The sequence below is a fragment of the Caulobacter sp. 602-1 genome (genome assembly GCF_003931565.1).
Lineage (GTDB): Bacteria > Pseudomonadota > Alphaproteobacteria > Caulobacterales > Caulobacteraceae > Caulobacter.
The window spans coordinates 1-56,587 of the sequence record NZ_RRYI01000009.1 but is presented as its reverse complement, the minus strand read 5'-3'; the positions used below and the strand labels follow the sequence as shown (position 1 = coordinate 56,587).

48 protein-coding genes, 1 tRNA gene and 1 pseudogene (1 of these 50 cut by a window edge) are annotated in these 56,587 nt (G+C 68.0%); 31 read left to right on the top strand and 19 right to left on the bottom strand.

The annotated features are described in order from the left end of the window. Both EIK80_RS21725 and EIK80_RS21720 read right to left on the bottom strand, forming a co-directional pair. Positions 1–502, bottom strand: the 5' portion of a protein-coding gene (locus EIK80_RS21725; RefSeq protein ID WP_125159104.1) for a hypothetical protein. Its footprint begins 236 nt before the window's first position; the window shows 502 of its 738 coding nt (coding positions 1–502); it begins with the start codon at positions 500–502; its stop codon lies beyond the left edge, outside the window. A 104-nt stretch (positions 503–606) separates the two neighbouring features. Then, a complete protein-coding gene (locus EIK80_RS21720; RefSeq protein ID WP_125159103.1) occupies positions 607–3,792 on the bottom strand; it encodes a carboxyl transferase domain-containing protein in 3,186 nt (1,061 codons plus the stop codon). A gap of 122 nt (positions 3,793–3,914) precedes the next feature. Between EIK80_RS21720 and EIK80_RS21715 the strand changes: the two genes are divergently transcribed. The 3 genes from EIK80_RS21715 (at position 3,915) to EIK80_RS21705 (ending at position 9,513) form a co-directional block, all read left to right on the top strand. Beyond that, complete coding sequence (locus tag EIK80_RS21715) at positions 3,915–4,697, top strand: ImuA family protein (RefSeq protein ID WP_199743584.1); 783 nt, start codon at positions 3,915–3,917, stop codon at positions 4,695–4,697. Continuing rightward, complete coding sequence (locus EIK80_RS21710; protein ID WP_125159102.1) at positions 4,612–6,159, top strand: DNA polymerase Y family protein; 1,548 nt, start codon at positions 4,612–4,614, stop codon at positions 6,157–6,159. The genes EIK80_RS21715 and EIK80_RS21710 overlap by 86 nt, the downstream gene beginning before the upstream one ends. 114 nt (positions 6,160–6,273) lie before the next feature. After that, positions 6,274–9,513: an error-prone DNA polymerase gene (locus EIK80_RS21705; RefSeq protein WP_125159101.1), complete on the top strand. Its 3,240-nt coding sequence runs from the start codon at positions 6,274–6,276 to the stop codon at positions 9,511–9,513. Positions 9,514–9,649: 136 nt separating this feature from the next. Here EIK80_RS21705 and EIK80_RS21700 read toward each other — a convergent pair whose 3' ends face one another. Next, positions 9,650–10,087 carry a PepSY domain-containing protein gene (locus EIK80_RS21700; RefSeq protein ID WP_125159100.1) on the bottom strand — a complete coding sequence of 146 codons (438 nt, stop codon included), beginning with the start codon at positions 10,085–10,087 and terminating at the stop codon, positions 9,650–9,652. 127 nt (positions 10,088–10,214) lie between these two features. Next, positions 10,215–11,492, bottom strand: a complete 1,278-nt coding sequence (gene cytX / locus EIK80_RS21695) for a putative hydroxymethylpyrimidine transporter CytX (RefSeq protein ID WP_125159099.1) — start codon at positions 11,490–11,492, stop codon at positions 10,215–10,217. Positions 11,493–11,620: 128 nt separating this feature from the next. On the opposite strand from cytX, the gene EIK80_RS21690 reads away from it, so the two are divergent. From EIK80_RS21690 to EIK80_RS21680, 3 genes are all read left to right on the top strand, one after another. Further along, complete coding sequence (locus EIK80_RS21690) at positions 11,621–13,816, top strand: catalase (protein WP_125159098.1); 2,196 nt, start codon at positions 11,621–11,623, stop codon at positions 13,814–13,816. 78 nt (positions 13,817–13,894) lie between these two features. Beyond that, positions 13,895–14,290, top strand: a complete 396-nt coding sequence (locus tag EIK80_RS21685; RefSeq protein ID WP_125159097.1) for a DUF3597 family protein — start codon at positions 13,895–13,897, stop codon at positions 14,288–14,290. Between the two features lie 17 nt (positions 14,291–14,307). After that, positions 14,308–15,213 (top strand): NAD(P)/FAD-dependent oxidoreductase, encoded by a 906-nt coding sequence (locus EIK80_RS21680; protein WP_199743583.1) that lies wholly within the window; start codon positions 14,308–14,310, stop codon positions 15,211–15,213. Positions 15,214–15,219: 6 nt separating this feature from the next. Here the strand turns inward: EIK80_RS21680 and EIK80_RS21675 are convergent, their stop codons facing one another. From EIK80_RS21675 to EIK80_RS21665, 3 genes are all read right to left on the bottom strand, one after another. Further along, entirely contained in the window at positions 15,220–17,106 is a 1,887-nt protein-coding gene (locus EIK80_RS21675) for a nucleoside-diphosphate sugar epimerase/dehydratase (protein WP_125159095.1), read from the bottom strand. A gap of 84 nt (positions 17,107–17,190) precedes the next feature. Continuing rightward, on the bottom strand, positions 17,191–18,417 hold the full coding sequence (gene glp, locus EIK80_RS21670) for a gephyrin-like molybdotransferase Glp (protein ID WP_125159094.1): 1,227 nt from the start codon (positions 18,415–18,417) through the stop codon (positions 17,191–17,193). A 121-nt stretch (positions 18,418–18,538) separates the two neighbouring features. Continuing rightward, entirely contained in the window at positions 18,539–19,378 is an 840-nt protein-coding gene (locus EIK80_RS21665) for a ferredoxin--NADP reductase (RefSeq protein WP_125159093.1), read from the bottom strand. A 463-nt stretch (positions 19,379–19,841) separates the two neighbouring features. On the opposite strand from EIK80_RS21665, the gene EIK80_RS21660 reads away from it, so the two are divergent. After that, the gene (locus tag EIK80_RS21660) at positions 19,842–20,261 is read left to right on the top strand and encodes a hypothetical protein (protein WP_125159217.1); all 420 of its coding nucleotides are present in this window, start codon (positions 19,842–19,844) and stop codon (positions 20,259–20,261) included. A gap of 16 nt (positions 20,262–20,277) precedes the next feature. On the opposite strand, the gene EIK80_RS21655 is transcribed toward EIK80_RS21660, so the two are convergent. Next, positions 20,278–20,472 carry a hypothetical protein gene (locus EIK80_RS21655; RefSeq protein ID WP_125159092.1) on the bottom strand — a complete coding sequence of 65 codons (195 nt, stop codon included), beginning with the start codon at positions 20,470–20,472 and terminating at the stop codon, positions 20,278–20,280. 250 nt (positions 20,473–20,722) lie between these two features. Here EIK80_RS21655 and EIK80_RS21650 point away from each other — a divergent pair. From EIK80_RS21650 to nusG, 3 genes are all read left to right on the top strand, one after another. Further along, positions 20,723–20,798 (top strand) — tRNA-Trp (locus EIK80_RS21650). 96 nt (positions 20,799–20,894) lie between these two features. Continuing rightward, positions 20,895–21,212 (top strand): preprotein translocase subunit SecE, encoded by a 318-nt coding sequence (gene secE / locus EIK80_RS21645; RefSeq protein ID WP_125159091.1) that lies wholly within the window; start codon positions 20,895–20,897, stop codon positions 21,210–21,212. Between the two features lie 9 nt (positions 21,213–21,221). Beyond that, complete coding sequence (nusG, locus tag EIK80_RS21640; RefSeq protein WP_125159090.1) at positions 21,222–21,779, top strand: transcription termination/antitermination protein NusG; 558 nt, start codon at positions 21,222–21,224, stop codon at positions 21,777–21,779. Between the two features lie 82 nt (positions 21,780–21,861). On the opposite strand, the gene fabA is transcribed toward nusG, so the two are convergent. The 3 genes from fabA to EIK80_RS21625 form a co-directional block, all read right to left on the bottom strand. Next, a complete protein-coding gene (fabA, locus tag EIK80_RS21635; protein WP_125159089.1) occupies positions 21,862–22,392 on the bottom strand; it encodes a bifunctional 3-hydroxydecanoyl-ACP dehydratase/trans-2-decenoyl-ACP isomerase in 531 nt (176 codons plus the stop codon). Positions 22,393–22,498: 106 nt separating this feature from the next. Further along, positions 22,499–24,322: a DUF885 family protein gene (locus EIK80_RS21630; RefSeq protein ID WP_125159088.1), complete on the bottom strand. Its 1,824-nt coding sequence runs from the start codon at positions 24,320–24,322 to the stop codon at positions 22,499–22,501. Between the two features lie 37 nt (positions 24,323–24,359). After that, positions 24,360–25,031 (bottom strand): TetR/AcrR family transcriptional regulator, encoded by a 672-nt coding sequence (locus tag EIK80_RS21625; RefSeq protein WP_125159087.1) that lies wholly within the window; start codon positions 25,029–25,031, stop codon positions 24,360–24,362. Positions 25,032–25,112: 81 nt separating this feature from the next. On the opposite strand from EIK80_RS21625, the gene EIK80_RS21620 reads away from it, so the two are divergent. Further along, positions 25,113–26,237 (top strand): NAD(P)/FAD-dependent oxidoreductase, encoded by a 1,125-nt coding sequence (locus EIK80_RS21620; RefSeq protein ID WP_125159086.1) that lies wholly within the window; start codon positions 25,113–25,115, stop codon positions 26,235–26,237. Here EIK80_RS21620 and EIK80_RS21615 read toward each other — a convergent pair. Beyond that, entirely contained in the window at positions 26,234–26,692 is a 459-nt protein-coding gene (locus tag EIK80_RS21615) for a helix-turn-helix domain-containing protein (protein WP_125159085.1), read from the bottom strand. The genes EIK80_RS21620 and EIK80_RS21615 overlap by 4 nt on opposite strands. 71 nt (positions 26,693–26,763) lie before the next feature. Between EIK80_RS21615 and EIK80_RS21610 the strand changes: the two genes are divergently transcribed. Both EIK80_RS21610 and EIK80_RS21605 read left to right on the top strand, forming a co-directional pair. Next, on the top strand, positions 26,764–27,501 hold the full coding sequence (locus tag EIK80_RS21610) for an SDR family NAD(P)-dependent oxidoreductase (protein WP_125159084.1): 738 nt from the start codon (positions 26,764–26,766) through the stop codon (positions 27,499–27,501). After that, on the top strand, positions 27,464–28,120 hold the full coding sequence (locus EIK80_RS21605; protein ID WP_125159083.1) for a 2-hydroxychromene-2-carboxylate isomerase: 657 nt from the start codon (positions 27,464–27,466) through the stop codon (positions 28,118–28,120). Before EIK80_RS21610 ends, EIK80_RS21605 begins: the two co-directional genes overlap by 38 nt. 64 nt (positions 28,121–28,184) lie before the next feature. Here the strand turns inward: EIK80_RS21605 and EIK80_RS21600 are convergent, their stop codons facing one another. Then, positions 28,185–29,402 carry an aminotransferase class I/II-fold pyridoxal phosphate-dependent enzyme gene (locus EIK80_RS21600; RefSeq protein ID WP_233586906.1) on the bottom strand — a complete coding sequence of 406 codons (1,218 nt, stop codon included), beginning with the start codon at positions 29,400–29,402 and terminating at the stop codon, positions 28,185–28,187. Positions 29,403–29,491: 89 nt separating this feature from the next. Between EIK80_RS21600 and EIK80_RS21595 the strand changes: the two genes are divergently transcribed. From EIK80_RS21595 to EIK80_RS21575, 5 genes are all read left to right on the top strand, one after another. Beyond that, positions 29,492–30,160: a TetR/AcrR family transcriptional regulator gene (locus EIK80_RS21595; protein WP_233586905.1), complete on the top strand. Its 669-nt coding sequence runs from the start codon at positions 29,492–29,494 to the stop codon at positions 30,158–30,160. Between the two features lie 181 nt (positions 30,161–30,341). Beyond that, positions 30,342–30,773: a 50S ribosomal protein L11 gene (gene rplK / locus EIK80_RS21590; protein ID WP_058346464.1), complete on the top strand. Its 432-nt coding sequence runs from the start codon at positions 30,342–30,344 to the stop codon at positions 30,771–30,773. 4 nt (positions 30,774–30,777) lie between these two features. After that, a complete protein-coding gene (rplA, locus tag EIK80_RS21585; RefSeq protein WP_125159081.1) occupies positions 30,778–31,464 on the top strand; it encodes a 50S ribosomal protein L1 in 687 nt (228 codons plus the stop codon). 69 nt (positions 31,465–31,533) lie between these two features. After that, complete coding sequence (locus tag EIK80_RS21580) at positions 31,534–31,764, top strand: type II toxin-antitoxin system VapB family antitoxin (protein ID WP_233586904.1); 231 nt, start codon at positions 31,534–31,536, stop codon at positions 31,762–31,764. Continuing rightward, on the top strand, positions 31,761–32,957 hold the full coding sequence (locus tag EIK80_RS21575) for an NAD(P)/FAD-dependent oxidoreductase (RefSeq protein ID WP_125159079.1): 1,197 nt from the start codon (positions 31,761–31,763) through the stop codon (positions 32,955–32,957). Before EIK80_RS21580 ends, EIK80_RS21575 begins: the two co-directional genes overlap by 4 nt. Here the strand turns inward: EIK80_RS21575 and EIK80_RS21570 are convergent. Beyond that, positions 32,954–34,303: an alpha/beta fold hydrolase gene (locus EIK80_RS21570; RefSeq protein WP_125159078.1), complete on the bottom strand. Its 1,350-nt coding sequence runs from the start codon at positions 34,301–34,303 to the stop codon at positions 32,954–32,956. The two genes, EIK80_RS21575 and EIK80_RS21570, sit on opposite strands and share 4 nt — an antisense overlap. Before the next feature lie 383 nt (positions 34,304–34,686). Between EIK80_RS21570 and rplJ the strand changes: the two genes are divergently transcribed. From rplJ to EIK80_RS21530, 8 genes are all read left to right on the top strand, one after another. Next, on the top strand, positions 34,687–35,205 hold the full coding sequence (rplJ, locus tag EIK80_RS21565) for a 50S ribosomal protein L10 (protein WP_125159077.1): 519 nt from the start codon (positions 34,687–34,689) through the stop codon (positions 35,203–35,205). Positions 35,206–35,252: 47 nt separating this feature from the next. After that, positions 35,253–35,636: a 50S ribosomal protein L7/L12 gene (rplL, locus tag EIK80_RS21560; protein WP_125159076.1), complete on the top strand. Its 384-nt coding sequence runs from the start codon at positions 35,253–35,255 to the stop codon at positions 35,634–35,636. 140 nt (positions 35,637–35,776) lie between these two features. Next, positions 35,777–36,808: a YCF48-related protein gene (locus EIK80_RS21555; RefSeq protein WP_125159075.1), complete on the top strand. Its 1,032-nt coding sequence runs from the start codon at positions 35,777–35,779 to the stop codon at positions 36,806–36,808. Positions 36,809–36,916: 108 nt separating this feature from the next. Continuing rightward, positions 36,917–37,321, top strand: coding sequence for a hypothetical protein (locus tag EIK80_RS21550; protein WP_125159074.1), 405 nt, complete (start codon positions 36,917–36,919; stop codon positions 37,319–37,321). 59 nt (positions 37,322–37,380) lie between these two features. Continuing rightward, on the top strand, positions 37,381–37,542 hold the full coding sequence (locus EIK80_RS21545) for a hypothetical protein (RefSeq protein WP_125159073.1): 162 nt from the start codon (positions 37,381–37,383) through the stop codon (positions 37,540–37,542). A 344-nt stretch (positions 37,543–37,886) separates the two neighbouring features. Beyond that, positions 37,887–41,957 carry a DNA-directed RNA polymerase subunit beta gene (rpoB, locus tag EIK80_RS21540; RefSeq protein ID WP_125159072.1) on the top strand — a complete coding sequence of 1,357 codons (4,071 nt, stop codon included), beginning with the start codon at positions 37,887–37,889 and terminating at the stop codon, positions 41,955–41,957. 98 nt (positions 41,958–42,055) lie between these two features. After that, positions 42,056–46,246 carry a DNA-directed RNA polymerase subunit beta' gene (rpoC, locus tag EIK80_RS21535; RefSeq protein ID WP_125159071.1) on the top strand — a complete coding sequence of 1,397 codons (4,191 nt, stop codon included), beginning with the start codon at positions 42,056–42,058 and terminating at the stop codon, positions 46,244–46,246. Between the two features lie 89 nt (positions 46,247–46,335). Next, positions 46,336–47,037 carry a glutathione S-transferase gene (locus EIK80_RS21530; protein ID WP_125159070.1) on the top strand — a complete coding sequence of 234 codons (702 nt, stop codon included), beginning with the start codon at positions 46,336–46,338 and terminating at the stop codon, positions 47,035–47,037. A gap of 2 nt (positions 47,038–47,039) precedes the next feature. Here the strand turns inward: EIK80_RS21530 and EIK80_RS21525 are convergent, their stop codons facing one another. Continuing rightward, entirely contained in the window at positions 47,040–47,378 is a 339-nt protein-coding gene (locus EIK80_RS21525) for a DUF883 family protein (protein ID WP_125159069.1), read from the bottom strand. A gap of 301 nt (positions 47,379–47,679) precedes the next feature. Between EIK80_RS21525 and EIK80_RS26970 the strand changes: the two genes are divergently transcribed. After that, entirely contained in the window at positions 47,680–49,473 is a 1,794-nt protein-coding gene (locus tag EIK80_RS26970; RefSeq protein WP_125159068.1) for a methyl-accepting chemotaxis protein, read from the top strand. Between the two features lie 43 nt (positions 49,474–49,516). On the opposite strand, the gene EIK80_RS21515 is transcribed toward EIK80_RS26970, so the two are convergent. The 4 genes and pseudogenes from EIK80_RS21515 to EIK80_RS21500 all read right to left on the bottom strand — a co-directional run bounded on the left by EIK80_RS21515 (position 49,517) and on the right by EIK80_RS21500 (position 53,287). Further along, positions 49,517–49,990: a GatB/YqeY domain-containing protein gene (locus tag EIK80_RS21515; protein ID WP_125159067.1), complete on the bottom strand. Its 474-nt coding sequence runs from the start codon at positions 49,988–49,990 to the stop codon at positions 49,517–49,519. Between the two features lie 128 nt (positions 49,991–50,118). Next, positions 50,119–51,960 carry a CocE/NonD family hydrolase gene (locus tag EIK80_RS21510; protein WP_370450251.1) on the bottom strand — a complete coding sequence of 614 codons (1,842 nt, stop codon included), beginning with the start codon at positions 51,958–51,960 and terminating at the stop codon, positions 50,119–50,121. Between the two features lie 173 nt (positions 51,961–52,133). Further along, on the bottom strand, positions 52,134–52,916 hold the full coding sequence (locus EIK80_RS21505) for a hypothetical protein (protein WP_233586903.1): 783 nt from the start codon (positions 52,914–52,916) through the stop codon (positions 52,134–52,136). Between the two features lie 124 nt (positions 52,917–53,040). Beyond that, positions 53,041–53,287: pseudogene (locus tag EIK80_RS21500) on the bottom strand (hypothetical protein). A 23-nt stretch (positions 53,288–53,310) separates the two neighbouring features. Between EIK80_RS21500 and rpsL the strand changes: the two are divergent. From rpsL to EIK80_RS21480, 4 genes are all read left to right on the top strand, one after another. Beyond that, positions 53,311–53,682, top strand: coding sequence for a 30S ribosomal protein S12 (gene rpsL / locus EIK80_RS21495; RefSeq protein WP_004624021.1), 372 nt, complete (start codon positions 53,311–53,313; stop codon positions 53,680–53,682). Between the two features lie 12 nt (positions 53,683–53,694). Beyond that, positions 53,695–54,168, top strand: a complete 474-nt coding sequence (rpsG, locus tag EIK80_RS21490; RefSeq protein WP_096052471.1) for a 30S ribosomal protein S7 — start codon at positions 53,695–53,697, stop codon at positions 54,166–54,168. Positions 54,169–54,275: 107 nt separating this feature from the next. Further along, the gene (gene fusA / locus EIK80_RS21485; protein WP_125159065.1) at positions 54,276–56,354 is read left to right on the top strand and encodes an elongation factor G; all 2,079 of its coding nucleotides are present in this window, start codon (positions 54,276–54,278) and stop codon (positions 56,352–56,354) included. 117 nt (positions 56,355–56,471) lie between these two features. After that, positions 56,472–56,587 (top strand): GTP-binding protein (locus tag EIK80_RS21480; RefSeq protein ID WP_148099114.1); only part of this gene is annotated, 116 nt, incomplete at its 3' end.

Genomic DNA, 56,587 nt, shown 5'->3' with positions numbered 1-56,587 from the left:
CTTCCTTTTCGGGCGCCTTGTGGGTGAACTGGATCTGGCTGTTGCTGCCATGCTCGTTCAGCAGCGCATAGGGCTCGCCATCGTCCAGGCCCAGAAGCTTGAACAGCGCCTCTTCCTTGGCGAGGTCGCGGCGCAGCTCCACATGGTCGGCCCAGTCGGCCATATCCATTCCGGCCACCTGATACTTCAGGTCCATCGTCTGCTCGGGCGCGTAGCGCCAGCTGAAGAACAGCGACAGGAACGTATAGTTCGGCCCCTCGATCGGGCTGAGGGCGATCTTGTCGCTCAGGAACAGCAGCTCGTCGCGGAAGTCGAAGGCCTCGGTGTCGAGGATCGGCGTCTCGATGTTCGCGGGCATGACCAGGGCGTCATAGACCCAGCTGTGCTTCTGCAGGACCGGCATGATCACGCGGCGCCCGGTCGCGGCGTAGGTCTTGGCGATCTTCTGGACGAAGAGCAGATCCCCGACCATGCCGGGCTGAAAGATGAGTACCGGCTTCATGCCGCTCCGCCGAATCGTGAGAGCCCGCAGTCTTGCATAACTTGACCGGTCTGAAGACTTGGCCGCCTGGCGCGTCTCCGCTCGGACTTCGTCGCGGCGCGAGCCTAGAAGCTGTCCACGCGCACGCTCCACGGCTTGGACACCCCCGCCGCCGCGTCCAGTCCGCCCACGATCCAGCGCCGGGTGTCGGCGGGGTCGATGACCGCGTCGATCTCCAGGGCGGCGGCCATGCTGATCGCCTTGCCGGCCGCGTAGAGCCGCGCCACGAGCTGGTCGTAGAGCGCCTTCTGCTTGGCGGGATCGGTTTCGGCTTCCAGCTCCTTGCGGTAGCCCAGCTTGACCGCGCCCTCCAGGCCCATGCCGCCAAACTCGCCGGTCGGCCAGGCGGCGATGAAGGCCGGCGAATGGAAGCTGCCGCCCGCCATGGCCTGGGCCCCGAGGCCGTAGCCCTTGCGGGTCACCACGGTGAAGAGCGGGCTGCGTAGCTTGGCGCCGGCGATGAACTGGCGGCTGACCCGGCGCACGGCGGCGGCGTCCTCGCTGTCGGGACCGACCATGAAGCCGGGCGTGTCGCACAGGCTCAGGACCGGCAGGGCGAAGGCGTCGCAGAGCTGCAGGAACCGCGCGGCTTTCTCGGCGCCTTCGCAGTCGATCGCTCCGCCCAGATGCCGCGGATCGTTGGCGATCAGCCCCATCGGCCGGCCCTCGATGCGGATCAGGCCGGTGACCATGCCCGCCGCGAAGCCGCCGCGCAGCTCCAGGAACGAACCCTCGTCGACCAGGCCATGGATCAGCGCCCGCACGTCATAGACCCGCAGCCGGTTCTCCGGGATCGCGCCCCGCAGCCGCCGCTGGTCCGGCGCGGTCCAGCTCGGCAGCGCGCCTTGGAAATAGGACAGCGCCTGCTTGGCCAGTCGGGTGGCGTGGGCCTCGTCATCGGCCAGGATGTCGATGACGCCATTCTTCCACTGGTGCGCCGATGGCCCGATCTGCTCGGGCTTGAACACCCCCAGCCCGCCGCCCTCGATCATCGCCGGTCCGCCCATGCCCAGATTGCTGTCGCGGGTGGCGATAATGATCTCCGACAGGCCCGCGATGGCGGCGTTGCCGGCGAAGCAGCGGCCGGCGACGATGGCGATCTTGGGAACCAGGCCCGACAGCTGGGCGAAGCTCCTAAACGTCGGCACGTCCAGCCCGGCCACCGCCGTCGTGTCGGTGTCGCCCGGCCGCCCGCCGCCGCCCTCGGCGAACCACACGACCGGCAGCTTCTGGTCGGCGATGATCGCCATCAGCCGGTCGGACTTGCGGTGGTTCATCGCGCCTTGCGTGCCGGCCAGCACCGTGAAGTCGTAGGCCAGGGCCGCCGTCCGCGCCTTGTCGGGCGGGAAGAGGCCGCCATTGACGGTTCCGACGCCGGTGATCAACCCGTCGGCGGGCGTGTTGGCGATCAGGTCCTCGGTCGAGCGCCGCCGCTTCTGCGCCGCGATGGCCAGGGCGCCGTACTCCAGGAAACTGCCCGGATCGACCAGGTCGTCGATGTTCTCCCGCGCTGTCCGGTGGCCGGTCTTGCGGCGCTTGGCGACGGCGTCGGGGCGGGCCTCGTCCAGGGTGTGTCGGTGGCGGGCGATCACCTCGGCCAGGTCGGGGCGGATCGTGTCGAGGTCCTCGGCGACGGCTTCGACGGCCTGGTCGCCCGCGACCTCCATCGGCTCCAGGAACACCAGCGGCTGGCCTTCGGCGACGGTCGCGCCGGGCGCGGCGAGGATTTTCAGCACCCGCCCGCCGGTGACGGTGGGAACGAGATGCTCCATCTTCATGGCCTCCAGCACGGCCAGGGCCTGGCCGGGGCGGACGAGGTCGCCCTCGGCCACCGCGATCGAACCGACCGTGGCCGCGAGCGGCGCGGCGACGGTGACGGCGCCGTCCAGGGTCTCGAAGGACCGCGCGGCGCTTTCCTCCGGCAAGTCGGCGACCAGTTCGGCGGCGTGGTCCTCGATGAACCGCGTGGTCGGCCTCTCCGGCGCGGCCGCCAGGATCGCCCGCACCAGCGGCGCGGTGGTCGAAACACCGGTGATCTGGAACTCCGCCAGCGCCCGGTCCAGTCGCGCCGAAGCCTCGGCATGGGTCCGCCCACGCGCGATCACCTTGGCCAGCAGGCTGTCGTAGGACCCGCCGACCGTCGTACCGGCGGCCACGCCGGCGTCGACCCGCACGCCCGGACCGCCCGGCGGGCTCCAGGCGCCGATCGCGCCGCTGGACGGCTTCACCTGGCCCTCGGCGGTCAGGGTCTCGGCATTGATCCGCGCCTGGATCGCGACCCCGAAGGCCGGCGGAACCTCCAGGTCGAGGGGCGCGCCGGCCGCGAGATCGAACTGCAGGCGCACCAGGTCCAGGCCCGTGACCTCCTCGGTCACCGTATGCTCGACCTGCAGGCGCGGATTGACCTCCAGGAAGAAGGCCTCGCCGGTCTCCGCGTCGACCAGGAACTCGACCGTGGCCAGGCCGCGATAGCCGGCGCACAGCGTCTCGGCGTGCTTCCAAAGAGCGGCCCGCAGCGGAGCGGGCAGGGCGGCCGGGGCGATCTCGACCAGCTTCTGGTTCCGCCGCTGGAGGGAGCAGTCGCGGTCGCCGATCGCCAGCACCCGCCGTCCATCGCCGACGATCTGCACCTCGACATGGCGCGCCCGCTCGATCCGCTTCTCGGCATAGAGCCCGCCGTCCCCGAAGGCCGCGAGGGCCTCCCGCGCGCAGGCGGCGAAGGCGGCGTCCAACTCGCCGGGATCCAGCACCGCTCGCATGCCGCGCCCGCCGCCGCCGGCCCGCGCCTTCAGCATGATCGCGCCGTGCTCGGCCTGGAACGCCCGCGCGCCGTCCGGTGAGATCGCCCCCGTCCCCGGGATCAGCGGCACGTTCCGCTCGGCCGCCAGCGCCCGGGCGGCGGCCTTGTCGCCAAAGGTCTCCAGGTGCTCGGGCGAGGGGCCGACGAAGACGATCCCCGCCTCGGCGCACGCCCGCGCCAGGCCAGGGTTCTCCGACAGGAAGCCATAGCCGGGATGCAGGGCGTCGCAGCCCTCGGCCTGGGCGGCGGCGATGATCGCCGTGATGTCCAGATAGGCCTTGGCCCCCGCGCCAGGCAGGGCGACCGCGCGGTCGGCGGCCGTCACGTGCGGGCTCCCCGCGTCGTCGGTCGCGCGGACGGCCACGGAGCTGAGACCGGCCTCCGCCGCCGCGCGGGCGATGCGGATAGCGATCTCGCCGCGGTTGGCGATCAGGACGCGGGTGAGGGACATGAGATTTCCCGTGAAGGCTTCATACGGCCGTTTGAGACACTTTGGCCGGTCCCGCCCGACTCTCCAAGGCTTGACTCCGCAGCGCTGCAAGATCAGAACAAAAGTGGAACAAGGAGTAAGGAATGGCCGGATCGCGCGAGGCGCGTCTTGCGGCCCTGAGAGGCCGGATCGCCGCGATCGAAGCGGGGACTCGGACTCTGACTCCGGTCCTGCCGTTCGGGGATCCGGCCATCGATGGCTGCTTCCCGGGCGGCGGCCTGCCGCTGGGCGGCTGGCACGAGGTGACGGGCGCCGGGCTGGAGGGCGAGACCGGCGCGGCCCCCGCCGCCTTCGTCGGCCTGCTGTTGCGCCCTCTGGTGAAGGCGGGCGCGATCGTCTGGATCGCCCGGCGTAGCGACCTGTTCGCGCCCGGCCTGTTCGGCCTTGGCTTCCCAACCGAGCGGCTGATCCAGGTCCGCGCGCGCGATGAGGCCGAGACCCTGTCGGTGCTGGAGGACGCGCTTTCCACCCAGGGCGTCGCCGCCGCCGTCGGCGAGGCCGAGGCCCCGGACCTGACCGCCGGCCGTCGCCTGCAACTGGCCTGCGAGAAGCGGGGCGGCTTCGGGGTGGTGCTGCACCGAAGACCTTACGGGGGACGAGCGGGCGCGGGCCAGGCGGTGTCCGGCTCGGCCGCGTTCAGCCGCTGGCGGATCGGACCGTCGCCGACCCCGTCGCCGCCGGACGACATCGGCCTTGGCCCTCCGCGCTGGCGGGTCGAACTCGAACGCTGCCGGGGCGGACGTCCCGGCGCCTGGATCTTGGAAGCACAGGAGGCCGGCCATGGCCCGCATCCTTTCCGTCTGGTGTCCCAACTGGCCGATCACGACGTGGCGGCGGCGGAACCCGGGCTACGATACGTCGGCTGAAGCCGCGCCTTTCGCCCTGCTGGCCACGGAGGGCGGAACCCGCCGCCTCGCCGCCGTCGACGAGACCGCCCGCGCCCTTGGCCTCGGCGCCGCCCAGAAGGCCGCCGACGCCATGGCCCTGGTTCCGAACCTCGTCACCTTCGACCACGACCCCGTCGCCGACCGGATCGCGCTGGAGGCCCTGTGCGACTGGTGCGTGCGCTTCTCGCCGGCCGTGGCGATCGACGGGGCGGACGGCCTGTTCCTCGACATCACCGGGACCGACCACCTGTGGGGCGGGGAGCGCGACATGCTGGTCGATCTCGTGGCGCGGCTGGCGCGCTGGGGCGTGCCGGCCCGGGCGGCGATCGCCGACACCGCCGGGGCGGCCTGGGCCCTGGCGCGGTTTGGGGCCCGCCTTGGCGACGACCTGGCCATCGCCGCGCCGGGTGAGCAGCGCGCGGCGATCGAGGACCTGCCCGTCGCGGCCCTGCGCCTGGAGGACGCCGCCGAGGCCCAGCTGCCGCGCCTGGGCCTGCACCGCGTCGGGCAGCTCTTCGCTCTGCCCCGCGCCCAGCTGGCCAAGCGCTTCGGCCTGGGCCTGACCCTGCGCCTCGACCAGGCTCTGGGCATGGCGGCCGAGGCCTTGACCTTCCGCCGCCCGGCCACGCCCTGGTTCGACCGCCTGGCCTTCTTCGAGCCGATCAGCGCGCCCGAGGACCTGGCCCGCGCGGCCGGCGACGCCCTGGCCTTGATCTGTCAGCGGCTGGAGGCCGAGGGGCGCGGGGCCAAGCGTTTCGAGGTCGTGTTCCACCGCCTGGACGGCCAGGCCTATCCGGTCCGCGCGAACCTGGCCCGCATCGGTCGCGACGCCAAGCGGCTGACCAAGCTGATCATCCCGAAGCTGGACAAGGTCGACCCCGGTTTCGGCGTCGAGGTCGTCACCGTCCACGCCGCCGCCGTCGAGCCCCTGGCGGCGGCGCAGGACCGGCTGGACGCTGAAGCCGGGACCAGCCTCGACGAGACCCTGGCCCCTCTGATCGACCGCCTGGTCAACCGCCTGGGCGAAGCCCGCGTCTGGCGCGCCGATCCGTACGAGAGCCACGTGCCCGAACGCTCGGTCGTCCGCAAGGCCCCGCTGGATCCGCCGGCGGCCGCGAAATGGGATCTCGACCGCCCGCGGCCGGTGCGGCTGTTCAAGCGGCCCGAGGCGATCACGGCCATCGCCAAACTGCCCGACGACCCGCCGATGTCGTTCACCTGGCGCGGCCGCGCCCACCGCGTCCGCCGCGCCGAAGGCCCCGAGCGCATCGGCCAGGAATGGTGGCGCGCCGGCGTCGGCGAGACCGATACCGGCCCCGGCAAGGTCCGCGACTACTACCGCGTCGAGGATGACGTGGGGGGGCGGTTCTGGATCTTCAGGCAGGGGCTGTTCGGCGTCGATGAAGCGCCGAAGTGGTGGATCCATGGCCTGTTTGGTTGAGGTTTTCCCCCACCTGACCGCTTCGCGGTCGTCCGCCCCCAAAGGCGGGTGGAAGGCTCGCCATCCTTCTTTCCCCTCCGGGGGAGGAGCGCGAAGCGCGGAGGGGGCAAGTCGATGACCGCCTATGCCGAGCTCCAGACCACCACCAACTTCTCGTTCCTGCGCGGCGCCTCGCACGCGGAGGAGCTGGCGATCGCGGCCGAAGCGCTGGGCCTCTCCGCCATCGGCGTCACAGACCGCAACACCCTGGCGGGCGTCGTCCGGGCCTGGACGGCGGCCAAGACGCGGAATGTCCGGGTGCTGAGCGGCTGCCGGCTGGACTTCATGGACGGGACGCCCAGTCTGCTCTGCTACCCGACCGACCGCGAGGCGTTCGGCCGGCTGACGCGGCTGCTGACCGTCGGCCAGCGGCGGGCCGGGAAGGGCGAGTGCCACCTGTCCTGGCGGGACTTCCTTGACCATTCAGACGGCCAGATCGGGCTGATCGTTCCGCCGAAGGTCCTTGACGAAGCCTTCGAACGCGATCTGGCTCGCATGGCCGGCGACCTGCGCGGCCGGGTCTGGCTGGCGGCCAGCCGCGCCTACGCCGCCCAGGACCTGAAGCGGCTTTCGCGCCTGGACGATCTGGGGCGAACCGCCGGCGCGCCGATCGTGGCGACCAATGACGTGCTCTATCACGGCCCCGAACGGCGACCATTGCAGGACGTCATCACCTGTGTGCGCGAGCACTGCGCGATCCACGAGGCCGGCTTCCGGCTGGAGGCCAATGCCGAGCGCCACATCAAGTCTCCGGCCGAGATGGCGCGCCTGTTCGAACGCTGGCCCCGCGCGGTCGAGCGCACGGTCGAGATCGTCGAGCGGATCGGCTTCGACCTGGGGCAGCTCAACGAGGAATATCCGGACGAACCGGTCCCCCCCGGCAAGACGGCGATGCAGCACCTGAGCGATCTCACCTGGTCCGGCGCGGCCTGGCGTTATCCGGCCGGCGTGCCGGAGAAGGTCGCGGCGCAGCTGAAGGAAGAGCTGCGGCTGATCGCCAAGATGGACTACCCCAACTATTTCATCACCGTGCACGACATCGTGCGCGAGGCCCGAAGCATGGGCATCCTGTGCCAGGGACGGGGGTCGGCGGCCAATTCCTCGGTCTGCTTCTGCCTGGGCGTGACGGCGATCGATCCGACCGAGCACCGGCTGCTGTTCACCCGCTTCATCTCCGAGAACCGCGGCGAGCCGCCGGACATCGACGTCGATTTCGAGCACGAGCGCCGCGAGGAGGTGATGCAGTACGTCTATCGGCGCTATGGCCGGGAATATGCCGCCATCTGCGGGACGGTGATCCACTACCGCCCGCGCAGCGCCATCCGCGATGTCGGCAAGGCCCTGGGCCTGACCGAGGACGTCACCTCGCTATTGGCCGGCACGGTCTGGGGCAGCTGGGGTTCGGGCCTGCCCGAGGAGCATCTGCGCAACGCGGGTCTGGACCCCGAGGCGCCGGAGATCGCTCGTGCGGTCAACCTGGCGACCGAGCTGATGGGTTTCCCGCGCCACCTGTCGCAGCACGTCGGCGGCTTCGTCCTGACCAAGCGGCGGCTGGACGAGACCGTGCCGATCGGCAACGCGGCCATGCCCGACCGCACCTTCATCGAGTGGGACAAGGACGACATCGATAGCCTGAAGCTGATGAAGGTCGACGTGCTTGCCCTGGGCATGCTGACCGCCATCCAGCGCGCTTTCGGCATGTTGCGGGCCGATCATGGCGAGCCGATCGTCGACCTGGCCGATGTCCCGGTCGAGCTGCCCGGCGTCTACGACATGCTGTGCGTCGCCGACAGCGTGGGCGTCTTCCAGGTGGAGAGCCGGGCGCAGATGTCGATGCTGCCGAGGCTGAAGCCCCGGCGGTTCTACGACCTGGTCATCGAGGTGGCGATCGTCCGACCCGGCCCGATTCAGGGCGACATGGTGCACCCGTACCTGAAGCGGCGGAATGGGATCGAACCCGTGGACATGCCCGCGCCGTCGCCGGAGCATGGCCCCGAAGATGAGCTGAAACAGATCCTGGGCAACACCTACGGCGTGCCGCTCTTCCAGGAGCAGGCCATGAGCCTGGCCATCGAGGCGGCTAAGTTCACGCCCGATGAGGCCGACGGCCTGCGCAAGGCCATGGCCACCTTCCGCAACCTGGGCACGCCGGACGAATATCGCGACCGGTTCGTCGAGGGCATGGTCGCGCGCGGCTACCAGCGCGATTTCGCCGAGCGGTGCTTCAAGCAGATCGAGGGCTTCGGCCACTACGGCTTTCCGGAGAGCCACGCGGCCAGCTTCGCCAAGCTGGTTTACGTCTCGGCGTGGATCAAATGGGCCTGGCCGGACGTGTTTTGCGCGGCCCTGATCAACTCTCAGCCCATGGGCTTCTACCAGCCGGCCCAGCTGGTCCGCGACGCGCGCGAGCATGGGGTGGAGGTGCTGCCGCCCGACATCCTGGGCAGCGACTGGGACTGCACGCTGGAGAGCGTGACGGCGGGCTTCCGCGCGCCTCGGATCCGCGCGGACAAGATCGCCAGCGACCAGAACCGCCCACGGTGGAAGGCCGTGCGTCTGGGATTTCGCCAGATCAAGGGCCTGAAGGAAGGCGATGTGAAAACCCTGGTCCATGTTCGCGCCGAGGGCGCCCGCACCCCGGGTGAGTTCGCCCAGGGCGGCGTGCCCCAGCGCGCGCTGGAGCTGCTGGCCGAGGCCGACGCTTTCGCTTCGGTCGGGCTGACCCGCCGCGAGGCGCTGTGGGCGGTGAAGGGACTGAAGGGCGAGCACAAGGCGCCGGTGCAGGCGCCGTTGCTGGCCGGCCTGCCGCTGTTCGAGGACCGCGCGGCGCTGCCGGCCATGGGCCAGCCGCAGGAGGTGGCCGAGGACTACCGCACCACCAGCCTTTCCCTGAAACATCACCCGATGGCCTTCTACCGGTCGATGCTGACGCGGCGCGGAGTGATCACGGCCGAGCAGCTGCTGACCCTGAAGGACGGCCGCAAGGTGTCGGTGGCGGGGCTCGTCCTGATCCGCCAGCGGCCCGGGACGGCCAAGGGCGTGGTGTTCGTGACCTTGGAGGACGAGACAGGCGTGGCCAACGCAGTGGTCTGGAAGGACCGCTTCGAGGCCGACCGCAATGTGGTGATGACCGCTTCGTTCCTGGTCGTCCATGGCCGGGTGCAAAGGGCCGAGAACGTCATCCACGTGGTGGCCGAGGGCTTCACCGACCTGTCGGCGCACCTGTCCACCCTGCGCGACGAGCCGGGCGCGCCGGCCCCCCGCGTGCGCCAGAAGGTGTCGGGCCGTCTGCTACGGAGCCGGGATTTCCACTAGAGCCTGTCCCGTTTAGATGGAACCATCTAAACCGGGAAAACAGGCTCTAGAATCAAACATTTAGAGCCATTTTGAACGCTTTAGATGATTCCATCTAAAGCTAAAGGGCTCTAGACGAGGCTGCGGATTTCGCCGTTCATTGGCTAAGGCAGGACAGGACGAAGGGAACGACCGTCCCGACCACCAGCAGCAGGATATGGCGCATACGGTGCAATGGCTGGCGCAGGGTCATCCAGACGCCGGTGATCGTCGAGATGATCAGGCCGACCGACGCCAGGGCGAAGAACGCCTTCAGCAAGGTCGTCGGAAGCCGCTGAGCCTTGGCTTCCGGACGCGATGCGGCCGGGGCGGGCCCCGGCGAGGGCTTCGCGGAGGGTTGCGACTGGGGACGACGCCCCTCGCGATAAAGCTGCTTCTTGTGCAAAACCCCCAGCTTGGCCACGACCGCTGGCGGTGCGTAGCCAGGATGGGCTTCGTGCAACTCGTAGATCTGCAACACGCCCGTCAAGGCGAAGAGCAGGACGGTTGGCGCGATGATCATGCCGATGTAGGCGTGCCACTTGCGTAAGAGCATCTGTAGTGCGGCCGGATGCCGAGGCAACCTTCTTGCCGTGCCGGTTGGCGTGGTCATTCGCCTTGTCCTCTGCCGTCGCTGTGGGGGACAGCCTTGGTCGTCAGCGGCATCGGCGCATTGCTGCATGTCAAAGAGTCGGGTCGGACGACCTCCGGCCGCCCCATGCTCGCTTCAGCCCCAGATAAACCACCCCCGCCGCCACGAAACTGGGCAGGGTCGCGCCGAGGTCCGGGGCCAGGCGGCTAAGCGCTTGATAAGCGGCGATGCCGATAGCCCAGGCCAGCAGGCCGGGCAGGTTCACGCCGCCCCCAGACACGGCGGCGGCGCGACGGCGCAGGACGAAGTGGTCGGCCAGCAGCACGCCGAACAGCGGCGCGAACACCGAGCCGATCAGCAGCAGGAAGCCTTCGTACTGGGTGATCGGCGCGAAGAGGGCGATGGTCGTGCACAGCGCGCCGAACACCAGGGCCAGGTTGGCGGGCTTGGCGGGGACGAGCGTGGCGGTCGAGACGGCGGCCGAATGGATGTCGGCGAAGGTGTTGTCGGTCTCGTCGATGACGATCAGCAGCAGGGCGATCCCGCCGCCGCTGGCCGCCAGGGCCGTCAGCAACAGGCTCTCGCCGCCGCCGGCCGCCAGGGCGTACGCGGCTCCGAGCGCCATGAACCAGATGTTGGCCAGGACGTAGCCGGCCGCCGAACCCTTGAACATGCCGCCGCTAGTGCGGCCAAAGCGGGTGTAGTCGGCGATCAGCGGCAGCCACGACAGCGGCATGGCCACCACCAGGTCGACGCCGGCGCCGAAGCTCATCTCGCCGGTTCCAGCCTTGGCCAGCAGGGCGGAGAGGTCGTGCTCGGCCAGCAGCCGCCAGCTCAGCCATCCGGCGCCGGCCAGCAGCAGCCACAGGCCCCAGGCGCGCAGGAAGCGGCGCACGAACGACACCGGCCCCTGGATGGCCAGGAAGGTCGCCAGGAGGCCGAAGGCCAGGGTCCAGATCACCGGGCTGGAAAAGCCGAAGGTCTGCTTGGCCAGGGCGTCGGCGGAATCGCGCATGGCGATGATCTCGAACGCGCCCCAGCCGGTCAGCTGGATGGCGTTGAGCACCGCCGGGACGGCCGCGCCGCGCGCGCCCAGGGCCAGGCGCAGGGCGCCCATCGACGACAGGCCGGTGTCGGTCCCGACCACCCCGGCGGCGGCCAGCAGCAGGGCGCCCAGCACCGAGCCGGTGACGATCGCCGCCAGCGCCATGCCCAGGCTCAGGCCGGGTACCAGGAACGCGCCGGCCTGCAGCACCAGGAGGCCGATGCCCAGGCTGAACCACAGCGAAAACGCGTCCTGGGCGCGGAACGCCCGGCGCGCTTCCGGCACGGGGGTCAGGGGATCGTAGGTGTCGTGAAGTTTGGCCATGGGCCTCCGGTTTAGCAGCTCATCTTCGGGACGCGATACCGAAGTCGCCGATGTGTCGAGTTCACGACCGCAACCTCGCGCCACGAGCGGACGTTAGGTTCTCACATCCACACAATCGGAAGACGCTCATGGCCACCCCGGCGAAGACCAAGGCCAAGACGGCCACGCGCGTAAGCGCCAAGCCCCCGACCGGGACAAAGGTCCCCCAACCCGCGGGCCCGTCGACCGAGGGCGAGACGCTGGTCGCCCCCGGCGGCGAAACGCATCAGCAGGCCGACGGTCCGGCTGCGCAACTGACCACCAACCAGGGCGTGCCGATCGCCGACAACCAGAACTCGCTGAAGGCCGGCGCGCGTGGGCCGGTGCTGCTGCAGGACTTCATCCTGCGCGAAAAGATCATGCACTTCGACCACGAGCGCATCCCGGAGCGCGTGGTTCACGCGCGGGGTTCGGCCGCGCACGGCTTCTTCGAGTGCCTGGAGTCCTGCGCCGACGTCACCTGTGCAGACTTCCTGCAGCGCCCGGGTGAGCGCACCCCGGTGTTCACCCGCTTTTCGACCGTGGCCGGCAACAAGGGCTCGGCCGACCTGCCGCGCGACGTGCGCGGGTTCGCGGTCAAATTCTATACCCAGCAAGGCAATTTCGATCTCGTCGGCAACAATATGCCGGTGTTCTTCATCCAGGACGCCATCAAGTTCCCCGACCTGATCCACGCGGCCAAGCAGGACCCGGACCGTGAGTTTCCGCAGGCCGCCACCGCCCACGACACCTTCTGGGACTTCATCTCGCTGACGCCCGAGAGCATGCACATGATCATGTGGGCGATGAGCGACCGGGCGATCCCGCGCTCGTTGCGGATGATGGAAGGCTTCGGCGTCCACACCTTCCGGCTAGTGAACGCGGCGGGCGACTCGACCTTCGTCAAGTTCCACTGGCGGCCCAAGCTGGGCTCTCAGTCGGTGGTCTGGGACGAGGCCCTCAAGATCAACGGCGCCGATCCCGACTTCCACCGCCGCGACCTTTGGGAAGCCATTGAGGGCGGCGACTTCCCCGAATGGGAGTTCTGCCTGCAGACCTTCACCCAGGAGCAGGCCGACGGCTTCGACTTCGATGTGCTGGACGCCACCAAGCTGATCCCGGAGGAGCTCATCCCCCTGCGCGTGGTCGGCCGCATGGTGCTGGATCGCAACCCCGACAACTTCTTCGCCGAGACCGAGCAGGTCGCCTATTGCGCCGCCCACGTGGTGCCGGGCATCGACTTCACCAACGACCCGCTGCTGCAGGGCCGGCTGTTCTCGTACCAGGACACCCAGCTCAAGCGCCTGGGCGGGCCCAACTTCCACCAGATCCCGATCAACCAGCCCAAGTGCCCGTTCCACAATCTGCAGCGCGACGGCCACATGCAGATGGGCGTCCCCAAGGGGCAGGTGAACTATGAGCCCTCCAGCCTTGGCGTCGACGTGGCGCGCGAGTCGCTGGAGAACGGCTTCCACACCTTCCCCAATCCCGAGGCCGGCGAGCAGTTGCGCCTGCGGCCGGAGACCTTCGCCGACCACTACACCCAGGCGCGGCTGTTCTTCGCCAGCCAGACCAAGCCCGAGCAGGACCACATCGTCGCGGCCCTGGTCTTCGAGCTCAGCAAGTGCGTGACGCCCCGCGTTCGCGAGGCGGTGCTGTCTCGGCTGATCCACATCGATCAGTTCCTGGCCCAGTCGGTGGCCGAGGGCCTGGGTTTCCCGGGCAAGATCGTCCCGGCTCCCGCGCCGGTCCCGGCCAAGGACATGGACCCCTCGCCCATGCTCAGCCTGCTGGCCAAGGCCGCGCCGACCCTGGAGGGCCGCAAGATCGGCGCTCTCGTCAGCGACGGTTGCGATGACAAGCTGGTCGCTAAACTGAAGGCCGCGGTCGAGGCGGCGGGCGCGAAGCTGCAGATCGTCGGCCCGACCATTTACGGCGTGACCACGGCCAGCGGCGCGTTGCTGCCGGTCGACCACAAGATCGACGGCGGTCCCTCGGTGCTGTTCGACGCGGTGGCGATCCTGCCCTCCGATGACGGCGGCGAGCAGCTGGCGATCGAGGCGGCGGCGGTCAACTTCCTGCGCGACGCCTATGGCCACCTGAAGGTCATCGCCTACCTGCCCTCGGCCGCGCCTCTGTTCGCGGCGGGTGGCGTCGTCGATGTCGGGCCGGATGACGATGCGGGCTTGATCGCGTTGCCGGACGCCAGCCTCGACGACTTCATCGCCGCGGCTTCGGCCGGTCGGACCTGGGCGCGCGAGCCCCTCGTGCGTCCGCCGCCCAAACCGCTGGTCGCGGCGGCCTGAGCAAGTCACGGAACGAAGCCTATCCGGGCGGATTAGCCCATCAGAGCGCGCCTAGCGTCAGACCCATCGCAGGACTTCATGAGCATCTTCGGCAACATCCTGAACAAGATCTTCCATCGCAATCAGCCCGCGCAAGCGCCGCGTCCGGCCCCTCAGGCCGCGCCGACGCCGACCACGCCGACCACGGCCGCGGCGCCTGCTCCGGCGACGTCGGCGTCGGTTGACGTCGAGGCCGTCTTGACCGAGCTCGCGACCCAGAAGGGCGGCGGCGGCAACTGGCGGACCTCGATCGTCGATCTGCTGAAGCTGCTGGATCTCGATTCCAGCTTGCAGGCCCGCGCGGCCCTGGGCCAGGAACTTGGCGTCCACGCCGGCGCCGACGGCAGCGCCGAACAGAATATCGCCCTGCAAAAGGCGGTCTGGGCCAAGCTGGCCGAGAACGGCGGCCACGTTCCGGCGACCCTCAGAGACTAGGCTGCCCTCTGACGCCCATGATCGACTGTCTCATCATCGGCGGCGGGCCCGCCGGCCTGACCGCCGCGATCTACGCCGCGCGCTTCCACCTGTCGGTGCAGGTGGTCGACGCCGGAGACAGCCGCGCCGAGAAGATCCCGCTCACCCGCAACCACGCCGGCTTTCCCGAGGGAATCTCCGGCGTGGCGCTGCTGGAGCGCATGCGCGAACAGGCGATCCTCTACGGAGCCGCGCTGATCGCGGGACGGGTCACCAACCTGGAGCGTGGCGAGGACGGCTTCCTCGCCACGCTGTCCGATCGCGGGATTTCGGCCCGAACCGTTCTCCTCGCCACGGGGGTGACCAATCGGCGGCCGCTGATGGACGAGGCGCTCCATGCCGAGGCGCTGCGGCAGGGGCGTTTGCGCTATTGTCCGGTCTGCGACGGCTACGAGGTCACCGACCAGGCCGTGGCGGTCGTCGGTCGCGGTCCGCGCGCCGCCCGCGAGGCCGAGTTCCTGCGCGGCTATACCGCCGATGTCAGCCTGATCGGCTTGACCGGCCAGGATGGTCTCGACGACGCCGCGCACGCCCGCCTCGACGCCATCGGAGTCAAGCGCTTCGCCGGCCCGGTGCGTGACTTCCATCTCGAGCGCGACGGTCTGGTCGTGACCTGCGCGGCGGGCCGGCTGCGCTTCGACGCCGTCTATCCGTCCCTGGGCTCCGACGTCCATTCGGACCTGGCGCGCGCCCTGGGCGCGGCCGTCACCGAGGATGGCTGCATCAAGGTCGACGCCCATCAGCGCACCAGCATTCCTGGCCTCTACGCGGCTGGCGATGTGGTGCTGGGTCTGGACCAGATCAGCCACGCCATGGGCGAGGCCGGGGTCGCCGCGACCACGCTGCGCAACGATCTGGCCGCGCGGGCGCCGCTGTTGCGCTAGCGCGTCTCAGGACGCCCGGATCTTGACCACCTTGGACGGCCCGACCTGGCGCAGTTCCTCGACCAGGTCGAACAGGTGAGCCCGCACGGCGGCTTCGTCGCCGTCCTCGGCCAGGGCGTCCAGGGCTATCAGGCGCTCGGGCTCGATGATCGGCGCGTCGGCCAGGCGCAGGGCTTCCATGATGCCGGGGGCCTTGGGGCGGGCGATCTCGTTCACGTCGACCAGGGTCTCGGTCAGTTTCTCGCCGGGACGCAGGCCGGTGATCAGGATCTCGATGTCCTTGCCGGGCGTCAGGCCCTGCAGCTCGATCATCCGGCGGGCCAGGTCGATGATCTTGACCGGCTCGCCCATTTCCAGGGTCAGGACGCCCGCCTCGGGCTCGGAAGCGATGCGCGACAGGGCCACGGCGCGCAGCACCAGCTGCACGGCCTCTGGGATGGTCATGAAGTAGCGCTCGACCGCGGCGTCGGTCAGGGTGATCGGGCCGCCGCGGGCGATCTGGCTCTGGAAGATCGGCACCACCGAGCCGGCCGAGCCCAGCACGTTGCCGAAGCGGACGATGCTGACGCGCATGTCGCCGCCGCCGCCATACTGGCGCGCCACGGCCTCGGCCACGCGCTTGGCCGCGCCCATCACGCTGGTGGGGGCCACGGCCTTGTCGGTGGAGATCAGGGCGAGATGCGCCGCGCCGCAGGCCTTGGCCGCGATGGCGACGTTGCGAGTGCCCAGCACATTGGTGCGCACGCCCTCGCACGGATGGTTCTCGACCAGCGTCACATGCTTGAGCGCCGCGGCGTGGAAGATGATGTCGGGATGCTGCTCGGCGAACACGCGGTGGACCCGGGCGGCGTCGCGGACGTCGCAGAGGATCTCCCGGCGCGGCATGCTCGGCCACGTCTGGGCCATTTCACGGTCGATGTGGAACAGGTTGTATTCCGAGGCGTCGACCATGGTCAGGTGGGCGCAGCCGCTGGCGGCGATCTGGCGGCACAGTTCCGAGCCGATGCTGCCGCCGGCCCCGGTGACCAGAACGCGGCGACCCGCGACCAGGGCGCGGACGGGCTCGGGATCGAGACGCACGGGCGGACGGCTGAGCAGTTCCTCGATGCTGATCTCGCGCAGGGAGGCGACGGCGGCCGCGTCGGCGCCCATCTCGACCACGCCGTGACGGCGCAGCAGGCGCACGCCCTCGGTCTTCAGGCGACCCAGGCGCTCGGCGCCGAAGGTGCTCATGGCGCTGTCGGTCAGGAACAGAATCGCCGAGGGCGAGAGGCCGCTGTCGCGAAGGCGGGCCAGCACGCTGTCGAAGTCGGCGATGGAGCCCAGCACGCAGACGCCGCGCAGCTCGTCGCCCATTTCGCGGTCATGCGGCGAGACCACGCCGATCGGGGCGTAGCGTTCGCCCAGGCCGGCCGGGGCGCGCAGGAAAGCCTCGGCCTCGTTGGCCGAACCGATGATCAGCAGGCGGGGCAGGGCCGGCTGCATCGAGGCGGGGCCCAGGCGCAGAACTGAATCGAACAGCTGGCGCTCGTGCAGGCTGCGGCGGATGACGCGCAGGGCCGACAGGAAGGTGGCCTGGATCAGGGCCGCGCCGGCGACCATGCGCAGGCCCCCGTCGATTCCCGGATGCACCAGGCGGGTGATGGCCAGGAAGGTCGCCGCCGTGAGCACGGCGGAGCGGAACAGGCGCAGATGGTCGCTGGCCGAGACGAATCGCCAGGGCGCGCGCTCGACGCGGAACAGCAGCTCGACGATCAGCGCGCCCAGGCCGTAATAGCCCGCCTGAACCAGGGTGTCGGGCGTGAAGGGCATGTCGATGACGAGGTAGCGCCCGACCAGCAAGGCCAAAACAGCCAGCAGGACGTGGGTCGCGATCTTGCCTGCATGCCCCATGAAACGAACCTCTCGGCCTGAAGGTCGGGTCGCGCCCGTGAAACTCATCCGGGCTTAGCACGTCAAATTGCCGCCGTCGCGGTTTCAGCCCCGGCGCAGCGGCAGAACTTCGACGACGGCGTTCGCCGAAGCGGCGGAGGCTCCCGCCCGTCGTCGCAGCAGAGCATCGGCCCGCGCGAAGACGCCGACCAGCGAGGAATCCTGATCGGTGAACGCCCGCGCGATCGTTCGCCCCTCGGGATCGATGGACAGGGCCGCGCGCATCCAGTGCTCGCGGGGACCCGTCGCGGGCAGGGGCTCGGCCAGGCCCGCGGGAACCAGGCGGACCTCGGCGTCGGCGCCGACCAGGGCCGCCAGCAGCGGGCGCAGGAACAGCTCGGCGCAGACCAGGGCCGAGGCGGGGTTGCCGGGGAGGCCCAGCACGCGGCGACCATCCGAAAGGCGGCCGGACCAAGTCGGCTTGCCAGGGCGCACGGCGATCGTCTCGACGGCGAGCTCCAGGCCCAGGGTCTTCAGGGCCGGTTTGACCAGGTCGTGGTCGCCGACCGAGGCGCCGCCGATGGTGACGATCAGGTCGGCTTCGGCCGGTTGAACGGCGGCGGCGATGGCCGCCGCGTCGTCGACCTGGGCGGTCAGGCGGAAGGCCTCGCCGCCCCAGGCCTGGACCAGGGCGACCAGGCTGAACGAGCCGCTCTCGAAGATCTGGTCGGGACGCGGGCTGGCGCCGGGCGGGACCAGCTCGTCGCCGGTCGCCAGGATCGCCACGCGCGGCCGGCGGGCGACGGCGACCTGGGCGAGGCCGGCCGAGGCGACGAGGCTGAGCCGCCACGGATCGATGACGACGCCGGGCTCGAGCAGGACGTCGCCGGCCCGGAAGTCGCCGCCCGCCGGGCGGCTGTTGGACTTGGGGGTCTCGCCCGCTTCGAAGCGGACCGTATCGCCGTCGCGGACGGCCTCTTCCTGGATGACGACGAGGTCGGCGCCGGCCGGGATCGGAGCTCCGGTGAAGATTCGCACGGCCTGGTCGGCCTGGACGTCATGCGGGTAGGCTTTGCCCGCCGCGCTTTCGCCGGCGATCGTGAAGGCCTTGCCCGGGGCGTAGTCCGCGCGCCGGATCGCCCAGCCGTCCATGGCCGAGGCGTCGAACGGCGGCTGCGGGCGGGAGGCGGCGACGCTCTGGGCGAGGACGCGGCCCAGGCTGGCTTCGAGCGCGACGGTTTCGACGCCGAGGCGGCCGGCGCCCTCAAGGATCCGGGCGCGGGCGTCTTCGACGGTGAGGTTCTTGAGCTGGCGCGGCGCGGGATCGGTCATCGGGAATCCAAATCCTGTCATCCCGGCCAAAGCGAAGCGTGGAGCCAGGTCCCGGACAGAGCCTCTGCGAGGCTTCCGGGATGACAAGGTATAGGGGGCTTTGATTGAGCGTTAAGCCCCTCTACCCGACAAACGCCCGCTCGATCACGAAGTCGCCCGGATCGGCGTTGGAGCCTTCCTTCAGGCCGTGGGCCTCAAGCAGGGCGGCGGTGTCCTTGATCATGGCCATCGAGCCGCACAGCATGGCGCGGTCGTTCTCGGGGTCGAACGTCGTCTGGTCCAGGCCGAGATCCTTGAACAGCTTGCCGCTCTCGATCAGGTCGGTGAAGCGGCCCTGGCGCTCGAACGGCTCGCGGGTCACGGTCGGATAGTAGGTCAGCTGGGCGCGGGCCTCGTCGCCGACCAGCGGATCGTCGAAGATGTCGTGGGTGAACAGGTCGCGATAGGCCAGTTCCTTCACCTCACGTACGCCATGGGCGACGATCACGCGCTCGAAGCGGCTGTAGGCGTCGGGGTCGCGGGCCACCGACAGCCAGGGCGCCAGGCCGGTGCCGGTGCCGAACAGGAACAGGCGCTTGCCCGGGCGGACGGCGTCCAGGACGAGGGTGCCGGTCGGCTTCTTGCCCAGCAGAATCTCGTCGCCCGGCTGGATCAGCTGCAGGCGCGAGGTCAGCGGACCGTCAGGAACCTTGATCGAAAAGAACTCCAGTTCCTCGGCGAAGTGCGGCGAGGCCACGGAGTAGGCGCGCAGGATCGGCTTCTTCTCGCCCAGCGCTTCACGCGGCGGCAGGCCGATCATCACGAACTCGCCCGAGCGGAAGCGCAAGGACGCCGGACGGGTGATGCCGAAGCTGAACAGGCGGTCGGTCCAGTGCTTGACCCACAGCACCTTCTCGACGTGGAACGGGGCCTCCTTGGCGGGGGCGCCATTGGGGGCTGCGGCGGTCGCGGTGGCCGTCATCTGTGCTCTGAAATCCTTGAGAGAAATGGGCGCCGCCGCGGCCCTGAGGCGACGCCTGTCTCATTTGTGCAAGCCCGTCTTGATGTCAACGCCGGTTGTCTAAAGTCGTCCTCGGAAAAACTTCGCCGCCGTTTCGTCCGCCCGCCCGGCGGGCTTCGACGACGTGTCGAGGGGCCAAAAGATCAGGCTGAGTATTCGCGCGGCGAGAAAAAGCGGCGTCTCGGTTCGGAAGCAAATATTGAGATAAGACGAAATGTCGCGAGTGCGGCATGGGATTTCAATGTCCTTGCATCCGTCGCGCAACCGCGTGCGCGCGTTACCGGATTAAGGAAATTCTCTTTCTTAAATCGTCGTGACGCCGGACCGGTTTTTCGAAAACGGCAAAAATGTGATTGCCGGTATTCCAAACGAAGCGCAGACTTCCGGTTGCTTCGTTCGCGGAGCCAACGATACGGAGGAACGTATGCGGGTTTGGTTCGTAGGGGCCGCCGCGGCGGCCGGTCTGTTAGCGTTTGGTTTGGCTGCCTGCAGTGACGGCGGCGCGAAGACGAAAGTCGCGCAAGCTAATCAAGTTGTCGTGGAATCCACGTCGGTCACCGCGTCGGGATGCGTCCGGCCGGTCGAGAAGACCAACTGCCTCGTCGTGAAGGGGCGTGGCGGCGGCTATTATGACATCAGCAGCGCCAGTCCGGCGCCGGACATGTCTAAGGGCGTCGCGGTCTCGCTGCGCGGCAGGGATTCTGGCAAGAACACCCAATGCGGCCGCGAGTTGACGGACGTGAAGTGGTCGTATCTGGGCATACAGTGCGGCGCGACCTTGCCGGCCAGCGACTCGGCCACGGCCGACAAGGGCGAAAAGACCAAGCTGGCCAAGGCCGGCTAGGTCGGACTGAACGGCGCTAACCCTCGCCGGAGCCCGGATCCGTCCGGGTCTTCGGCGAACGGGTGCTGTCGGCCGCGCCGTGAGGCTCAGTGGCCGGTCGCGGCGGCTCGCCTTCGCGGGGCGGGGCCTTCTGGTTCTCGTTCTCGACTTCCCGATTCGACGGGCGGTCGGAGGGTGAGGTCGCCTTGGGCGGATTGGTGATCGTGGGCATGGCGAAATAACGCCTAGTCCGAGGCTTCGATCCTCGCCTTCCATCCTCGCGGGGGCCCCATGGGCCGGGAAGAAAGCCACGATCGAGCCCTCGAAGCCGCTCAATCCTTTGCGCGCCGCTTGCCCGCCGTACGCGACCCTGCTAAATGGCGCGGCTCTGGCGACAGGACGTGGCGCGCCGAGGCTTCCAAGCCTCCCGGCGCGCTGTCTGTCTCCGGATGTCCGTCGGCCCGAAAGGGTAGTCGGTCCGCAGGAGTGTAGCTCAGCTGGTAGAGCGTCGGTCTCCAAAACCGAAAGTCGTGGGTTCGAGTCCCCCCACTCCTGCCACTATATATGTTTGACGGGTCGCTTTCGGGCCCGGCTATGGCCACCGGGCCGCTTGTCGGTCCGGGTCCAGTTTAGGAAGTCGTGAGCCTCTAGAGCATGGCCAGGAAACCGGGATCCAGCCCGTCAGCGATCAAGAACCGCGCCGCCAAGACGGCCGCGGCGATGGCGCCCGCAGGGGCCGCCGCGTCCGTCGCCGCGCCCGCCGCCCCGAAGAAGCGCACCACGCCGGTGCAGTTCTTCCGTGAAGTGCGCGCCGAAGCCCGCAAGATCACCTGGACCAGCCGCAAGGAAACCTGGATCACCTCCGTGATGGTCTTCATCATGGTGGTCCTGGCGTCGCTGTTCTTCATGGCCGTCGACGGCGGCCTCGGCTTGGCCATCAATCAGCTCCTGAAGCTGGCGACCTCGGGATAAGATAGAGCGATGAGCACCGAAACCGCCTCGAACCCGAACCACAAGTGGTACATCGTCCACGCCTACTCGAACTTCGAGAAGAAGGTGGCCGAGAGCATCCGTGAGCAGGCCAAGAACCAGGGCCTGGAAGAAAACTTCTCCGAGATCCTCGTGCCGACCGAAGATGTCGTCGAGATCCGCCGCGGCCGCAAGGTCAACGCCGAGCGCAAGTTCTTCCCGGGCTACGTCCTGGTGAAGATGAACCTCTCGGACGAAGCCTACCACCTGATCAAGAACACCCCGAAGGTCACGGGCTTCTTGGGCAGCGGCTCCAAGCCGATGCCGGTCTCCGAAAAGGAAGTCCAGCGCATCGTCGGCGCCATCGAGGAAGGCGTCGAGAAGCCCAAGACCGTGGTGCTGTACGAAGTCGGCGAGAACGTCCGCGTCATCGACGGTCCGTTCGCCAGCTTCAACGGCTCCGTCGAGCAGGTCGACGAGGAAAAGGCCCGCCTGCGGGTCACCGTCTCGATCTTCGGCCGCGCCACGCCGGTGGAGCTGGAATACGCCCAGGTCGAGAAGATCTCGTAAGGCGAGGTCCTTCACCGGAGCTTTCAAGGCCTCGCGTCGGAAACGGCGCGGGGCCTTTGCTTTTGGGGCCCAGCCGCGCGCCTCAGTCGCGCTGCTCGATCATCCCGACCTTCAGGTCGTTGGCCGTGTAGACGCACTCCCCGTCGACGATCAGCCGGCCGTTGGCCAGGCCTAACGCCAGCCGGCCTCGGCGGACCTGCCGCAGGCTGATCTCGTAGCGGACCAGCTTGGACGCGGGCGTGACGTCGCCGCGGAACTTGACCTCGCCGACACCGAGGGCGCGGCCCTTGCCGGGCGAGCCCGACCAGCCCAGCCAGTAGCCGATCACCTGCCACATGGCGTCCAGCCCCAGGCATCCTGGCATGACTGGATCGCCAATGAAGTGGCAGTCGAAGAACCAGAGGTCCGGGGTGATATCCAGCTCGGCGACCACGTGGCCCTTGCCGAAGTCGCCGCCGTCCAGGCTGATCTCGACGATCCGGTCCATCATCAGCATCGGCGGCGCGGGCAACTGGGCGTTGCCCGGCCCGAAGTAGCCGCCCCGGCCCGACTCCAGCAGGTCGGCCTTGGTGTAGTGGTCCTTGGGCGTGTGGAAGTCGCGCGGATCGGCCAAGTCTCTCTCCCGTCCCGGGGCCGCGCGAGGTCTTCAATCGCCGCCGCGTCCGCCCGGGCTTTGCTCAAGCTGTGCGCGCGGCGGCGCGAACGTCAAGATTGAGCGGTCAAGCGGTGAAGGTCATCGTGCTCAGCACCTGCTCCAGCACCACCAGCGGCATGGCCCCGCGCAGCAGCACGTCGTGGAAGGCCTTGGGGTCGAACCTCGCGCCGGCCTTGGCCTTGGCGACGTCGCGCAGGCGCTCCCACTCGGTGTGGCCGATCTTGTAGCTGCACGCCTGGCCCGGCCAGACGCAGTAGCGGTCGATCTCCCGCTGGACCCGCGAGCGCGGCATGCCGGTGTTGTCGACCATGTAGTCGGTGGCCTGGGCGCGGCTCCAGCGCTTGTGGTGCATGCCGGTGTCGACCACCAGGCGCACGGCGCGGAACTGCAGCGACTGCAGGAAGCCGATCTCGCCCAGCGGGTCGTCCCTATAGGCCCCCATCTCGGCGGCCAGTTGCTCGGCATAGAGGGCCCAGCCCTCGCTATAGGCGGCGAAGCCCATGCCGGCCCGGCGCAGCATCGGGATCTCCCGCGAGCCCAGGGCGATCGAGCCCTGCCAGACGTGGCCGGGCAGGGCCTCGTGATAGGTCAGGGTCGGCAGGCTGAACTTCGGCCACTCGGTGGTGTCCTTCAGATTGATGTAGAAGCGGCCCGGCCGCGCGCCGTCCAGCGACGGCGGCTGGGCGTAGCCGTTCGGGGCGCCGTCCTCGATCTCGGGTGGCACGCGGACGATCTCGACCGGAGCGGCGGGCAGGGTGCGGAACTGCGTCGGCAGCTGCGCGCGGATGGCTCTGGTCTGGGCGTTGAGGTCGGCCAGCAGCTGGGCGCGGCCCGCGTCGGTGTTGGCGTAGAGCTGGTCGGGGCGCGCCGATAGGGTCGTCAGGCGCGCGGCGACCGTGCCGGTGGTCAGGCCCTGCTTCTTCAGCAGCACGTCGATCTGGGCGGTCAGATCGGCCACCTGGTCGAGACCCAGCTTGTGGACCTCCTCGGGCGTGCGGCGGGTCGTGGTCTGGAAGGCCAGGGCCCCGGCGTAGAAGGCCTCGCCCATCGGCAGTTTCCAGGCCCCGGCGTCGCCAGTGGCCTTGGGGCGCAGGGCCTCCAGGGCGGCGATCTGGCGGTCGAGGGCCGGCTGCACCTTGCCGCCGACGATGGCGCTGGCGCGCGCCGACCAGTCGCCGGAAAGGCCCGCCTTGGCCGCGCGCGCGACCAGGGACTGGACGATGCTGGTCTGTTCGGGCGTCGGGGCGCGCTGGCGCTTCAGCTGGGCGAGCGCCGCGTCGAGGGCGAAGTCGGGGGCCAGAACGCTGGCGGCGGCGTCCATCTTGAAGGCCGCGGTATTGTCGTCGAGAACCCTGGCGTAGGCCTCCAGTCGCGAGAGATAGGCCTCGCCGTCTTCCTTGGTCTTCACCGGGTGGCGCGAATCCAGAAAGTCCGGGACGGACTGGTAGGGGCCGGTCAGCTGGCTCAGCACATAGGGCGAATAGGGGGCGTAGCCGAAGCCGGCCGGCCCCTCGCCATAGGTGAACGTCTCGCCGCCCTCGACGATGCGCTTGTAGGTGTAGGTCGTGACCTCGTGGTCGACTCGGGCGGCCGGCGACAGCTGGGTCGGGTCGATCCTGGCCAGGGCCGCGATGCGGTCCTTGCGCTGGGCCACCCAGGCGGCGCGGGCCGCGCGCGAGCCGTCGTTCAGCTGGGCGCGCTGGCCGGCGCGGGCCCCGACGTCCAGACCCCGGCTGGTGGCGGTCTCGGGCGAGGCGTCGAGGTCGGCTTCCCAGAACTGGTCCAGCAGCGCCCTGAGCTCGGCGTCCTTGGATCCAGGCGCGGCGAGGGCGGGCGAGACGGCGAACGGCGTCAGCGCGACGCCCAGCAGAAACTGACGACGATCCATTAAAACTCCCCCGCGCCTTGCGCTTGTTGGGGATACGTTATCCGATCAGCGAGGCCGCGCCAGCCAGGATCAGGTCGACGCCCGCCAGGAACTGGGCGCGGTCGCCATGGTCGCGCAACTGGGCCGCCATCCGCCGCACGAATGGATGCTGCTCGGGATCCAGCGCCGCCCACCGGTCGGCGATCTCGCCGAGAAAGGCCGAACGGTCCGTGCGGCCGCTTTCGCGCGCCTGGCGGGCGTTGGCCGCGTTCTGACCGGCGACGCCGAGGATGTAGCTGACCAGGGCGGTGGCGGTGTCGAACTGCGCGGCCTCGGGCACGCCCAGCGCGTGGAGCTGACGACCCACGCCTTCCAGGATCCGCAGCGCCGCCGGCCGCGATGGATCGCGGAAGAACTGGGCGCCGACCCAGGGGTGGGCGTCGACGGCCTCGAAGACATTGAGGGCCATGGCGCGTATCGCCGCCCTTGGCTCGGCCTCGGCGGGGATCTTGGCCATGACCTGGGCAACGATGTCGTCGGCGGCGGCGGCCAGCAGGTCGTTCTTGTCGGCGACGTGCCAGTAGATCGCCCCGGCCCCTGTCGACAGGCGCGCCGCTAGGGCGCGGAACGTCAGGGCCGCTTCGCCGTCGGCGTCGAGGATCGCGATCGCGGCCTCGACGATCTTCGCCTTGGAGAGCGCGTCGGCGCGTCGTTCGGTCCGGGGAGCCATGAGAGCGTTCTTGACACGATTGGAACGATGTTCCAATGGGCTGTTTATGGAACGATGTTCCAATCTATTCGGGAGTATCTCATGACGGCTTCGGTCACGATCATTGGCGCGGGCTTGGGCGGTCTGGTCTTGGCGCGCGTTCTCCACGTTCATGGCGTCGCCGCGACGGTCTATGAAGCCGAGGCTTCGGCCGGCGCCCGGACGCAGGGCGGCATGCTCGACATCCACGAGATGGACGGCCAGTCGGCCATGAAGGCGGCGGGGCTGTTCGAGGACTTCCAGGCGCTGATTCACGAGGGCGGACAGGCCTCGCGCGTGCTCGACAAGCATGGTGTGGTGCTGCTGGACCTGCCCGACAATGGCCGGGGCGGACGACCTGAAGTCCCGCGCGGCGAACTGCGGCGGATCCTGCTGGAGTCGCTGCCGCAAGGGACCGTGCGGTGGGGCAAGAAGCTGGCCGGTGTCGTGGCGCTGGGCGAGGGGCGCCATCAACTGACCTTCTCGGACGGTGAGGTCGTGACCACCGGCCTGCTCGTCGGCGCGGACGGCGCATGGTCGAAGGTCAGGCCGCTGCTGTCGGACGCCAAGCCCCAATATGTCGGCACGACCTTCGTGGAGGCCTGGCTGAGCGATGTCGACACGCGCTATCGGGCGACCGCCGCGGCCGTTGGCGACGGCGGGTTGTTCGCGATGGCGCCGGGGCAGGGGATCTTCGCGCACCGCGAGCCGGGCGGCGTGCTGCACGCTTATGTCGCCCTGAACCGTCCGACAGCGTGGTTCGACGCGATCGACTTCACCGACGACGCGACCGCCAAGGCCCGGATCGCGGCCGAGTTCGAGGGCTGGGCGCCGGCGCTTATGACCCTGATCACCGATAGCGACGGACCGCTGGTCCCGCGTTCGCTGCATGCATTGCCCGACGATCATAGCTGGGCGCGGACGCCGGGCGTCACCCTGCTGGGCGACGCGGCCCATCTGGCGCCGCCGGCCGGCGAGGGGGCGAACCTGGCGATGCTGGATGGCGCGGAACTGGGCCAGGCGATCGTGGCGCATCCTGGTGATGTGGAGGCGGCGCTGACAGCCTATGAGGCGGCGATGTTCCCGCGCAGCCGCAAGGCGGCCGAGGACTCGCACGAGACGTTGAGACTGTGCCTGGACGAGCGGGCGCCGTTCAGCCTTGTCGCGTTCTTCCAGGGCGCGCGCTAGGGCTCCGGGAAGCCTGGCGCGGCCCGCGCCTCGACCTGCCGGGCGGTGACGGTCTCGCCGCATTCCGAGCACACCTGCACGGGGTGGAAATCACACCCGCACCCCTTGTGCCGCCGCAGCACCGGCGGACCGGCGGCGTCGGCATAGTGGCTGTCGCCGAAGTGGGCGATGGCCATGACCACGGGATGCAGGTCCAGGCCCTTCTCCGTCAGCCGGTATTCGTGACGGACCGGCTTGTCCTGATACGCCACGCGGCGCAGGACCCCCTCGTCAACCAGCACCCGCAGCCTGTCCGTGACGATGGTGCGCGAGACGCCCAGCCGGCGCTGGAACACCTCGAACCGCCGCACGCCCAGAAAGCAGTCGCGCAGGATCATCAGGGTCCAGCGGTCGCCGATCACCGCCAGGGCGCGGGAGATCGAGCAGGGCTGGTCGGAGAGATCTTCCCACTTCATGGCGTCATTCTGCGTTTGACTCAGTACAGATTCAATACGAACTTGACGCCATAACAGCGGAGGAAGCGGCGATGGGCAGTCCAAAGGGCGCCTGCCTGGTGGTGGGCGTCGGCGATGGAGTCGGCGGCGCGATCGCCAAGGCCTTCGCGGCGGAGGGGTATGAGGTCTGCATGACCCGCCGCCCGCGCCACCTCGAGCAGCTGGAAACCCTGGCAGCCGAGATTCGCGAGCGCGGCGGCCAGGCCCACGCCTATGGCGTCGACGCCCGCCAGGAGGCCGAGATGATTGGCCTGGTCGACCGGATCGAGGCCGAGATCGGTCCGCTGGAAGTTGTCGTCTTCAACATCGGCGCGAATGTGCGCTTCGGCCTCACCGAGACCACGGCCCAGGTGTTCAGCAAGGTCTGGGAGATGGCCTGCTTCGCCGGCTTCCTCACCGCCCGCGAGGCGGCGCGGGTGATGGTTCCGCGCGGTCGGGGCACGATCCTGTTCACCGGCGCCAGCGCCAGCCTGCGCGGCAAGGACGGCTTTTCGGCCTTCGCCTCGGCCAAGGCCGGCCTGCGGGCGGTGGCCCAGAGCGCGGCGCGCGAGTTGGGGCCGAAGGGCGTCCACGTGGCCCATGTCGTGGTCGACGGAGCGATCGACGGGGTCTTCACCCGCTCGATCCGCGAGGACGTCCAAGGCCTGCTGGATCGCGACGAGATCCTGAAGCCCGCCGAGATCGCCGCCAACTATGTCTGGCTGCATGGCCAGCCGCGCTCGGCCTGGACCCATGAGATCGACCTGCGGCCCCATTCTGAAACTTGGTAGGGGGAGAGACCTGGTGACCCAATCCGTCGACTTCATCTTCGACTTCGGCAGCCCCAACGCCTACCTGGCCTGGAAGGTGCTGCCGGACATCGCCGCCCGCCATGGCGCGGCCGTGACCCTGCTGCCGTGCCTGCTGGGCGGCATCTTCAAGGCCACCGGCAACCAGGCGCCGGGCGTGGCCTTCAGCGGGGTGAAGGGGAAGCTGGACTACGAGATGCTGGAGATGCGCCGCTTCATCGAAGCGCACGGACTGGCCGCGTTCCGGTTCAATCCGCACTTCCCGATCAACACCCTGCTCTTGATGCGCGGGCAGATCGCCGCCCAGCGGATGGGCGTCGGCGAGGCCTATCTCGAAACGATGCTGAAGGGCATGTGGGAGGATGGCCTCAAGCTCGACGATCCGGCGGTGTTCGTCGCCACGGCGAACGGGGCCGGCCTCGACGGCGCGGCCCTGCTGGCGGCGACCGGCGATCCCGAGGTGAAGGGCGAGCTTGTCGCCAACACCGAGGCCGCCGTCGCGCGGGGCGCCTTCGGCATCCCGACCTTCTTCGTCGGAAGCGAGATGTTCTTCGGCAAGGAGCGGCTCGGCCAGGTCGAGGCCGAGCTGGCGAAGGGGTAGGGGGCTCAAATGCTCGTCATCCCGGAAAGCCTCTACGGGCTTCCGGGATGACGAGAATTGAAGCTTAAGCCTTCGCCATCAGGCGCGGCTCGGCCAGCACGCCGAACTCGTGACCGAGGCGGATCAGGGCTTCGGCCAGGCCGTCCATCTGCGCTTCGGTGTGGGCCGCCGAGATGGCGCAGCGCAGCAGGCTCTCGCCAGACGGCGTGGCCGGCGGCAGGCCGATATTGACGTAGTAGCCGGCCTCGAGCAGCGCGCGCCACATGGCCAGGGTCGTGGCGTCCGATTCCAGGCAGACGGCGACGATCGGGCTGGGCGTCGAGCCCAGCTGGAAGCCGGCGGCCTCCAGCGCGCCGTAGAGCCGGCTGACATTGGCCCACAGCTTGGCGCGCAGGTGCGGACGTTCCTTCACGGCCTTCAGCGAGGCGCGCACCGAGGCGACGGTCGCCGGCGGCAGCGAGGCGGTGAACATGTAGGGGCGGCAGGCCACGCGCAGGATGTCGAACTGCTCGTGGTTCGACACGCAGTAGCCGCCGACCGCGCCCAGGCTCTTGGAGAAGGTGCCGACCACGAAGTCGACCTGATCCAGCAGGCCTTCCCGCTCGGCCAGGCCGCAGCCGTTGTCGCCCAGCACGCCCATCGAGTGGGCCTCGTCCACCAGGATGTAGGCGCCGTGGCGCTTGGCGACCTCGACGATCGCCTTCAGCGGGGCCATGTCGCCCAGCATCGAATAGATGCCCTCGACGACGATCAGCTTGTTGCCCGGCTCATCGGCCAGGCGGCGCAGGCGCTTGTCCAGGTCGGCTGCGTCGTTGTGCTTGAAGCGGATGGCGCTGGCCTGCGTCTGCTTGCAGGCGTCGTAGATCGAGGCGTGGCTGTCGGCGTCCAGCAGCAGGAAGTCGCCCGCGCCGACCAGGGTCGAGATGATGCCGAGATTGGCCTGGTAGCCGGTCGAGAACACCATGGCGTGGGCCATGCCATGCAGTTCGGCCAGTTCACGCTCCAGCGCGACGTGGTCCGAGAACGAGCCGTTGGCGATCCGCGAGCCGCAGGTCCCCGTGCCTTCGCGGCGCACCGCCTCGACCGCGGCCTCGATGCTGGCCTCGTCGAAGGCCAGGCCCAGATAGTTGTGCGTGCCCACCGTCACGGTCTTGCGGCCGTTGATGATCGCCTCGCTGGCCGAGAGGAGCTGGTCCATCACCACGCCGGTCGGCATCTGGCCCGAAGCGCGGGCAATCTCGTAGCGGGCTGCCAGGGCGGAGTGGCTGTCGAAGAGTCCCAAGTGCGTGCTTTCTGAGTTCGGCCCTTTGCGTCGGCCGCATGGTTCCGCTTGTTGCGAAAATGGAATACAGTCTAAAAATAGATGCATCAATGAAAATGGATTCCATTCCAAACTCTGGCATGGCCCTGCGGGCTCGGGGCAAGGCGCGCCGTTACGCCGAGATCGTCGGCGCGGCGGCCGATCTCTGGCGCGAGCACGGGCTGGACAAGGTCTCCCTGAGTCAAATCGCCGCGGCCGCCGAGGTCTCGCCCCAGACCATCTACAATCTGATCGGCGGTCTCGACGCGGTCGGGTTGGCGGTCATCAACGTGGCCATGAACCGGGTCGAGTCGCTGCTGTCGCGCGCCTCGGCGAAGGGCGTGGCCTTCGCGCTGGAGGCGGCGCGGGCCTCGGCCCAGCTCTATATCGATGACAGCCACCTCTATCGCCAGGTGCTGGTGCGGATCCCCCGCGTGCTGTTCGAAGGCACGCACCTGGGACGAGACGTCGCCCAGATCGTCATTCAGGCGATGATCCAGGCCCAGGCCGCCGGCGAGATCGCGTCGCACGTCGATCCAGACCGACTGGGGCGGGTGATCTACGCCAACTATCTGGGCGCGATCTACGACTGGGCCTGTGGGGACGCCAGCGATGAGGTGTTCCTGGAGACCAGCCAGGTCGCCGTGCTGGCTCCCGCGGCCGCCTGCGCCACGGACGCGGCTCGGCCGGGCCTGACCGCGCAGCTCTACTCGATGCTGCGCTGCCCGAACGCGGCCTGAGCTAAAGGCCCCCGGAGCCTTTGACTCGCCGCTGACCAACTGCTAAACGCCGCGCCTCGCCCCCGAACCCCGGTTCTGGGGCGTGCTTGTCGTTTCGGCGACAGGCTCAAATCCGTGGGAGGGCCGCCAAGCCCGCACCACGGCTCACCAGCGAGGGCTCCGGCCCTCACGAGAGGATAATATGGCTAAGAAGATCCTGGGCTACATCAAGCTCCAGGTGAAGGCTGGCTCGGCCACGCCTTCGCCCCCCATCGGCCCGGCTCTGGGTCAGCGCGGCGTCAACATCATGGGCTTCTGCAAGGAGTTCAACGCGCGCACCGAGAACGTCGAAAAGGGCACGCCCCTGCCGACCGTGATCACTGTCTACCAAGACAAGTCGTTCACCTTCATCACCAAGACGCCCCCGGCGACGCACTACCTGAAGCAGATCACGGGTCTGAAGTCGGGCGCGAAGCTGACCGGTCGCGAGACCGTCGGCGAAGTGACGCGCACGCAACTGCGCGAAATCGCCGAAAAGAAGATGAAGGACCTGAACGCCAACGACATCGAGGCCGCGGCCAAGATCATCGAAGGCTCCGCCAAGGCCATGGGCCTGAAGATCGTGGAGGCCTAATCCAATGGCTAAGCAACCCAAGCGCATCAAGGCCTGGACCGGCGACCGCGACGCGACCCACTCGGTCGAAGCCGCCATCGCTCTGGTGAAGGCCAACGCCAAGGCCAAGTTCGACGAGTCGATCGAGATCTCGGTCAACCTCGGCGTCGATCCGCGTCACGCCGACCAACAGGTCCGCGGCGTCGTGAACCTGCCGTCGGGCACCGGCCGTGACGTCCGCGTCGCCGTCTTCGCCAAGGACGCCAAGGCGGCTGAAGCCACCGCGGCGGGCGCCGAGCACGTCGGCGCCGAAGACCTGTACGAAAAGATCGCCGGCGGCTTCATGGACTTCGACCGCGTCATCGCGTCGCCGGACATGATGGCCCTGGTCGGTCGCCTCGGTAAGGTGCTGGGCCCGCGCGGCCTGATGCCGAACCCGAAGGTCGGCACCGTGACCCCGAACGTCGGTCAAGCCGTGAAGGACGCCAAGGGCGGCGCCGTCGAGTTCCGCGTCGAGAAGGCGGGCATCGTCCACGCCGGCATCGGCAAGGCCTCGTTCACCGACGAAGCCCTGGTCATCAACGTCAAGGCCCTGATCGACGCCCTGAACAAGGCCAAGCCGTCGGGCGCCAAGGGCGTCTACGTGAAGCGCATCGGCCTGTCGTCGACGATGGGGCCGGGCTTCAAGGTGGACACCGCCTCGGTCGGCTAATCGCTGATAGAAGCTGAGTTACCTGGGCGGGCGCTGGAGCGATCCAGCGCCCGTCTTGCGTTTGGGGCGATGTCTGCGGATGCTAATCTGTGTCCTCATCGTGTTCGAAGGTTCGCCGTGACGCTACACATCGCCAATCCCGAGGCTTGCGCGCTCGTGAAGCGTCTGTCCCAGACGTTGGGCGTCAGCATGAACCAAGCGATCAAGATCGCCACCATGGAGGCTCTGGCGAGGCGTGAAGGCGCTGACGGCCTTGAAGCCGCTGATGACGCTCCCTCCGCTGAGCCGACGGCTCAATGACCGAACACACCTTCGACGTCGCCGTGATCGGCGGCGGGCCGGCCGGGCTGATGGCGGCCGAGACGGTCGCGCGGGCGGGCAAGTCCGTGGCGGTGTTCGAGAAGATGCCGACCTTCGGGCGCAAGTTCCTGATGGCTGGGCGCGGTGGGCTCAATCTCACCCATTCCGAAGACTTCGAGCGGTTCGGCCGGCGTTACGGCGCGCGGTCGCCCACCCTGGGGCCGATGCTTAAGGCCTTCTCGCCGAAGGACCTCGTGGCCTGGGCCGAGGGGCTGGGCCAGCCGACCTTCGTCGGAGCGAGCGGCCGGGTGTTTCCCAAGGCGATGAAAGCCTCGCCGCTGCTGCGGGCCTGGCTGGCGCGGCTGGAGGGACTGGGCGTGCAGTTGCGGACGCGCGCCGAATGGACGGGATGGAGCGCCGACGGCGGCCTGCTGATCAATGGCGAGGCGGTGCGCGCCCGGGCGGTGGTGCTGGCGCTGGGCGGGGCCAGCTGGCCCAGGCTGGGTTCGGACGCGGCCTGGGCGCCGGCGCTGGAGGGACAGGGCGCGGCCGTCGCGCCGTTCCGGGCCGCCAACTGCGGCTTCGACGTTGCCTGGAGCGACCTGTTTCGCGAGCGCTTCGCCGGCGAGCCGCTGAAGAACATCGGCCTGCGCCACGGCGAGGCGACCGCGCGGGGCGACGCCATGGTCGCGGGCTACGGCCTGGAGGGCGGGGCGGTCTACGCCCTGGCGGCCGGCCTGCGCGATGCGATCGAGACCGACGGCCGGGCGGTGCTGACCATCGACCTGCGGCCCGACATCCCCATCGAGACCCTGGAACGCCGGCTGCGCGCGCCGCGCGGCGGCCAGAGCCTGGCCAATTTCCTGCGCAAGGCCGTCAAGCTGTCGCCGGTCGAGGTCAACCTGCTGCGCGAGGCCCATGGCCTCGACTTGCCCGCGGAGCCGGCGGTCCTGGCCGAGGCGATCAAGGCCGCGCCGATCGCGCTGACCGCCGTCCAGCCGCTGGATCGCGCCATCTCGGCGGCCGGCGGCGTGACATTCGAGAGCCTCGACGGCCTGGCGCTCAAGAACCGCCCCGAGGTGATCCTGGCCGGCGAGATGCTGGATTGGGAGGCTCCGACCGGCGGCTATCTGCTGCAGGCCTGCTTCGCCACCGGCGTCGCGGCGGGAAAGCAGGCGCTGGCGCGGCTTTAGGGCTTCATCGCCGCTCTAATCTTCGCCGCCATCGCCTCCAGGTCCTTCGGATCCGCCACCGCGTTCTCCGCCAGATAGACTGGCTTGCCGGCGATGCGCGGGATCACGTGGACGTGCAGGTGCGGCACGCTCTGGCCGACGCCGTTGTTCTGCAGGATCATGAAGCCCTCCAGCCCCAGGGCGTCGACCTCCGCCTGGCCGACCTTCTGGGCGACGGCCATGACCTTGGCGAGGTCTTTCGGATCCATCTCCAGCAGGTTGCGGGCCTTGGAGGTCTTGGAAATCACCAGCACGTGGCCGGCTTCCAGCGGGGCGCGGTCCATGAAGGCCAGGACGTCGGCGTCCTCATAGACCTTGTAGGCCGGCAGCTCGCCCCGGATGATCCTGGCGAAGACGTTGTTCGGGTCGTAGGCGGCCTTCAGGGGAATCCGCGACCCGGCCGGCGCTATGGTTGGATCGAACCGGGCCAGCCAGCGGATCACCTCGCTTTCCAGCGCGATGCGCGCGTCCGAGAAGCTGTGATCGGTGGCCATGTAGGTTTCGGTGAGCGCCTGCGCCCCGGCCGCGCGGGCGGCGGCCGCCAGCTTGCGCGTGGTGGGCGCGCCGGCGAACTCGGCCCCGATCATCAGAACCGGGCGGTCAGCGATCTTCGCGGAGAGCTTTTCGAGATCCAGCTTGGCCGCGTCCCGCTCGATCTCGGCGATCAGGGCTTCGGAGGTCGTGGCCAGCGGGGCGGTGTCGGGACGCATGGCCTCGGCCGCGCCCTTGCGGACCTGGTCGCTGGTGAGCTTGGCCGCTTCCTTGCCGATGTCCCAGGAGTCGATCAGCACCGCCCCGGCCACGCGGGGTTCGGCGGAGACGGCGTCGGCGGCCATGAAGCCGCCCATGCTGTGGCCCGCCACGACGATGCGCTTGGGGTCGACATGGTATTTGGCGGCGTTGGCCGGATCCAGCAGCCAGGCCACCGCCGCCTCGCCGTCGGCGCGGGCGTTGGCGAAGCTGAACGTCCCCTGGCTGCCCCAGGAACCGCGGTAGTTGATCCGCATGGCGTTCCAGCCGGCGCGGCGGACGGCCTGCAGCAGGTCGATATTGGTCTCGTTGCCCGGGAAGCCGTGCAGGAACAGCATCGTCGGATGCGGCTCCGCCCCGGAAGCCAGATAGAGGATGGCGTTGACCTTGGAGCCGGCGATGTCCACCTGGAAGGCGGCCATGTCGGCCGGGTGATCCTTGTCGCGCGCCGGATCGGCGACCACGGCCCGCGGCGTCGGCGGGGCCTTCAGCTCGGCGAAGGCGGGGCTGGCGACGGCGAGCAGAAGCGCGGTGAGCGCGGCGACGGTGCGGTGCATGGCAGGTCCCCCTCTAAGCTTGGGCCATTAGAGCCTGACCGTGAGGTGTTTTGGGAGGGGATTTCCGCGCGCTGTTGATATCCCGTCGATCTTCGTCTATACGGCCGGCCTCTCCGACGGACTTCGGTCCGATGGAGAACCTGTTTGAGAACTACGGGGCGTGGGGTCACCAACGCCGTAATCGAGGAAGAGCCCTTCCTCGCCGTCGGGAGACAGGGATAGAGACGCCAAGTTCTCCTGCTCGTGACTTCAGTCCGAGACCGGGGCGCGGCCGACTTTCCTTGGAACAGGCATATGCGACTCGCACGCGGGAGCAATTCCGCATGGGACCGCATCTGGCTGCCGGAATGGTCCGGCCGCTGCTAACTGAGTAGGAGACCGCAATGGACCGCGCTCAAAAGCAGGAGTCGATCGAATCGCTGAAAAGCGTGTTCGCCGACGCCGGCGCTGTCGTCGTGACCCACTACATGGGTCTGACCGTTGCGGAAATGACCGACCTTCGTCTTCGCCTCCGCAAGGAAGGCGCCGCGATCAAGGTTGTGAAGAACACCCTGGCCCTCAAGGCTCTGGACGGCAAGCTCGGTGAAAAGGGCGACACGCTCTTCACCGGTCCGGTCGCCATCGCCTATGGCCCGGACGCCGTCTCGGCCGCGAAGATCGCGGTTCAGTTCGCCAAGGAAAACGACAAGCTTAAGATTGTCGGTGGCGTTCTGGACCAGACCAACGTGCTCGACGAAGCCGGCGTGCGTGCTCTGGCGACCCTGCCGTCGCTGGACGAACTGCGTGGCAAGCTTATCGGCCTCATCCAGGCTCCGGCGACCAAGATCGCTGGCGTCCTGCAGGCCCCGGCTGCCCAGCTGGCTCGCGTTTTCAACGCCTACGCGACCAAAGACGCCGCGTAACGGTCATCCCCGCAAATCTATCCCAATCTCTCTTTAGGAACTGACACATGTCGAAGCTCGAAAAGCTGGTCGAAGAACTGTCCACCCTGTCGGTGCTGGAAGCCGCTGAACTGTCGAAGCTGCTGGAAGAAAAGTGGGGCGTCTCGGCCGCCGCTCCGGTCGCCGTCGCCGCTGCTGGCGGCGCCGCCGCTGCTCCGGCCGAAGCCGCTGAAGAGCAAACCGAGTTCACCGTCGTCCTGGTCGACGGCGGCGACAAGAAGATCAACGTGATCAAGGAAGTCCGCGGCGTCCGTCCGGACCTCGGCCTGAAGGAAGCCAAGGACCTGGTCGAAGGCGCTCCGCAGAACGTCGTCGAAAACGTCTCGAAGGCTCAAGCCGACGAAGTCGCGAAGAAGCTCACGGAAGCCGGCGCCAAGATCCAAATCAAGTAATCTGGCCCCAGCTTTCGCTGGGACTGGGTTCCTTTGGAACTGCCGAGCGGCCTCGGAGGGAAACCTCCGGGGCCGCTTTCTTTTGCGGCTTGTCGCGCCGCGCCTCAGCGTCGAACCTGCCCCCTTTCCCGGGGAGTCGCATGACGCTTTCGATCCATCGCCGCGATCTCGTGCTGGGCGCCGCCGCCCTCGCCGCCACGCCCGCCTTCGCTCAGGACGGGCTGGGCGGCATCCGTATGCCGGCCTCGGTGATCGACAGCGAGCTGCGCGGTCTCTCGCCGACCGGCGGCAAGCGCTATTGGACCTCGGGCTCCAAGGGCTGGCTGATCCGCGGGCGTGACGAGCGCCAGGACGTCATGCGGATCGTCGGCGCCGAGACGCTGGACTTCCGGGGTCTGCACGCCTTCGACGACAGCCATGTCCTGGCCATGAGCGCCGGGCCCGGCGAGGCCTCGCAGCTTTGGCGCACCAAGGACGGGGGCAAGACCTGGAAGCGGATCGCCGCCAACCAGGATCCGGAGGGCTTCTGGGACTCGATCGCCTTCGTCGACAGCAAGCGCGGTTTCATCCTGGGCGACCCGACCAAGGGGCGGTTCACGGTGCTCTACACCGCCGATGGCGGCGAGACCTGGGCGCGGCTTAAGGATGAGGGCGTGCCGCCGGCCGCGCCGAACGAGGGGGCCTTCGCCGCCAGTAACGGCTGCGTGGCGATCGGCCCGCGCGGCCAGGTCGCCTTCTGCTCCGGCGGGGCGGGCAAGGCGCGGGTCTATGTCTCGCGCGGCGGGGGCGGGGTGTTCGTGGCCACCGACACGCCGATCCTCGCCGACGCCCCATCGAAGGGCGCCTTCGCCGTGGCCTATGACAAGCACGGCGTGTTGTGGGTCTGCGGCGGCGACTACCAGAAGCCCAAGGCCGACGGCGTCAATCTGGCGCGCATGGAGCCGGGCCGGGTCAGCTTCGAGGCGGTCGCCGCGCCGACCGGTTACCTGTCGGGGATCTCGGTCAAGGGCTCGACCGTCATGGCCACCGGCCTGGCCGGGACCATCGTCAGCCGCAAGGGCGGGCCGTTCCAGCGGGTCTCGGCCGCGCCGATGAACACGGTGCGGCTGTCCTCGGAAAAGTCGGCCGTGCTGTGCGGACCGAAGGGCGCGATCGGTCTCTGGCGGGCCTAAAGGCGGCAAAGGGCGCCGCCTCGCTTCCGCGAAAGCTGAAGCTTTTCAACGCCACTCGCGTTGGCGTGCTTCTTGCAACCTCCGGGCGTGCTCGCCTTGGAGGACGGGATGTCGGTCTCGGGTATCGGAAACGGAAACTGGTCGGCCTATGCCGCCGCGAGCGCCGAGCGCACGCGCGGGACCACGACCCTCCGCGTTGATACGGGAGAAAGCAGCGATGTCGACAAGGTTCGCGAGAAGGGGCTCACGGCCTTCGCCAAGCAAGCCAAGGCCGAGGCCTGGGCCGAGAAGGTGAGGCGCTGGCGTGACGAGGCCATGAAGGCGATGGGCCTGACGCAGGAGAAGCTGGACGCCATGTCGCCGGAGGACCGGGCCAAGGCGATGCAGCAGATCGACGAATATGTGCGGCGCAAGATCGACGAGGCGATGGAGGCGGCGCGCGAGGAGGCCAAGAAAAAGGGCCAGCCGCTGGGCGGTACGGGCGTCCCCCAATTCGTGGATTTCAGCGCCTAGGCGGGAACGTCAAGCGTCGCCATGCGCTAACAGCGGGTCATCCGTTGGGAAGCTTCGCCATGCTCAAGGTCGCCGGTGTCCTGCTCGTCCTGATGATCCTGTTCGGGATCCTCGGCTTCGTCGCCAACGTGGCCGGCGCCATCACCAAGGTCGCGTTCTTCGTCTGCCTGATCGCCTTGGGCGTCTCGCTGGTCATGAAGGCGATGAACAAGCAGACCTAGGCTGAGCGTGGTTCACCGAAGGCCCGGCCATACAAGGCCGACGCGTTTCGCGAGGCCTATTTACGCCCATTTACGAATCCCCCTTTTCTTCCCCGCTCCGTTCCCCTATATCCCCGCGTTCACGATTACATCGGCGGAGCGCTTTGGCGCGTCCGTATTACGCCCCGAGGCGCGATCAGCCGCCCTCCGATCCGCGCGAAGGGGCGCCCGTCAGGCTTCCGGTCCCGGTCGCCCGATAGGGGAATTCCAGCGTCCGCAGCTCCCTGAGAAGGCGAGCGGCGAGGGTGGACGCTACGGACATTCTAATTCACGCGCGGATTCCATCCGCGCCGCAGGGAAACAACATGGCGCAATCCTTCACCGGCAAGAAGCGGATCCGGAAGTCGTTCGGCCGCATCCCCGAGGCTGTGCAGATGCCGAACCTGATCGAGGTTCAGCGCTCCTCCTACGAGCAGTTCCTTCAGCGCGAGGTCCGTCCGGGCCAACGCCGCGACGAAGGCGTCGAGGCGGTGTTCAAGTCGGTCTTCCCGATCAAGGACTTCAACGAGCGCGCGGTGCTCGAATACGTCTCGTACGAATTCGAAGAGCCCAAGTACGACGTCGAGGAATGCATCCAGCGCGACATGACCTTCGCCGCGCCGCTGAAGGTCAAGCTGCGCCTGATCGTGTTCGAGACGGAAGAAGAAACCGGCGCCCGCTCGGTCAAGGACATCAAGGAGCAGGACGTCTACATGGGCGATATCCCGCTCATGACGGACAAGGGCACCTTCATCGTCAACGGCACCGAGCGCGTCATCGTCTCGCAGATGCACCGCTCGCCGGGCGTGTTCTTCGACCACGACAAGGGCAAGACCCACGCCTCGGGCAAGCTGCTGTTCGCGGCTCGCGTGATCCCGTACCGCGGCTCGTGGCTGGACTTCGAGTTCGACGCCAAGGACATCGTCTACGTCCGCATCGACCGTCGCCGCAAGCTGCCGGCCACGACCTTCCTCTATGCCCTGGGCATGGACGGCGAAGAGATCCTGACCACGTTCTACGACGTCGTCCCGTTCGAGAAGCGCGCGGGCGGCTGGGCCACCCCGTACAAGCCCGAGCGCTGGCGCGGCGTGAAGCCGGAGTTCCCGCTGGTCGACGCCGACACGGGCGAGGAAGTCGCTCCGGCCGGCGCCAAGATCACGGCTCGCCAGGCCAAGAAGTTCGCCGACGGCGGCCTCAAGACCCTGCTGCTGGCCCCGGAAGCCCTGACGGGCCGCTACCTGGCTCGCGACGCGGTCAACTTCTCGACCGGTGAAATCTACGCCGAAGCCGGCGACGAGCTGGACGTCACCTCGATCCAGGCCCTGGCCGACCAAGGGTTCGACACCATCGACGTTCTGGACATCGACCACGTCACGGTCGGCGCCTACATGCGCAACACCCTGCGCGTCGACAAGAACGCCGTCCGCGAGGACGCGCTGTTCGACATCTATCGCGTCATGCGTCCGGGCGAGCCGCCGACCGTCGAAGCCGCCGAGGCGATGTTCAAGTCGCTGTTCTTCGACGCCGAGCGCTACGACCTGTCGTCGGTGGGCCGCGTGAAGATGAACATGCGTCTGGAGCAGGACGTGTCGGACGAAGTCCGCATCCTGCGCAAGGACGACGTCCTGGCCGTGCTGAAGGTCCTGGTGGGCCTGCGCGACGGTCGCGGCGAAATCGACGACATCGACAACCTGGGCAACCGTCGCGTCCGCTCGGTCGGCGAGCTGCTGGAAAACCAGTACCGCGTCGGCCTGCTGCGCATGGAACGCGCCATCAAGGAACGCATGTCGTCGGTCGACATCGACACCGTGATGCCGCACGACCTGATCAACGCCAAGCCCGCCGCGGCCGCCGTGCGTGAATTCTTCGGCTCCTCGCAGCTGTCGCAGTTCATGGACCAGACGAACCCGCTGTCGGAAATCACCCACAAGCGTCGTCTCTCGGCCCTCGGCCCGGGCGGTCTGACCCGCGAGCGCGCCGGCTTCGAAGTCCGCGACGTTCACCCGACCCACTACGGCCGGATCTGCCCGATCGAAACGCCGGAAGGCCCGAACATCGGTCTGATCAACTCGCTGGCCACCCACGCCCGCGTCAACAAGTACGGCTTCATCGAAAGCCCGTACCGTCGCGTGAAGGACGGCAAGCCGCAGGACGAAGTCGTCTACATGTCGGCGATGGAGGAATCCAAGCACGTCATCGCCCAGTCGAACATCAAGGTGGTCGACGGCGAGATCCTGGAAGACCTGGTCCCGGGCCGCATCAACGGCGAACCGACCCTCCTGCAAAAGGAGACGGTCGACCTGATGGACGTGTCGCCGCGCCAAGTCGTGTCGGTGGCCGCCGCCCTGATCCCGTTCCTCGAAAACGATGACGCCAACCGCGCCCTCATGGGCTCGAACATGCAACGTCAGGCCGTGCCGCTGGTGCAGTCGGACGCCCCGCTGGTCGGCACCGGCATGGAAGCCGTCGTCGCCCGTGACTCGGGCGCCGTCGTCATCGCCAAGCGCACCGGCGTGGTCGAGCAGATCGACGGTACGCGTATCGTCATCCGCGCCACGGAAGAAACCGACGCGGCCCGCTCGGGCGTCGACATCTACCGGATGTCGAAGTTCCAGCGTTCGAACCAGTCGACCTGCATCAACCAGCGCCCGCTGGTGAAGGTGGGCGACCGGATCCGCGCCGGCGACATCATCGCCGACGGTCCGTCGACCGAGCTGGGCGAACTGGCCCTGGGCCGCAACGCGCTCGTCGCGTTCATGCCCTGGAACGGCTACAACTTCGAAGACTCGATCCTGATCTCCGAACGTATCGTCCGCGACGACGTCTTCACCTCGATCCACATCGAGGAATTCGAGGTCATGGCCCGCGACACGAAGCTGGGTCCGGAAGAAATCACCCGCGACATCCCGAACGTCGGCGAGGAAGCCCTGCGCAACCTCGACGAAGCCGGCATCGTGGCGATCGGCGCCGAGGTCCAGCCGGGCGACATCCTGGTCGGCAAGGTCACGCCGAAGGGCGAGAGCCCGATGACGCCGGAAGAAAAGCTGCTGCGCGCCATCTTCGGTGAAAAGGCCAGCGACGTTCGCGACACCAGCCTGCGTCTGCCCCCGGGCGTCGCCGGCACGATCGTCGACGTGCGGGTGTTCAACCGTCACGGCGTCGACAAGGACGAACGCGCCCTGGCCATCGAACGCGCCGAGATCGACCGTCTGGGCAAGGACCGCGACGACGAGTTCACGATCCTGAACCGCAACATCTCGGGCCGCCTGAAGGAATTGCTGGTCGGCAAGGTCGCTCTGTCGGGTCCCAAGGGCCTGTCGCGCGGCGAGATCACCGCCGAGAACCTGAGCCAGGTGGCTTCGGGCCTGTGGTGGCAGATCGCGCTCGAGGACGAGAAGGCGATGGGCGAACTGGAAAGCCTGCGCCGCCTGTTCGACGAGAACCGCAAGCGTCTCGACCGTCGTTTCGAGGACAAGGTCGACAAGCTGCAGCGCGGCGACGAACTGCCTCCGGGCGTCATGAAGATGGTCAAGGTCTTCGTGGCCGTGAAGCGCAAGCTGCAGCCGGGCGACAAGATGGCCGGCCGTCACGGCAACAAGGGCGTCATCTCGCGCATCCTGCCGATCGAGGACATGCCGTTCCTCGCCGACGGCACGCACGTCGACGTCGTTCTGAACCCGCTGGGCGTGCCCTCGCGCATGAACGTCGGTCAGATCTTCGAGACCCACCTGGGCTGGGCTTGCGCCAACCTGGGCAAGCAGATCACCAACCTGCTGGAAGACTGGCAGCACGGCGGTCAGAAGCAGGCCCTGATCGATCGCCTGCGCGACATCTACGGCCCGGACGAAGAGCTGCCGGAAACCGAGGAAGAGCTGGTCGAGCTGGCCAAGAACCTGGGCAAGGGCGTTCCGATCGCCACCCCCGTGTTCGACGGCGCGCGCATGAGCGATATCGAGGAGCACCTCGAAATGGCCGGCGTCAATCCGTCGGGCCAGTCGATCCTGTTCGACGGTCAGACCGGCGACCAGTTCAAGCGTCCGGTCACGGTCGGCTACATCTACATGCTGAAGCTGCACCACCTGGTCGACGACAAGATCCACGCCCGTTCGATCGGTCCGTACTCGCTCGTCACGCAACAGCCGCTGGGTGGTAAGGCCCAGTTCGGCGGTCAGCGCTTCGGGGAAATGGAAGTGTGGGCGCTGGAAGCCTACGGCGCGGCCTACACCCTGCAGGAAATGCTGACGGTGAAGTCCGACGACGTGGCCGGCCGGACCAAGGTCTACGAGTCGATCGTCCGTGGCGACGACACGTTCGAAGCCGGTATCCCGGAAAGCTTCAACGTGCTGGTCAAGGAAATGCGCTCGCTCGGCCTGAACGTCGAGCTGGAGAACAGCTGATCCGAACCTCCCTCCTCCGCGTGATCGCGGGGGAGGGGCCTTCCGTCAGCCCTCTCCAACTTTGAATTTTCGCGGGCAGTCCCGCAGAAGGAACCAAGATGAACCAGGAAGTCCTGAACATCTTCAATCCGGTCCAGGCCGCTCCGACCTTCGACCAGATCCGCATCTCGCTGGCTTCGCCGGAAAAGATCCGCTCGTGGTCGTTCGGCGAGATCAAGAAGCCGGAAACCATCAACTACCGCACGTTCAAGCCCGAGCGTGACGGCCTGTTCTGCGCCCGTATCTTTGGCCCGACCAAGGACTACGAATGCCTGTGCGGCAAGTACAAGCGCATGAAGTACAAGGGCATCATCTGCGAAAAGTGCGGTGTTGAAGTCACCCTGGCCCGCGTCCGTCGCGAGCGCATGGGCCACATCGAGCTGGCCTCGCCGGTCGCCCACATCTGGTTCCTGAAGTCGCTGCCCTCGCGCATCGCCATGATGCTCGACATGCCGCTGAAGGACATCGAGCGCGTCCTGTACTTCGAATACTACATCGTCACCGAGCCGGGCCTGACCCCGCTGAAGCAGCACCAGCTGCTGTCGGAAGACGACTACATGCGCGCCCAGGAAGAGTACGGCGACGACAGCTTCACCGCCGAGATCGGCGCCGAGGCCGTCCAGAACCTGCTCAAGGCCATCGACCTCGAGAAAGAGGCCGAGCGCCTGCGCGAGGAACTGTCCGGCACCGTCTCGGACATGAAGCAGAAGAAGTTCAGCAAGCGCCTGAAGATCCTGGAAGCCTTCCAGGAGTCGGGCAACCGTCCCGAGTGGATGGTGCTGACGGTCGTTCCGGTCATCCCGCCGGAACTGCGTCCGCTGGTGCCGCTGGACGGCGGCCGCTTCGCGACCTCGGACCTGAACGACCTGTATCGCCGGGTCATCAACCGTAACAACCGCCTCAAGCGCCTGATCGAGCTGCGCGCCCCCGACATCATCATCCGCAACGAAAAGCGGATGCTGCAGGAGTCGGTCGACGCCCTGTTCGACAACGGCCGTCGCGGTCGCGTCATCACCGGCGCCAACAAGCGTCCGCTGAAGTCGCTGGCCGACATGCTGAAGGGCAAGCAGGGCCGCTTCCGCCAGAACCTGCTGGGCAAGCGCGTCGACTATTCGGGCCGTTCGGTCATCGTGGTCGGTCCCGAGCTGAAGCTGCACGAGTGCGGCCTGCCCAAGAAGATGGCTCTGGAGCTGTTCAAGCCGTTCATCTACGCGCGCCTGGACGCCAAGGGCCTGTCGGGCACCGTCAAGCAGTCCAAGCGCATGGTCGAGCGCGAGCAGCCGCAGGTGTGGGATATCCTCGAAGAGGTCATCCGCGAGCACCCGGTCATGCTGAACCGCGCGCCGACGCTTCACCGTCTGGGCATCCAGGCGTTCGAGCCGAAGCTGATCGAGGGCAAGGCCATCCAGCTGCACCCGCTGGTCTGCGCCGCGTTCAACGCCGACTTCGACGGCGACCAGATGGCCGTGCACGTCCCGCTGAGCCTGGAAGCTCAGCTGGAAGCGCGCGTCCTGATGATGTCGACCAACAACATCCTGTCGCCCGCCAACGGTCGCCCGATCATCGTGCCGTCGCAGGACATCGTCCTGGGCCTGTACTACCTGTCGGTGGCCCGCGAGGGTGAGCCAGGCGAAGGCAAGATCTTCGCCGACCTGGGTGAAATCGAAGCCGCCATGGACGCCGGCGTCGTCTCGCTGCACGCCAAGATCAAGGCGCGTCACACCGAGATGACCCCGGACGGTCAGCTGCTGCGCAAGGTGATCGACACCACGCCGGGCCGCATGAAGATCGCCGCCCTGCTGCCGCACCACCCGCAGATTGGCCACCGCCTGATCGAAAAGGCGCTGACCAAGAAGGAAATCGGCAATCTGATCGACATCGTCTACCGCCACTGCGGTCAGAAGGCGACGGTCATCTTCGCAGACAAGATCATGGGCCTGGGCTTCAAGGAAGCCGCCAAGGCGGGCATCTCGTTCGGCAAGGACGACATCATCATTCCGCAGCGCAAGACCGCGATCGTGGATGAGACCCGCAAGCTGGCCGAGGAGTACGAGCAACAGTACGCCGACGGCCTGATCACCAAGGGCGAGAAGTACAACAAGGTCGTTGACGCCTGGGCGAAGGCCACCGACCGCGTCGCCGACGAGATGATGGCCGAGCTTCAGATGAAGCATAAGGACGAGAACGGCCGCGAGAAAGAAATCAACGCCATCTACATGATGGCCCACTCCGGCGCTCGTGGTTCGCAAGCCCAGATGAAGCAGCTGGGCGGCATGCGCGGCCTGATGGCCAAGCCGTCCGGTGAAATCATCGAGACCCCGATCGTCTCGAACTTCAAGGAAGGCCTGACCGTTCAGGAGTACTTCAACTCCACCCACGGCGCCCGTAAGGGTCTGGCCGACACCGCGCTGAAGACCGCCAACTCGGGCTACCTGACCCGTCGTCTGGTCGACGTCGCGCAGGACTGCATCATCGTCGAGGAAGACTGCGGCACCACGCGGGGCATCACCCTGCGCGCCGTCGTCGAGGGCGGCGACGTGCTGGTCTCGCTGGGCACCCGTGTCCTAGGTCGCTTCACGGCTGAGGACGTCAAGGATCCGGGCACCGGCGAGCTGGTCGTTCCGGCCGACACCTATATCGACGAGAACATCGCCGACGCCATCGAGGCGGCGGTCGTCCAGTCGGTGAAGGTCCGCTCGGTCCTGACCTGCGAAGCCAAGGTTGGCGTCTGCGGCGCCTGCTACGGCCGCGACCTGGCCCGCGGCACCCCGGTGAACATCGGCGAAGCGGTCGGCGTCATCGCCGCCCAGTCGATCGGTGAGCCCGGCACGCAGCTGACCATGCGTACGTTCCACATCGGCGGCACCGCCCAGGTGGCCGAGCAGTCGTTCTTCGAAGCCTCCAACGAAGGTACGGTCCGCGTGATCGGCCCGACCGTTGTCGGCGCCGACGGCGCGCTGGTCATCATGAGCCGCAACACCTCGGTCAGCGTGCTGGTCGACGGCAAGGAGCGCGAGACCTACAAGCCGCCGTACGGCGCCCGCCTGCGGGTCAAGGACGGCGACACGGTCAAGCGCGGCCAGCGCCTCGGCGATTGGGACCCCTACACCACCCCGATCATCACCGAAGTGGCCGGCAAGATCCGCGCCGAGGACCTGGTGGATGGCCTGTCCATCCGCGAGGAAGTCGACGAGGCGACCGGCATCGCCCAGCGCGTCATCGCCGACTGGCGTACGTCGGCCCGCGGTTCGGACCTGCGTCCGGCCATGGGCGTGCTGTCGGAAGACGGCTCGTACAAGCGCCTGTCGAACGGCGGCGAGGCTCGCTACCTCCTGTCGGCCGGCGCCATTCTCTCCGTCGCCGATGGCGACGAAGTGAAGCCGGGTGAAGTGATCGCGCGTATCCCGACCGAAGGCGCCAAGACCCGGGACATCACCGGTGGTCTGCCGCGCGTCGCCGAACTCTTCGAAGCCCGCCGTCCGAAGGACTGCGCGGTCATCGCGGAAATGGACGGCCGTGTCGAATTCGGCAAGGATTATAAGAACAAGCGCCGGATCAAGATCACGCCGGACGTCGACGCCGATGGCAACCAGGCCGAGGCGGTCGAGTTCCTGATCCCGAAGGGCAAGCACATCGCCGTCCACGACGGGGACTTCATCTCCAAGGGCGAGTACATCATCGACGGCAACCCGGATCCGCACGACATCCTGCGCATCCTGGGCGTCGAGGCCCTGGCGAACTTCCTCGTCGACGAGATCCAGGAGGTCTATCGACTGCAGGGCGTGCCGATCAACGACAAGCACATCGAGACGATCGTTCGTCAGATGCTGCAGAAGGTCGAGATCCTCGAGCCCGGCGACACCGGCCTGATCAAGGGCGACCACCTCGACAAGCCGGAGTTCGACAAGGAACAGGACAAGGCGATCGCCCGCGGCGGCCGTCCGGCTGTGACCCAGCCGGTGCTGCTGGGCATCACCAAGGCCTCGCTGCAGACCAAGAGCTTCATCTCGGCCGCGTCGTTCCAGGAAACGACCCGCGTCCTGACCGAAGCCTCGGTGCACGGCAAGACCGACACCCTGGAAGGCCTGAAGGAAAACGTCATCGTGGGTCGCCTGATCCCCGCGGGCACGGGTTCCTATCTGCGCAGCCTGCAGCGCGTCGCCGCCAAGCGCGACGAGCAGCTGGCCCAGCAGCGCGAAGAAGCGATGGAGCCGTTGCCGGCCGAGATCGCGCTCGCGGATTCGGAGTAAGCCTTCTGGCTTAGAGGAGATACGGAAAGGCCCGGGAGCGATCCCGGGCCTTTTTCGTTGTCCGGGACGTTCAGCGACTGGAGAACGCCATGTCCGATTACGAGCTCTACTACTGGTCCGCGCCGTTTCGCGGGCAGTTCGTGCGCGCCGTCCTGGCCCATGCCGGCAAGAGCTGGACGGAAGGCGGCGACGCGGCGATCGCGGACCTGATGGGCGGGCCGGTGAAGGCCATGCCGGTCCCGTTCATGGGACCGCCGATGCTGGTCGACAAGAAGGCCAAGGTCGCCATCGCGCAGACGCCGGCGATCGTCCTCTATCTGGGCGAGACGCTGGACCTGCTGCCGTCGACGCCGGAGCTGCGCGCCCTGACGCTGAAGATCGTCTGCGACGCCAACGACGTCATCGACGAGATGACCAATGACGGCGGGCGCGAGATGTGGACCGACAAGCGCTGGGCCGCATTCGTGCCCCGCCTGAAGAAATGGATGTCCTTCTGGGAAGAGACCGGCCGCCGTCATGGCCTGACGGCCGACGCCGGCTTCCTGCTGGGCGGCGAGACGCCCGGCGTCGCCGATGTCGTCACCGCCACCCTGTGGTCGACCCTGACCGAGCGCTTCGCGTCGATCGGCGAGCTTCTCGACGAGGCCGCGCCCATGACCGCCGCCCTGGTCCGTCGCGTCGCCCAGCTGCCGCCGCTGCGCGCGCTGGCCGACAAGGCCCGCGAGGACTACGGCGACACCTGGTGCGGCGGCCAGATCGAGGCGTCGCTCAGGAAGGTGCTGGGCGACTAGGGCTAGCGCGGTTCGCGCACGTAGATGGTCTTGGTCGAGCGGCCGCGGAGCAACAGGCCCAGGACCACGCCGAGACCGGCCGCGATACCCAGGGCCCGGGCCGGCTTCAGTCGCGCCCAGGCTTCGAGGTCGCCATAGCGGGTCTGGATCTCGTCGCTGGCCTGGGCGGCGATGTCCTTGACCCGGGCGCGGGTTTCGTCGACCGCCTCGGAGGCGACCTCCTTGAGGCTGTCATAGGCGTCGTGGGCGCTGCTCGCGACGGCCTTGAGCTTGGGCTCGACCTTGGCGCGGGCGGCTTTGGCGGTCGTCTGGGGAGTCAGGCTGTCGGCATAGTCGGTCATGATCGAACCTCGGGGACGGGAAGGGGGCGCGGGCGCGCCGCGAGACGCTTGCACAACCCCGGGGGACGCCGAGCGTTCCGCCGACCTCGCCCGACCCGACGCTGGCCGCGACGTTCGGGGAGCCGGAGTCGCCGTCCGAGAGGGACCAACTCGACCGCTGGACGCCGTCCCAGCATGCAACGCCGCTGCGACAGAACGTCGCGGCAGGTCGTGGTGACGTTTTCATAACGTTGATATTCATCAAGATTTTAAACCATGCGGGCGATGCAGGATCTTGATCCGCCTCAAAAGCCCAGAGCTCATGCGCGCCAGCATCTCGACCAAGGTCAGCCTGACCATCGCCGCCGCCTTCCTCGTCCTGACCGTCGCGGTCCTGGCGATCGTGGCGCACAGCTCGCTGGACTTCGCCCGTCGTCAGGCGACGCAGGCGCAGGAGGCCAGCATGCGGGTGGCGTGGGACGTCATCGGCGAGCGGGGCAAGAGCTTCCGCCGCGAGGGCGACAAGCTGCTGGTCGGCGACCATGCGCTGAACGGCGACTTCGACGGCGTCGATCGCGTCAAGGCCCTGGTCGGCGGCACCGCCACCGTCTTCATGGGCGACACGCGCATCACCACCAACGTCACCAAGGACGACGGCTCGCGCGCCGTCGGCACCTCCTTGGCCCGGGGGCCCGTCCACGACGCGGTGCTGGGCAGGGGCGAGGCCTATCGCGGCGAGGCCAAGATCCTCGGCAAGCCGTTCTTCGTCGCCTACGATCCGATCAAGGACGCGTCGGGCCAGGTGATCGGCGTGCTCTATGTCGGCGTGCCCCAGGCCGACTACTTCCAGCCGGTCTATCGCCAGGTGACCCTGCTGGCGCTGGCCTGCGTGCTGCTGGGCGCGGCCGGGGGCGGCCTCTCGGTGCTCATGACCCGTCGCCAGCTCTCGCCGCTGTCGACCTTGCGCGACGCCATGAGCCGGCTGATGGGCGGCGACCTCGCCGTCACCCTGCCGTTCGCCGGCCGAGCGGACGATATCGGCCTGATGGCCGACGCCGTGCATCGCTTCCGCGACGAGGCGCTGGAGAAGAGGCGCATCGCCGCCGAGGCCGCCGCCCATCGCGAGGCTTCGGAAGCCGAGCGCGACGCCACCGGCGCCGACAACGCCCGCCGCGCGGGTGAGCAGGCCCAGGTGGTGCGCCGCCTGGCCGAGAGCCTCCACCGCCTGTCGGCCGGCGACCTGACCGTGCGCCTGAGCGAACCCTTCGCCCCCGACTACGAAGGCCTGCGCGCCGACTTCAATCGCGCCGTGGAGGGCCTGGAAGACGCCATGGGCGCCGTGGTCTCGGCCGTGTCGGGCCTGAACGCCGGAGCCGGCGGCATCGCCAGCGCCGCCGACGATCTGTCGCGCCGCAGCGAGGCCCAGGCCGCCAGCCTGGAAGAGACCGCCGCCGCGCTCGACGAGATCACCGCCACCGTCCGCCGCACGGCCGATGGCGCCAAGGAAGCCCACCGCGCGGTCGGCGACGCCCAGGCCGAGGCCGGTCGCAGCCGCGAGGTCGTGGCCTCGGCGGTCGAGGCGATCGGCGGCATCGAGGCCTCGTCGCGCCAGGTGGCCCAGATCATCGGGGTGATCGACGAGATCGCCTTCCAGACCAACCTTCTGGCCCTGAACGCCGGCGTCGAGGCCGCTCGTGCGGGCGAGGCCGGTCGCGGCTTCGCGGTCGTCGCCCAGGAGGTGCGGGCCTTGGCCCAGCGCTCGGCCGACGCGGCCAAGGAGATCAAGATCCACATCGGCGACTCGGCGCGCCAGGTGGAGGCGGGCGTGTCGCTCGTCGGCGCGGCGGGCGAGACCTTGCAGCGCATCGCCAACCAGGTCGGCGCGATCAGCGGCGTGATCACCGAGATCGCCGCCTCGGCCCAGGAACAGTCCGCCGGCCTGTCACAGGTCAATACGGCCGTGAACCAGATGGACCAGGGCACCCAGCATACGACGGCCATGGCCAGCCGCTCGGCGGCTTCCAGCCAGGCGCTGCTGGACGAGGTCAACGGCCTCGCCGCCCTCGTCCAACGCTTCAAGGTCGGCGGCGCGGCGTCGATGCGCCGAGCGGCCTAAAAGCCCTTCTCTCATAGAGGGAGGGGCGGGAGAGGAAGGCGGTCTAGCCCTTGGCCAGGGCGCTGGCCGCCTTGCCGTCGTACTGACCGCCGAAGTTGGTCTTCAGGTGGGCCATGATCGCCCCGACATTGGCGTCGGGGTTGTTGGCCTTGAAGGCGTCGATGGCCGCGCGCAGTTCGGCTTCCGTCATCTGCTTGGGGCCGTACGACGACAGGATCGCCAGTTCGGTCTCGGCCGCCTTGATCCGCTCGTCCACCTTCGACGCATCGCCGCCGGCCTCGGCCAGGCGGGCGCGTTCGGACGCAAGGTTTTCCAGCGTCAGCTTGCTGTTCTTCGAGAACTTGGCGACGGTGGCGACGACCTTGTCATCGGTGACCTCGGTCACGCCGCGTTTGAATTCCTCGGTCGTGATCTGCGTGGCTTCGCCGATCAAGGTGGTGAGCAGGTCGGCCTTCAGGCGATCGTTCTGCTTGCGCGCCGCCAGTTGGTCAGCCTTGAGCTGGTCGAGCAAAGCCATGTCGTCGTCCTTTCAGGTCACTCTATTCGATCGTGCTGCGTAGATAGTGACCGCGGGGCGGCTTGTCGCGTGACCTCATCGGCCCCTCCCTCTCTCGCTGAGAGAGGGAGGGGCCGGCGCGGTCTCGCCTACTTCCGCCCCACCACCGGCAGCTCGATGTAGGATTCATCCCCCGCCGCGTGGTGGATCGCGTTATTGGCCACCACGAACTTGGTCTCCTTCTCGTTGTCGCCGCCGGTGTTCAGGTTGCGGACGAACTTCGGGAAGTTGGACGAGGTGACCTCCACGCGGATGCGGTGGCCGGGCAGGAAGGTGTTGCTGGTGGTGATCGGCGTCGGTTTGACCGTGTAGGTCTGGCCGGCCGTCATCATCGCGGGCTTCTCGTAGCTGTCGCGATAGCGGGCCCGCATGATGGTGTCGCCCAGGATATAGGCCGTGCCGTCCGGCCCGACGTCGACCAGCTTGACGGCGAAGTCGGTGTCCTTGGCGTCCGACGAGACCTTCAGGACCGCGCGGACGAAGCCGGAGACCTCCAGCGGCTCGGTCAGCGGCTCGCTGGTGTAGACGAGCACGTCGTCGCGGGTCTCGACGCCGCGCTGGTCGAAGGCCCCGGCGATGACCAGGCCGCCGTTGCAGCAATCGCCGCCGCCCACGGTCTGGACCGGATTGGCCGGATCATAGGCGTAGCGGTCGGCCTGCTCGCCGGCCCCCGGCGCGACCGCCGTCAGCCTGCCGTCGCCGGCCAGGCTGTTGGCGCGGCCGCTGGAGCGCAGATAGAGCTTCATCGGAGCCGAGCCCTCCGGCGGCCACTGGGCCGATTGCTTCCAGCTGTTGGCGCCCATCGAATAGTAGCGGACCGGCGGCGTCGACTTCGGGAAGGCGTTGACGTCGCCTTTCAGCCAGCGGTCGAAGAAGGCGTAGACCTCCTTGTCGGCGTCGAAATTGACCGTGCCCATGTCGCGGTCGCCGGACTTGTAGGGGGCCTGCAGCACGCGGGCGTTGAAGCCGCAGTGGTTGCTGGGCGTGACGATGGCGTACTGGTTGTCGCTGGCTTCCTTGTCCGATTTCACCGCGCGGGCGTGGTTGAACAGGGCCATGTTCGGGCCGATCGACACGTCGTACCAAGAATTGAACCACAGGGCCGGGACGCCCCAGCCCTTGTCGTCGTGATAGAGGCCGCCCTTGCGCCAGGCCGGGTCGGCCGGGCCGTCGCGGTTGATCAGTTCCTCGAACGTGCCCTTGGGCTCGCCCAGGTCCTGCAGCATCTCGTTGACCGGCAGGTGGCGGATCTGGGTGGGCCAGTTCACCTCGGGCTTCTTGGCCTCCAGGTCGTTGTACTTGGCCAGGCGGGCGATGGTCTTGGAATCCAGCCCCTTGGGCGGCTGGGCGCGCAACGGATTGTCGACGCCGTACAGCCAGACGAAGAACAGGTTGCGCGGCACGCCGCCGGTGTACCAGTTGCCCTGTTCCTGGAACTCGCCGACCTTGCCGATGCCGGCGCCCGACGATTGCGGAACCATGGCGGCGTGGGCCGGGTGGTTCTGGCCGGCCAGGGCCAGCTGCCATTCGGCCGTCGACGAGCAGCCGCGCGTGCCGACCTTGCCGTTCGACCAGCTCTGCTTGGCGATCCAGGTCAGGGTGTCATAGCCGTCGGTCTGCGGATGACCCAGGATCTCCCACTCGCCTTCGGAATAGTAGCGGCCGCGCTCGTTCTGCAGCACCAGGGCGTAGCCGTGCTTGATGGCGTCCAGCGCGTTGCGGGTGCTGGCGGCCTTGTAGGGCATCTCGTTATAGGGCGTCTTGATCAGGATGGTCGGCAGCGGCCCGGTCGCGCCCTTGGGGCGATAGACGTGGGTCGCCAGCCGCACGCCGTCGCGCATCGGCACCATGACGTACAGCTGCACGTCGGCCTTGGCCGCCAGTTCGCGATCGAGCGCGGCGTCGGAAAATTGCGAATAGTCCTGGGCCATCGCCGCCGACGGAGCCGTCGACGTGACCAGGATCAGCGCGGCGCACAATGAAGCCGAAAAACGCATGACGTCCCCTCACAACCAAGGCGCGCCCCTTGAGCCCGCGCGCCAACCTGGCGGGGAGGGTATTCCGAGGGCGTACGGAGGAAACCCCTTTTTCGGCGGTTCGCTTTCTAGCGCTGGTCGTTCTCGCGGGACCGCTGCTTGGCGCGGGCGTCGGCCTTGTCGTAGTCGCGCAGCTGCTTGAGGCGCTGCTGCTGGGCGTTACGCGTGCGACCCAGGCCGTCCTGTTCGGCGCCGAGCACGAACGGGATTTCCTTCATCGTGCCGGGCTGGTCCTTGCTGCGATGGTCGACACCCAGCCCCATCGGCGCTTCGTTCGCCTTGCGGGCCAGCTCCTGCATGATCGCCTGGGCCTCGAACTCGCGCGCCTTGGCCGCGTTCAGCGGGCCGGCATAGGTCCCGCGCGGCGGGGCGGCGCCGAAGCGCTCGTCGCACTTCTCGCGCTCGCGACGGTTCAGGCCGACGGCGTCGGCGCTGACGCAGCCCGTGGCGCTGCCCCGCAGGGCCGTCTTCAGGTCGCCCGCGCCTTCGCCGGGCAGCGGCGCGGGACGGATCGCCGTTCCCGGGCGGGCGATTCCCGTCGCGGGAACCGACAGGGTCGGAACGCCGGCCGGCGCGGACCGGGCCGGCGCGCGCGCCTGGAAGGACGGGGCGGGCGAGGGCGCGGCGGTCGCCGCCGAGGCGGGCGCGGGGCGGGGCTCCGGACGCGTCTCGGGAACCGGACGCTCAAGGTCCAGGGTCATCACCGACAGGTCGTCGGCGACCATGGTCTCAAGCAGAGGCCGCGCGGGAATCGCCAGCCAGGCCAGAAGCGCCACGTGCAGCAGCAAAGATCCGGCGAGAATCGTCGCCCGCCGCCGATTGTCCCTGCCGCGCCTCACGATGACTCTCACCTGGCCTCCCCAGCCTTGCCGTCGCCCTCCCCACGTGGTGCGCGAGGCGGATGAGACAAGGCGCTCCATCCCGACGCGAGCCTGCACAGCTTGCGGTGGCGAAATCTTGGCCTTGGGAGGCTCCTTAAGGCGGCGTTAACCGGCGCGGGAACAGGCGGTTGACGTTGAGCCCCTTCGCGAGTACATACCGCGCTCTTTTTCGAGGCGGTCGTTCGCGTCCGTTCCGATGAGCTTCCGTCCTCGCGGGCGGAGAACCCGCCGGTGTGCTTCCCGCGCCCCGGCGAGTTTCGTGTTTATCGGGTCTCCAAGCGGAGCCTTGAACCAAGAACAACAAAGACAAGGACCTGAAGCGCCCCGGCCGAAAGGCACACGCTTCCATCAGAGCAGAGACTTAATGCCTACCATTAACCAGCTCATCCGTAAGCCGCGCTCTCCGAAGCCGGTGCGGAACAAGGTGCCGGCCCTGAAGGGCTGCCCCCAACGTCGCGGCGTCTGCACGCGCGTCTACACCACGACCCCGAAGAAGCCGAACTCGGCTCTGCGTAAGGTCGCCAAGGTCCGTCTGACCACTGGCATCGAAGCCGTGTGCTACATTCCGGGCGAAGGCCACAATCTGCAGGAGCACTCGGTGGTGCTCATCCGCGGCGGCCGCGTCAAGGACTTGCCCGGCGTCCGTTATCACATCCTGCGCGGCGTCCTCGACACCCAAGGTGTCAAGGATCGTAAGCAGCGTCGTTCGCTCTACGGCGCCAAGCGTCCGAAGTAAGGAAAAAGAAGAATGTCCCGCCGTCGCCGCGCAGAGAAGCGTCAAGTCCTGCCGGACCCCAAGTTTGGGGATCTGGTTGTCACGAAGTTCATGAACTACGTGATGTACGAAGGCAAAAAAGCCGTCGCCGAAAACATCATCTATGGTGCTTTCGACATCCTGGAGTCCAAGCGCAAGGACCAAGGTCCGCTTGAGACCTTCCACTCCGCTCTGGACAACGTCGCTCCGGCGATCGAAGTCCGTTCGCGCCGCGTCGGCGGCGCCACGTACCAAGTGCCGGTTGAAGTCCGTCCGGACCGTCGCCGCGCCCTGGCCATCCGTTGGCTGGTGACCGCCGCTCGCAAGCGCGGTGAAAACACCATGACCGAAAAGCTGGCTGGTGAGCTGCTCGACGCTTCGAACAACCGCGGCACCGCCGTGAAGAAGCGCGAAGACACCCACAAGATGGCTGAAGCCAACCGGGCGTTCTCGCACTATCGCTGGTAAGCTTTTCGCGACCAGCACTCTTTCAGGCGCGGGCGGTTTGCGATAAACCGCCCGCGCCGCACGTTTAAATGTCCCTGCCTCACCGCAGCGCTACGCAGAGCTTCATCATGGCCCGCCAGCATAAAATCGAAGACTACCGCAACTTCGGCATCATGGCGCACATCGACGCCGGTAAGACCACGACGACCGAGCGGATCCTGTATTACACGGGTAAGTCGCACAAGATCGGCGAAGTCCACGACGGCGCCGCCACGATGGACTGGATGGAGCAGGAGCAGGAACGCGGCATCACGATCACGTCGGCCGCGACGACCGCTTTCTGGAACGGCAAGCGCCTCAACATCATCGACACCCCCGGGCACGTCGACTTCACGATTGAAGTCGAGCGCAGCTTGCGCGTGCTCGACGGCGCCGTGACGGTGCTGGACGGCAACGCCGGCGTCGAGCCGCAGACGGAAACCGTCTGGCGTCAGGCCGACAAGTACAAGGTTCCGCGCATCGTCTTCGTCAACAAGATGGACAAGATCGGCGCCGACTTCGACAAGTCGGTGGAATCGATCCGCGACCGTCTGGGCGCCAAGGCCGTGCCGATCCAATTCCCGATCGGTTCGGAAACGAACCTGAAGGGCCTCGTGGACCTGGTCCGCATGAAGGCCGTGGTCTGGGACAACGACGCCCTGGGCGCGAACTTCCGCGACGAGGAAATCCCCGCCGACCTGATGGACAAGGCGATCGAAGCCCGCGCCTATCTGGTCGAGAACGCCGTCGAACTCGACGACGAGGCGATGGAAGCCTATCTGGGCGGCGAAGAGCCCTCGGAAGCCACGATCAAGAAGTGCCTGCGCAAGGCCGTTCTGACCGGCGCCTTCTATCCGATCCTCTGCGGCTCGGCCTTCAAGAACAAGGGCGTGCAGACGCTCCTGGACGCCGTCGTCGACTACCTGCCGTCGCCGCTGGACATCCCGCCGACCAAGGGCATCGACTTCAAGACCGAAGAAGAAGTCGTGCGTCACGCCTCGGACGACGAGCCGCTGTCGGTTCTGGCGTTCAAGATCATGGACGACCCCTTCGTCGGTTCGCTGACCTTCTGCCGCATCTACTCGGGCAAGCTGGAAACCGGCATGTCGCTGCTGAACGCCACGCGCGACAAGCGCGAGCGCGTCGGCCGCATGCTGCTGATGCACTCGAACAACCGCGAAGACATCAAGGAAGCCTATGCCGGCGACATCGTCGCCCTGGCTGGCCTCAAGGAAACCCGCACGGGCGACACCCTGTGCGATCCGCTGAAGTCGCCGGTCATCCTGGAGCGCATGGAATTCCCGGCGCCCGTGATCGAGATCGCCGTCGAGCCCAAGTCGAAGGCCGACCAGGAAAAGCTGGGCGTCGCCCTGCAGAAGCTGGCCGCCGAGGATCCGTCCTTCACCGTCTCGACCGACCACGAGTCGGGCCAGACGATCCTGAAGGGCATGGGCGAGCTGCACCTCGACATCAAGATCGACATCCTGAAGCGCACTTACAAGGTCGAGGCCAACATCGGCGCGCCGCAGGTCGCCTATCGTGAATCGCTGGGCCGCAAGGTCGAGATCGACTACACGCACAAGAAGCAGACCGGTGGTACGGGCCAGTTCGCCCGCGTCATCATCACGTTTGAACCGGGCGAGCCCGGCTCGGGCTTCGTGTTCGAGAACGCGATCGTCGGCGGCGCGGTGCCGAAGGAATATATCCCGGGCGTCCAGAAGGGCCTGGAATCGGTCAAGGACAACGGCCTGCTGGCCGGCTTCCCGCTGATCGACTTCAAGGCGACCCTGACGGACGGCAAGTTCCACGACGTCGACTCGTCGGTCCTGGCCTTCGAAATCGCCGCCCGCGCCGCCTTCAAGGAACTGCGCGAGAAGGGCAATCCGAAGCTGCTCGAGCCGATCATGAAGGTCGAGGTCGTGACGCCGGAAGAATACCTGGGCTCGGTCATCGGCGATCTGAACAGCCGCCGTGGCATGATCCAGGGTCAGGACATGCGCGGCAACGCGACTGTCGTGAACGCCTACGTGCCGCTGGCCAACATGTTCGGTTACGTGAACACCCTGCGGGGCATGTCGCAAGGCCGCGCTCAGTTCAGCATGGTCTACGATCACTACGATCCGGTGCCGCAACACGTCGCCGACGAAGTGATCAAGAAGTACGCCTAAGCTTTTCCCAAGGAAAAGCGTGGGTTAGAGATCGAGAGGGTTCCTTGGAACCCTCTCGCAACACCCCAGAAGTCCCACCTATTTTGAAGGCCCCTCTGGGGTCCTGGAGCTAAGAAGATGGCCAAGGAAAAGTTCGAACGCACTAAGCCGCACTGCAACATCGGCACCATCGGTCACGTTGACCATGGCAAGACGACGCTGACGGCGGCGATCACGATCACGCTGGCGAAGTC

Bases quoted from the DNA above. Each gene is read 5' to 3' on its own strand.
- EIK80_RS21720 (WP_125159103.1), bottom strand. From the start codon at position 3,792: ATGTCCCTCACCCGCGTCCTGATCGCCAACCGCGGCGAGATCGCTATC.
- EIK80_RS21715 (WP_199743584.1), top strand. From the start codon at position 3,915: ATGGCCGGATCGCGCGAGGCGCGTCTTGCGGCCCTGAGAGGCCGGATC.
- EIK80_RS21710 (WP_125159102.1), top strand. From the start codon at position 4,612: ATGGCCCGCATCCTTTCCGTCTGGTGTCCCAACTGGCCGATCACGACG.
- EIK80_RS21705 (WP_125159101.1), top strand. From the start codon at position 6,274: ATGACCGCCTATGCCGAGCTCCAGACCACCACCAACTTCTCGTTCCTG.
- EIK80_RS21700 (WP_125159100.1), bottom strand. From the start codon at position 10,087: ATGCTCTTACGCAAGTGGCACGCCTACATCGGCATGATCATCGCGCCA.
- cytX (WP_125159099.1), bottom strand. From the start codon at position 11,492: ATGGCCAAACTTCACGACACCTACGATCCCCTGACCCCCGTGCCGGAA.
- EIK80_RS21690 (WP_125159098.1), top strand. From the start codon at position 11,621: ATGGCCACCCCGGCGAAGACCAAGGCCAAGACGGCCACGCGCGTAAGC.
- EIK80_RS21685 (WP_125159097.1), top strand. From the start codon at position 13,895: ATGAGCATCTTCGGCAACATCCTGAACAAGATCTTCCATCGCAATCAG.
- EIK80_RS21680 (WP_199743583.1), top strand. From the start codon at position 14,308: ATGATCGACTGTCTCATCATCGGCGGCGGGCCCGCCGGCCTGACCGCC.
- EIK80_RS21675 (WP_125159095.1), bottom strand. From the start codon at position 17,106: ATGGGGCATGCAGGCAAGATCGCGACCCACGTCCTGCTGGCTGTTTTG.
- glp (WP_125159094.1), bottom strand. From the start codon at position 18,417: ATGACCGATCCCGCGCCGCGCCAGCTCAAGAACCTCACCGTCGAAGAC.
- EIK80_RS21665 (WP_125159093.1), bottom strand. From the start codon at position 19,378: ATGACGGCCACCGCGACCGCCGCAGCCCCCAATGGCGCCCCCGCCAAG.
- EIK80_RS21660 (WP_125159217.1), top strand. From the start codon at position 19,842: ATGCGGGTTTGGTTCGTAGGGGCCGCCGCGGCGGCCGGTCTGTTAGCG.
- EIK80_RS21655 (WP_125159092.1), bottom strand. From the start codon at position 20,472: ATGCCCACGATCACCAATCCGCCCAAGGCGACCTCACCCTCCGACCGC.
- secE (WP_125159091.1), top strand. From the start codon at position 20,895: ATGGCCAGGAAACCGGGATCCAGCCCGTCAGCGATCAAGAACCGCGCC.
- nusG (WP_125159090.1), top strand. From the start codon at position 21,222: ATGAGCACCGAAACCGCCTCGAACCCGAACCACAAGTGGTACATCGTC.
- EIK80_RS21630 (WP_125159088.1), bottom strand. From the start codon at position 24,322: ATGGATCGTCGTCAGTTTCTGCTGGGCGTCGCGCTGACGCCGTTCGCC.
- EIK80_RS21625 (WP_125159087.1), bottom strand. From the start codon at position 25,031: ATGGCTCCCCGGACCGAACGACGCGCCGACGCGCTCTCCAAGGCGAAG.
- EIK80_RS21620 (WP_125159086.1), top strand. From the start codon at position 25,113: ATGACGGCTTCGGTCACGATCATTGGCGCGGGCTTGGGCGGTCTGGTC.
- EIK80_RS21615 (WP_125159085.1), bottom strand. From the start codon at position 26,692: ATGAAGTGGGAAGATCTCTCCGACCAGCCCTGCTCGATCTCCCGCGCC.
- EIK80_RS21610 (WP_125159084.1), top strand. From the start codon at position 26,764: ATGGGCAGTCCAAAGGGCGCCTGCCTGGTGGTGGGCGTCGGCGATGGA.
- EIK80_RS21605 (WP_125159083.1), top strand. From the start codon at position 27,464: ATGAGATCGACCTGCGGCCCCATTCTGAAACTTGGTAGGGGGAGAGAC.
- EIK80_RS21595 (WP_233586905.1), top strand. From the start codon at position 29,492: ATGAAAATGGATTCCATTCCAAACTCTGGCATGGCCCTGCGGGCTCGG.
- rplK (WP_058346464.1), top strand. From the start codon at position 30,342: ATGGCTAAGAAGATCCTGGGCTACATCAAGCTCCAGGTGAAGGCTGGC.
- rplA (WP_125159081.1), top strand. From the start codon at position 30,778: ATGGCTAAGCAACCCAAGCGCATCAAGGCCTGGACCGGCGACCGCGAC.
- EIK80_RS21580 (WP_233586904.1), top strand. From the start codon at position 31,534: ATGTCTGCGGATGCTAATCTGTGTCCTCATCGTGTTCGAAGGTTCGCC.
- EIK80_RS21575 (WP_125159079.1), top strand. From the start codon at position 31,761: ATGACCGAACACACCTTCGACGTCGCCGTGATCGGCGGCGGGCCGGCC.
- EIK80_RS21570 (WP_125159078.1), bottom strand. From the start codon at position 34,303: ATGCACCGCACCGTCGCCGCGCTCACCGCGCTTCTGCTCGCCGTCGCC.
- rplJ (WP_125159077.1), top strand. From the start codon at position 34,687: ATGGACCGCGCTCAAAAGCAGGAGTCGATCGAATCGCTGAAAAGCGTG.
- rplL (WP_125159076.1), top strand. From the start codon at position 35,253: ATGTCGAAGCTCGAAAAGCTGGTCGAAGAACTGTCCACCCTGTCGGTG.
- EIK80_RS21555 (WP_125159075.1), top strand. From the start codon at position 35,777: ATGACGCTTTCGATCCATCGCCGCGATCTCGTGCTGGGCGCCGCCGCC.
- EIK80_RS21550 (WP_125159074.1), top strand. From the start codon at position 36,917: ATGTCGGTCTCGGGTATCGGAAACGGAAACTGGTCGGCCTATGCCGCC.
- EIK80_RS21545 (WP_125159073.1), top strand. From the start codon at position 37,381: ATGCTCAAGGTCGCCGGTGTCCTGCTCGTCCTGATGATCCTGTTCGGG.
- rpoB (WP_125159072.1), top strand. From the start codon at position 37,887: ATGGCGCAATCCTTCACCGGCAAGAAGCGGATCCGGAAGTCGTTCGGC.
- rpoC (WP_125159071.1), top strand. From the start codon at position 42,056: ATGAACCAGGAAGTCCTGAACATCTTCAATCCGGTCCAGGCCGCTCCG.
- EIK80_RS21530 (WP_125159070.1), top strand. From the start codon at position 46,336: ATGTCCGATTACGAGCTCTACTACTGGTCCGCGCCGTTTCGCGGGCAG.
- EIK80_RS21525 (WP_125159069.1), bottom strand. From the start codon at position 47,378: ATGACCGACTATGCCGACAGCCTGACTCCCCAGACGACCGCCAAAGCC.
- EIK80_RS26970 (WP_125159068.1), top strand. From the start codon at position 47,680: ATGCGCGCCAGCATCTCGACCAAGGTCAGCCTGACCATCGCCGCCGCC.
- EIK80_RS21515 (WP_125159067.1), bottom strand. From the start codon at position 49,990: ATGGCTTTGCTCGACCAGCTCAAGGCTGACCAACTGGCGGCGCGCAAG.
- EIK80_RS21510 (WP_370450251.1), bottom strand. From the start codon at position 51,960: ATGGCCCAGGACTATTCGCAATTTTCCGACGCCGCGCTCGATCGCGAA.
- rpsL (WP_004624021.1), top strand. From the start codon at position 53,311: ATGCCTACCATTAACCAGCTCATCCGTAAGCCGCGCTCTCCGAAGCCG.
- rpsG (WP_096052471.1), top strand. From the start codon at position 53,695: ATGTCCCGCCGTCGCCGCGCAGAGAAGCGTCAAGTCCTGCCGGACCCC.
- fusA (WP_125159065.1), top strand. From the start codon at position 54,276: ATGGCCCGCCAGCATAAAATCGAAGACTACCGCAACTTCGGCATCATG.